52 protein-coding genes, 1 tRNA gene, 1 pseudogene and 1 other annotated feature (1 of these 55 running past the window's edge) are annotated in these 57671 nt (G+C 45.0%); of the genes and pseudogenes, 47 read left to right on the plus strand and 7 right to left on the minus strand.

Annotation, left to right across the window (positions count from 1 at the left end):
• Positions 1 to 187: 187 nt before the first annotated feature.
• Positions 188 to 412, plus strand: a binding site (T-box leader).
• Between the two features lie 77 nt (positions 413 to 489).
• The 15 genes from epsC to ABIN22_RS20275 all read left to right on the plus strand — a co-directional run bounded on the left by epsC (position 490) and on the right by ABIN22_RS20275 (position 12196).
• Positions 490 to 1206: a serine O-acetyltransferase EpsC gene (gene epsC, locus ABIN22_RS20205; protein ID WP_109733200.1), complete on the plus strand. Its 717-nt coding sequence runs from the start codon at positions 490 to 492 to the stop codon at positions 1204 to 1206.
• On the plus strand, positions 1193 to 2599 hold the full coding sequence (cysS, locus tag ABIN22_RS20210) for a cysteine--tRNA ligase (RefSeq protein WP_109733201.1): 1407 nt from the start codon (positions 1193 to 1195) through the stop codon (positions 2597 to 2599). The genes epsC and cysS overlap by 14 nt, the downstream gene beginning before the upstream one ends.
• Positions 2584 to 3042, plus strand: a complete 459-nt coding sequence (locus tag ABIN22_RS20215; RefSeq protein ID WP_346910791.1) for a Mini-ribonuclease 3 — start codon at positions 2584 to 2586, stop codon at positions 3040 to 3042. Before cysS ends, ABIN22_RS20215 begins: the two co-directional genes overlap by 16 nt.
• Positions 3043 to 3045: 3 nt before the next feature.
• Positions 3046 to 3828 carry a 23S rRNA (guanosine(2251)-2'-O)-methyltransferase RlmB gene (rlmB, locus tag ABIN22_RS20220; RefSeq protein ID WP_416388291.1) on the plus strand — a complete coding sequence of 261 codons (783 nt, stop codon included), beginning with the start codon at positions 3046 to 3048 and terminating at the stop codon, positions 3826 to 3828.
• A gap of 11 nt (positions 3829 to 3839) precedes the next feature.
• Entirely contained in the window at positions 3840 to 4451 is a 612-nt protein-coding gene (locus ABIN22_RS20225) for a sigma-70 family RNA polymerase sigma factor (protein ID WP_118620329.1), read from the plus strand.
• A gap of 179 nt (positions 4452 to 4630) precedes the next feature.
• A complete protein-coding gene (locus ABIN22_RS20230) occupies positions 4631 to 5002 on the plus strand; it encodes a GntR family transcriptional regulator (protein WP_109733205.1) in 372 nt (123 codons plus the stop codon).
• A 5-nt stretch (positions 5003 to 5007) separates the two neighbouring features.
• Positions 5008 to 5856: an ATP-binding cassette domain-containing protein gene (locus tag ABIN22_RS20235; protein ID WP_118620391.1), complete on the plus strand. Its 849-nt coding sequence runs from the start codon at positions 5008 to 5010 to the stop codon at positions 5854 to 5856.
• Positions 5853 to 6509, plus strand: a complete 657-nt coding sequence (locus ABIN22_RS20240; protein ID WP_109733206.1) for an ABC-2 transporter permease — start codon at positions 5853 to 5855, stop codon at positions 6507 to 6509. Before ABIN22_RS20235 ends, ABIN22_RS20240 begins: the two co-directional genes overlap by 4 nt.
• Before the next feature lie 76 nt (positions 6510 to 6585).
• Positions 6586 to 7602 (plus strand): cell wall hydrolase, encoded by a 1017-nt coding sequence (locus ABIN22_RS20245; protein ID WP_118620331.1) that lies wholly within the window; start codon positions 6586 to 6588, stop codon positions 7600 to 7602.
• A gap of 321 nt (positions 7603 to 7923) precedes the next feature.
• A tRNA-Thr gene (locus tag ABIN22_RS20250) sits at positions 7924 to 7996 on the plus strand.
• Positions 7997 to 8153: 157 nt separating this feature from the next.
• The gene (locus tag ABIN22_RS20255) at positions 8154 to 8219 is read left to right on the plus strand and encodes a putative holin-like toxin (protein ID WP_346910919.1); all 66 of its coding nucleotides are present in this window, start codon (positions 8154 to 8156) and stop codon (positions 8217 to 8219) included.
• Between the two features lie 74 nt (positions 8220 to 8293).
• Entirely contained in the window at positions 8294 to 9649 is a 1356-nt protein-coding gene (locus ABIN22_RS20260; RefSeq protein ID WP_346910794.1) for a sensor histidine kinase, read from the plus strand.
• Positions 9650 to 9676: 27 nt separating this feature from the next.
• On the plus strand, positions 9677 to 10432 hold the full coding sequence (locus tag ABIN22_RS20265) for a LytR/AlgR family response regulator transcription factor (protein WP_346910796.1): 756 nt from the start codon (positions 9677 to 9679) through the stop codon (positions 10430 to 10432).
• A 148-nt stretch (positions 10433 to 10580) separates the two neighbouring features.
• The gene (locus ABIN22_RS20270) at positions 10581 to 11453 is read left to right on the plus strand and encodes an ABC transporter ATP-binding protein (protein ID WP_346910798.1); all 873 of its coding nucleotides are present in this window, start codon (positions 10581 to 10583) and stop codon (positions 11451 to 11453) included.
• Positions 11453 to 12196: an ABC transporter permease gene (locus ABIN22_RS20275; protein WP_346910800.1), complete on the plus strand. Its 744-nt coding sequence runs from the start codon at positions 11453 to 11455 to the stop codon at positions 12194 to 12196. The genes ABIN22_RS20270 and ABIN22_RS20275 overlap by 1 nt, the downstream gene beginning before the upstream one ends.
• Before the next feature lie 12 nt (positions 12197 to 12208).
• Here ABIN22_RS20275 and dtd read toward each other — a convergent pair whose 3' ends face one another.
• A complete protein-coding gene (gene dtd / locus ABIN22_RS20280) occupies positions 12209 to 12655 on the minus strand; it encodes a D-aminoacyl-tRNA deacylase (protein WP_109730556.1) in 447 nt (148 codons plus the stop codon).
• Positions 12656 to 12801: 146 nt separating this feature from the next.
• Between dtd and ABIN22_RS20285 the strand changes: the two genes are divergently transcribed.
• The gene (locus tag ABIN22_RS20285; RefSeq protein WP_346910802.1) at positions 12802 to 14148 is read left to right on the plus strand and encodes an MATE family efflux transporter; all 1347 of its coding nucleotides are present in this window, start codon (positions 12802 to 12804) and stop codon (positions 14146 to 14148) included.
• Between the two features lie 13 nt (positions 14149 to 14161).
• Here the strand turns inward: ABIN22_RS20285 and ABIN22_RS20290 are convergent, their stop codons facing one another.
• From ABIN22_RS20290 to ABIN22_RS20300, 3 genes are all read right to left on the minus strand, one after another.
• Complete coding sequence (locus tag ABIN22_RS20290; RefSeq protein WP_346910804.1) at positions 14162 to 16117, minus strand: DUF6449 domain-containing protein; 1956 nt, start codon at positions 16115 to 16117, stop codon at positions 14162 to 14164.
• Between the two features lie 16 nt (positions 16118 to 16133).
• On the minus strand, positions 16134 to 17033 hold the full coding sequence (locus ABIN22_RS20295) for an ABC transporter ATP-binding protein (protein WP_118620337.1): 900 nt from the start codon (positions 17031 to 17033) through the stop codon (positions 16134 to 16136).
• 61 nt (positions 17034 to 17094) lie between these two features.
• Positions 17095 to 17619, minus strand: coding sequence for a DUF6512 family protein (locus ABIN22_RS20300; RefSeq protein WP_118620338.1), 525 nt, complete (start codon positions 17617 to 17619; stop codon positions 17095 to 17097).
• A 199-nt stretch (positions 17620 to 17818) separates the two neighbouring features.
• On the opposite strand from ABIN22_RS20300, the gene ABIN22_RS20305 reads away from it, so the two are divergent.
• The 4 genes from ABIN22_RS20305 (at position 17819) to ABIN22_RS20320 (ending at position 21253) form a co-directional block, all read left to right on the plus strand.
• Positions 17819 to 18151 carry a hypothetical protein gene (locus tag ABIN22_RS20305; RefSeq protein ID WP_109730551.1) on the plus strand — a complete coding sequence of 111 codons (333 nt, stop codon included), beginning with the start codon at positions 17819 to 17821 and terminating at the stop codon, positions 18149 to 18151.
• 191 nt (positions 18152 to 18342) lie between these two features.
• Positions 18343 to 18858, plus strand: a complete 516-nt coding sequence (locus tag ABIN22_RS20310) for an RNA polymerase sigma factor (protein ID WP_109730550.1) — start codon at positions 18343 to 18345, stop codon at positions 18856 to 18858.
• A gap of 5 nt (positions 18859 to 18863) precedes the next feature.
• Entirely contained in the window at positions 18864 to 20342 is a 1479-nt protein-coding gene (locus tag ABIN22_RS20315) for a DUF4367 domain-containing protein (protein ID WP_346910807.1), read from the plus strand.
• A gap of 206 nt (positions 20343 to 20548) precedes the next feature.
• Complete coding sequence (locus ABIN22_RS20320) at positions 20549 to 21253, plus strand: NUDIX domain-containing protein (RefSeq protein WP_118620340.1); 705 nt, start codon at positions 20549 to 20551, stop codon at positions 21251 to 21253.
• Positions 21254 to 21345: 92 nt separating this feature from the next.
• Here ABIN22_RS20320 and ABIN22_RS20325 read toward each other — a convergent pair whose 3' ends face one another.
• Positions 21346 to 22812 (minus strand): sodium-dependent transporter, encoded by a 1467-nt coding sequence (locus ABIN22_RS20325; protein ID WP_109730547.1) that lies wholly within the window; start codon positions 22810 to 22812, stop codon positions 21346 to 21348.
• A gap of 195 nt (positions 22813 to 23007) precedes the next feature.
• Here ABIN22_RS20325 and ABIN22_RS20330 point away from each other — a divergent pair, with 195 nt between their 5' ends.
• Both ABIN22_RS20330 and pdxR read left to right on the plus strand, forming a co-directional pair.
• Entirely contained in the window at positions 23008 to 24675 is a 1668-nt protein-coding gene (locus ABIN22_RS20330; protein ID WP_109730546.1) for a glutamine--tRNA ligase/YqeY domain fusion protein, read from the plus strand.
• A gap of 141 nt (positions 24676 to 24816) precedes the next feature.
• Positions 24817 to 26214, plus strand: a complete 1398-nt coding sequence (gene pdxR / locus ABIN22_RS20335; protein WP_346910810.1) for a MocR-like pyridoxine biosynthesis transcription factor PdxR — start codon at positions 24817 to 24819, stop codon at positions 26212 to 26214.
• A 69-nt stretch (positions 26215 to 26283) separates the two neighbouring features.
• Here the strand turns inward: pdxR and ABIN22_RS20340 are convergent, their stop codons facing one another.
• Positions 26284 to 26568 (minus strand): hypothetical protein, encoded by a 285-nt coding sequence (locus tag ABIN22_RS20340; protein ID WP_109730544.1) that lies wholly within the window; start codon positions 26566 to 26568, stop codon positions 26284 to 26286.
• A gap of 179 nt (positions 26569 to 26747) precedes the next feature.
• On the opposite strand from ABIN22_RS20340, the gene cls reads away from it, so the two are divergent.
• The 4 genes from cls to ABIN22_RS20360 all read left to right on the plus strand — a co-directional run bounded on the left by cls (position 26748) and on the right by ABIN22_RS20360 (position 31480).
• Complete coding sequence (gene cls / locus ABIN22_RS20345) at positions 26748 to 28322, plus strand: cardiolipin synthase (protein ID WP_346910812.1); 1575 nt, start codon at positions 26748 to 26750, stop codon at positions 28320 to 28322.
• 231 nt (positions 28323 to 28553) lie between these two features.
• On the plus strand, positions 28554 to 29831 hold the full coding sequence (locus tag ABIN22_RS20350; RefSeq protein ID WP_109730542.1) for an adenylosuccinate synthase: 1278 nt from the start codon (positions 28554 to 28556) through the stop codon (positions 29829 to 29831).
• Between the two features lie 166 nt (positions 29832 to 29997).
• Complete coding sequence (locus ABIN22_RS20355; protein ID WP_346910814.1) at positions 29998 to 31116, plus strand: helix-turn-helix domain-containing protein; 1119 nt, start codon at positions 29998 to 30000, stop codon at positions 31114 to 31116.
• A 199-nt stretch (positions 31117 to 31315) separates the two neighbouring features.
• On the plus strand, positions 31316 to 31480 hold the full coding sequence (locus tag ABIN22_RS20360; RefSeq protein ID WP_181368620.1) for a hypothetical protein: 165 nt from the start codon (positions 31316 to 31318) through the stop codon (positions 31478 to 31480).
• A 4-nt stretch (positions 31481 to 31484) separates the two neighbouring features.
• On the opposite strand, the gene ABIN22_RS20365 is transcribed toward ABIN22_RS20360, so the two are convergent.
• Entirely contained in the window at positions 31485 to 31709 is a 225-nt protein-coding gene (locus tag ABIN22_RS20365; protein WP_109730540.1) for a hypothetical protein, read from the minus strand.
• A 217-nt stretch (positions 31710 to 31926) separates the two neighbouring features.
• Here ABIN22_RS20365 and ABIN22_RS20370 point away from each other — a divergent pair, with 217 nt between their 5' ends.
• From ABIN22_RS20370 to ABIN22_RS20470, 21 genes and pseudogenes are all read left to right on the plus strand, one after another.
• On the plus strand, positions 31927 to 32442 hold the full coding sequence (locus ABIN22_RS20370; protein ID WP_109730539.1) for an SEC-C metal-binding domain-containing protein: 516 nt from the start codon (positions 31927 to 31929) through the stop codon (positions 32440 to 32442).
• Between the two features lie 66 nt (positions 32443 to 32508).
• Entirely contained in the window at positions 32509 to 33177 is a 669-nt protein-coding gene (locus ABIN22_RS20375; protein ID WP_242995984.1) for a YdcF family protein, read from the plus strand.
• 243 nt (positions 33178 to 33420) lie between these two features.
• Positions 33421 to 34017, plus strand: a complete 597-nt coding sequence (locus tag ABIN22_RS20380) for a DUF2798 domain-containing protein (protein ID WP_109730537.1) — start codon at positions 33421 to 33423, stop codon at positions 34015 to 34017.
• A gap of 320 nt (positions 34018 to 34337) precedes the next feature.
• Positions 34338 to 35186 (plus strand): aldo/keto reductase, encoded by an 849-nt coding sequence (locus ABIN22_RS20385; protein ID WP_346910817.1) that lies wholly within the window; start codon positions 34338 to 34340, stop codon positions 35184 to 35186.
• 30 nt (positions 35187 to 35216) lie between these two features.
• On the plus strand, positions 35217 to 37142 hold the full coding sequence (gene thrS / locus ABIN22_RS20390) for a threonine--tRNA ligase (RefSeq protein WP_109730535.1): 1926 nt from the start codon (positions 35217 to 35219) through the stop codon (positions 37140 to 37142).
• Positions 37143 to 37200: 58 nt separating this feature from the next.
• Entirely contained in the window at positions 37201 to 37542 is a 342-nt protein-coding gene (locus tag ABIN22_RS20395) for a DUF1540 domain-containing protein (RefSeq protein ID WP_109730534.1), read from the plus strand.
• Between the two features lie 204 nt (positions 37543 to 37746).
• Positions 37747 to 39228, plus strand: coding sequence for an AI-2E family transporter (locus ABIN22_RS20400; RefSeq protein WP_109730533.1), 1482 nt, complete (start codon positions 37747 to 37749; stop codon positions 39226 to 39228).
• The gene (metA, locus tag ABIN22_RS20405) at positions 39206 to 40126 is read left to right on the plus strand and encodes a homoserine O-acetyltransferase MetA (protein ID WP_346910820.1); all 921 of its coding nucleotides are present in this window, start codon (positions 39206 to 39208) and stop codon (positions 40124 to 40126) included. The genes ABIN22_RS20400 and metA overlap by 23 nt, the downstream gene beginning before the upstream one ends.
• Before the next feature lie 125 nt (positions 40127 to 40251).
• Complete coding sequence (locus ABIN22_RS20410) at positions 40252 to 40704, plus strand: hypothetical protein (RefSeq protein ID WP_346910822.1); 453 nt, start codon at positions 40252 to 40254, stop codon at positions 40702 to 40704.
• 318 nt (positions 40705 to 41022) lie between these two features.
• Positions 41023 to 42348, plus strand: a complete 1326-nt coding sequence (locus tag ABIN22_RS20415; protein WP_346910824.1) for an ABC transporter substrate-binding protein — start codon at positions 41023 to 41025, stop codon at positions 42346 to 42348.
• 95 nt (positions 42349 to 42443) lie between these two features.
• The gene (locus tag ABIN22_RS20420) at positions 42444 to 43316 is read left to right on the plus strand and encodes a carbohydrate ABC transporter permease (protein WP_109730582.1); all 873 of its coding nucleotides are present in this window, start codon (positions 42444 to 42446) and stop codon (positions 43314 to 43316) included.
• Positions 43316 to 44149 (plus strand): carbohydrate ABC transporter permease, encoded by an 834-nt coding sequence (locus ABIN22_RS20425; RefSeq protein WP_242995978.1) that lies wholly within the window; start codon positions 43316 to 43318, stop codon positions 44147 to 44149. The genes ABIN22_RS20420 and ABIN22_RS20425 overlap by 1 nt, the downstream gene beginning before the upstream one ends.
• Before the next feature lie 19 nt (positions 44150 to 44168).
• Positions 44169 to 45956 carry a cache domain-containing sensor histidine kinase gene (locus ABIN22_RS20430; protein WP_346910827.1) on the plus strand — a complete coding sequence of 596 codons (1788 nt, stop codon included), beginning with the start codon at positions 44169 to 44171 and terminating at the stop codon, positions 45954 to 45956.
• A 32-nt stretch (positions 45957 to 45988) separates the two neighbouring features.
• Positions 45989 to 47494 (plus strand): response regulator transcription factor, encoded by a 1506-nt coding sequence (locus ABIN22_RS20435; protein ID WP_346910829.1) that lies wholly within the window; start codon positions 45989 to 45991, stop codon positions 47492 to 47494.
• A gap of 109 nt (positions 47495 to 47603) precedes the next feature.
• Positions 47604 to 50063, plus strand: a complete 2460-nt coding sequence (locus ABIN22_RS20440; RefSeq protein ID WP_346910831.1) for a glycosyl hydrolase family 95 catalytic domain-containing protein — start codon at positions 47604 to 47606, stop codon at positions 50061 to 50063.
• A 69-nt stretch (positions 50064 to 50132) separates the two neighbouring features.
• Positions 50133 to 52085 carry a glycoside hydrolase family 127 protein gene (locus ABIN22_RS20445; protein WP_346910833.1) on the plus strand — a complete coding sequence of 651 codons (1953 nt, stop codon included), beginning with the start codon at positions 50133 to 50135 and terminating at the stop codon, positions 52083 to 52085.
• 11 nt (positions 52086 to 52096) lie between these two features.
• On the plus strand, positions 52097 to 53653 hold the full coding sequence (locus ABIN22_RS20450; RefSeq protein WP_346910835.1) for a glycoside hydrolase family 43 protein: 1557 nt from the start codon (positions 52097 to 52099) through the stop codon (positions 53651 to 53653).
• A gap of 227 nt (positions 53654 to 53880) precedes the next feature.
• Positions 53881 to 54231, plus strand: a pseudogene (locus tag ABIN22_RS20455) (PD-(D/E)XK nuclease domain-containing protein); the annotation flags it as partial.
• Positions 54232 to 54325: 94 nt separating this feature from the next.
• Entirely contained in the window at positions 54326 to 56707 is a 2382-nt protein-coding gene (locus tag ABIN22_RS20460; protein WP_346910837.1) for a GH39 family glycosyl hydrolase, read from the plus strand.
• A gap of 254 nt (positions 56708 to 56961) precedes the next feature.
• Positions 56962 to 57387, plus strand: a complete 426-nt coding sequence (locus tag ABIN22_RS20465; RefSeq protein WP_346910839.1) for a C-glycoside deglycosidase beta subunit domain-containing protein — start codon at positions 56962 to 56964, stop codon at positions 57385 to 57387.
• Between the two features lie 13 nt (positions 57388 to 57400).
• Positions 57401 to 57671, plus strand: partial view of a sugar phosphate isomerase/epimerase family protein gene (locus tag ABIN22_RS20470; protein WP_346910841.1) — the 5' end (the start) only. The gene runs 707 nt beyond the window's last position; the window shows 271 of its 978 coding nt (coding positions 1-271); its start codon is at positions 57401 to 57403; the stop codon falls past the right edge of the window.

A 57671-nucleotide genomic window follows, 5' to 3' on the forward strand; every position in this document is an offset into this window, starting at 1 on the left:
TTTAAATTTATTTAAAAACTAACCCCAAATTAACCAAAAAATTTTTTATTTATTTTTTCTTAAATTTATAAACCCGTTCTCCATTGTTTTGCTCCCCTTTTGCGGACCGTTTTCAGACTTTTCAGACTTCGAATTATGTTGACAAATTGGAAATTTTTGAATAATATATATCTATATCAATACTGAAGCAAAGGCAATGAACGGAAAGAGTAACTGATTCGAAACTTTCAGAGAGAGGCTGTCACCGGCTGTAAGCAGTCTCAGGGGAAGGATTTGTGAAGTGCATCCGGGAGCTGATTCTGCAAAAGGGATTTCCAAGTAGCAGGATACGTAAGGCATACGTTACATGCGCTGAGTGAAAGAAGAGATTCTTTTAATAGAGTGGAACCGCGGATATGACTTCGTCTCTAATGCAGAGACGGGGTCTTTTTGTTTCTGTGGGCAACTTGCCGTGAAAGTCAAACATTCCAGGGAATGGAGGAATATGATATGGGAATGATATCTTATATAAAGAATGAGATTCAGGTAATACGGGAACGTGATCCTGCCATTAAATCTAATATGGAGGTCTTGCTTTACCCCAGTTTTAAAGTTATACTTAGATACAGAGTGGCCCATAAGCTGTATCTGAAGGGGCACTATTTCCTTGCCCGCTGGATATCCCAGAGGGCGGCACGCAAGACAGGGATTGAGATTCATCCGGGGGCGGAGATAGGGAAAGGGCTCTTTATTGACCACGGAAGCGGTGTGATCATCGGGGAGACTACGATTATCGGGGATAATGTTACTCTCTATCAGGGGGTAACACTCGGCGGTACAGGCAAGGAACAGGGAAAGAGACACCCGACGCTGAAGGATAATGTCATGGTAAGTGCGGGGGCGAAGATACTTGGGTCCTTTACCATCGGGGAGAATTCGAAGATCGGAGCAGGCTCTGTTGTGCTTGAGGAGGTTCCGCCGAACTGTACGGTTGTCGGTGTGCCGGGACGTGTTGTGAAGATGGGAGACCAGAAGGTGCCGCGGATTGATATGGATCAGGTTCACCTGCCTGACCCGGTACTAAATGACATCAGAGAGCTTCAGAATGATAATATCCGCCTGTACAGCCAGCTCAAAGAGATGGAGAAGCATATGAGGTGTATGATACAGCAGGATTGTGAGATAAAAGAGGAAAAGAAAGAGGAGAAGAACGATGAAAATTTATAATACAATGTCAAAGAAAAAAGAAGAATTTGTGCCTTTGGAAGAAGGCAGGGTCAGGATGTACGTGTGCGGCCCCACTGTGTATAACTTCATCCACATCGGGAATGCAAGGCCGATGATCGTATTTGATACGGTCAGAAGATACTTTGAGTATAAAGGGTATGATGTGAACTTCGTTTCCAACTTCACGGATGTGGACGACAAGATCATCAAAAAAGCAATTGAAGAGGGCGTGACGGCAGACGAGATTTCCAAGCGCTATATTGCGGAGTGTAAAAAGGATATGGAAGGCATGAACGTGAAGCCCGCGACGAAGAATCCGCTTGCAACAGAGGAAATCTGTGGTATGGTTGATATGATACAGACACTCATTGACAAGGGTTATGCATATGAAAAAAATGGTACGGTATATTTCCGTACAAGGAAGTTTGAGGGCTACGGCAAGCTGTCACATAAGAATCTGGATGACCTCCAGTCAGGCGGACGTTCTCTCTTAGTGTCAGGACAGGATGAAAAGGAAGACTCACTGGATTTCGTACTCTGGAAACCGAAAAAAGAAGGTGAACCGGCATGGGAGTCACCGTGGAGCGAGGGACGTCCCGGATGGCACATCGAGTGTTCTGAGATGTCTAAAAAATATCTGGGCGAACAGATCGATATTCATGCAGGAGGAGAAGACCTTGTGTTCCCCCACCATGAGAATGAGATCGCCCAGAGTGAGGCAGCCAATGGAAAAGATTTTGCAAAATACTGGATGCACAACGCATTCCTGAACATAGACAATAAGAAGATGTCCAAATCTCTTGGCAACTTCTTCACAGTCAGGGAAATCAGTGAAAAATATGACCTGCAGGTACTTCGGTTCTTTATGCTGGGAGCACATTACAGGACACCGCTGAACTTCAGTGCAGACCTGATGGCCGCCGCAAAGACAGGGCTTGACCGCATCATAACAGCAGCAGATAATCTTAAATTCCTCATTGGAAATGCAAAGGCAGAGAAGATGACAGAGGCTGAGAAACAAGCATTTGCAAAGACTTCAGAGTATGTAGATTCCTTCGAACGTGCGATGGACGATGACTTCAATACAGCCGATGCGATAGCATCCATCTTTGATTTGGTGAAATATTCCAACACAACGGCAAATGAAGACAGTTCTAAAGCATATTTGCAGGGGATACTGGACCTGATCCTGAAACTGACAGATGTGCTCGGAATCATTGTGGAGAAAGAGGAAGAACTGCTGGCGGAAGACATTGAGGCATTGATCGAAGAGCGTCAGGCGGCAAGAAAGGCAAAGAATTTTGCAAGAGCAGATGAGATCAGGGATGAACTGCTTGCAAAAGGAATTATTCTGGAAGATACACGAGAAGGAGTAAAATGGAAGAAAGCGTAAAATTTGAGTTTCACAATTATATAGAAAAAACGCTGGATTTACAAGAGGTGGATATTACAAGCTATTCACCTCTTGTTCTGGCGTTTATCGGAGACTGTGTCTATGATCTGGTTATCAAGACCATGATCATCAACAGAGGAAACAAGCAGGTGCATAAACTGCATGAAGAGACAAGCAGGTTTGTACAGGCATCCACACAGTCGCTGATGATGCGTTCGATGCAGGATCTGCTCACGGAAGAAGAACACGCGGTTTACAGGCGGGGGAGAAATGCAAAGTCCGTGTCACCCGCGAAAAACCAGTCCATCACGGACTACAGAAGGGCAACCGGGTTCGAGGCGCTCCTTGGCTATCTCTACATGAAAAAGGAATACAAAAGGCTGCTGGAGCTTGTAAAAGCCGGGCTTGACAGTCTGGATGAAGCGTATTTTGAACAAAAATAGAAAATGGAGAATAAGATGCAGGAAAATATAAAAAATGAACAGGAAAATACAGAGCATACTCTGGTAATAGAAGGAAGAAATGCAGTACTGGAGGCATTCCGCTCCGGAAAACCGATTGATAAGGTTTTCATCCTGGACGGCTGTCAGGACGGTCCGGTCAGAACAATTGTCAGGGAAGCAAAAAAGCATGATACTATTTTAAACTTTGTTGGAAAAGACAGACTTTCACAGCTTAGTGAAACCGGCAAACACCAAGGTGTGATAGCCTATGCGGCAGCCTACGAATATGCGGAGATTGATGACCTGTTTAAAAAGGCAGAGGAAAAGGGTGAAGATCCTTTTTTTATCCTGCTGGACAATATTGAAGACCCTCATAATCTGGGGGCAATCATCCGGACAGCAAATCTGGCGGGGGCGCATGGGGTTATCATACCGAAGCGCAGGGCTTCCGGCCTCACGGCGACGGTTGCAAAGACTTCAGCAGGTGCCCTGAACTACACACCGGTTGCCAAAGTGACAAACCTTGCAAAGACGATGGAAGAGCTCAAGGAGAGAGGTCTCTGGTTTGTATGTGCGGATATGGGCGGCGAGTCTATGTACCGGCTGAACCTGACAGGGCCGATCGGCCTTGTGATCGGAAATGAAGGCGAGGGTGTCGGACGTCTTGTGAAAGAAAAGTGTGATTTTGTAGCAAGTATTCCTATGAAGGGAGAAATAGATTCTCTGAATGCATCTGTAGCCGCAGGTGTGATGGCATACGAGATTGTCCGCCAGAGGATGAAGTAGGGGAAACGCTGATGAGCAAGTACGATGCAATACCAGACGAGCAGCTGATTGCAGACTTTAATAATGGTGAATCAGAAATCATGGATTATATCATGATGAAATATAAGTCAATGGTGCGTAAAAAGGCAAGGGCAATGTACCTGATCGGAGGGGAGAACGAAGATCTCATCCAGGAAGGAATGATTGGCCTTATTAAAGCCGTGCGCGACTACGATATTTCCCAGAGGGCATCCTTCGCAAGCTTTGCAGAGCTGTGCGTATCCAGACAGATGTACACAGCCATAGAGGCGTCGAAAAGAAAAAAGCATATTCCTCTGAATTCTTATGTCTCCCTCTATGAGGAGGGGGAAAGTACGGATGAAGAAAAAAAACTGCCGCTGATCGATACGATAGAGCCTGAGATAGAGAACAATCCAGAGGCGCTGTATTTCGGAAAAGAATTTACGGAAGCTTTTGTTGATGAATTGAAGCAGAATCTGAGTGCACTGGAGAACCATGTCCTGTATCTGCATCTTTTAGGGACGGATTATAAGACAATCGCAGAACTGCTCGGAAAAAGCCCGAAAGCAATTGATAATGCGCTGCAGCGGATCAGGAATAAGGCAGGGAAACTGTTGGAATAACAGAAAATAAATGTTTCATAATCCATATTGAACCAGTTATAACCGCAGGAGAGAATGATATGATACCATTCTCTCCTGCGGTTTTTGATTTTTTATAAAAAATAATAAATAAACAGTATATAACAGTTGACAACAGTTCTATACTGTTATATACTGTTTATGAACAAAGGAGGATTGCTATGAAGTTAATTATCAATAATTCTTCCATGCAGCCCATTTATGAACAGATTGGTATCCAGATCAGGACGAAGATTATGGAGGGTGAACTGTCGGAAGACACGATGCTCCCGTCTGTCCGTACATTGGCTAAGGATCTGAGGGTCAGTGCACTGACCGTTAAGAAAGCATATGATGCACTGGAGCAGGAGGGATTCATCGTAACCGTGCACGGCAAAGGCAGTTTCGTAGCCTGTGCCAATCAGGAGTTTATGCTGGAAGAGAAGAAGAAGGAAGTGGAAGCCGACCTTGAGATGGCCATCAGGAAGGGCAGAAGCTGTGGTATGAGCAATCAGGAGATTACAGAATTATTTCAAATCATTTTGGAGGATTAGTAATGATACTAAAATTAGAAAACGTAGAAAAACATTATGAACAATTTGATTTAAAATGTTCCCTCGAACTGCAGGATGGCTGTGTGACCGGGCTGATCGGGCAGAACGGGGCAGGGAAGAGTACTACATTTAAGGCTGTCCTTGGCCTGATCAGTATTGACGGGGGCAGGATTGAAGTTTTCGGGAAAGATGTAACAGAACTATCAAAAGAAGACAGGGAAAACATAGGTGTTGTCCTGTCGGGTTCCGGATTCAGCGGATATCTTACGGTTCATGATATCATACCGATTTTATCCAGTATGTATACATCCTTTCAGAAAGCAGATTTCCAAAAGAGATGCAGGAAGTTCAGCCTGCCGATGGACAAGAAAATTAAGGATTTTTCAACAGGCATGAAGGCGAAGCTGAAGGTACTCGTTGCCATGTCGCACGATGCGAAGCTCCTTATTCTGGACGAACCGACAGCGGGACTCGATGTCATCGCAAGAGATGAGCTGCTGGATATGATGAGGGAATATATGGAAGACGGTAACCGCTCAATACTGATCAGTTCCCATATTTCAAGCGATCTGGAAGGGCTGTGTGATGACCTTTACATGATCCATGACGGCAGTATTATTATGCATGAGGATACGGACCGGCTTCTTGGTGATTATGGTTTACTGAAGGTTACAGAAGCACAGTACGGCAAATTAGACAAACGTTACATCCTAAAAAGAAAAAGGGAAAATTTCGGATACAGCTGCCTGACAAACCAGAAACAGTATTATATAGAAAACTATCCGGGAATTGCGGTAGAAAAAGGTAATATCGATGAGGTAATCACAATGATGATAAGGGGGGAAAGTAAATGAAAGGATTATTAATAAAAGATTTGAAGCTGTTAAAAAACCAGATGAATTTCTTTCTCATAATTTGTGTGGTGGGTATGATGTTAATGATTACACAAAAGAATCCCATGATCATGGTCAGCTATTCCACTTTTCTATTCTCAATGTTTACGCTTAGCACGATCAGTTATGACGAATTCGATAATAGCAATGCCTTTTTATTTACATTACCGATAACCAGAAAACTGTATGTCATAGAAAAATATGTATTTGGCATACTGACAGCTCTGGGTGCATGGTTTGCATCGACCGTGATAGCAGCTGTATATACGGCGCTCAGGCAGCCTGGGACAAATCAGACAGAATGGATTATAACGGCGGCTATTATGTTGTGTCTGCCGGCTGTCTTTCTGGCCCTTACCATTCCGGTCCAGTTGAAGTTCGGCGCAGATAAGGGAAGGGCAGCCATGATTGGAGTCGTTGGGGGTATCTTTATACTATGTTTTGCTGCCTCATACGTGATGAAGTCAATGGGAATCAATATAGATGATATCTCAAACATCATCACAAATATGGGTGCCCGGGGGCTCGCATTCACAGTAGCTGCCATCTGCATTGCAGCCTGCGTGGTATCATATTTTATATCACTCAGGATTATGGAGAAAAAACAGTTTTAAAAACAGATTTGCTTTAGAGGGCATCTTGTAGTATAATACAAAAACAGACGACTTTTCAGAAAGGAATCTCTATAGTATGAAATTATACCCAAGACAAAAATTAAATGCAGGAATTGCCCTTATTTGTACGATTGCAATGTTGTGTCCGCCTGCTTTAGGACAGGCGAAAGAGTTTTCATCTGTTCAGGAGAAGGCCTCCAGCCTCCAGACAGAACTGGATGGAATCAACAAAGAACTGGCTTCTATCAGCGAAGAGATTGCTGACACGCAGATGCAGACAGAGATGATGTCAGCGGAAATTCTTCGTACAGAAGATTCTCTGCGTGCCGCACAGGAAGATGAGAACAAACAGTATGAAGATATGAAGGCACGGATAAAGTATATGTATGAGACCGGCGATGCCACACTCTTGGAATTACTTTTCTCTGCGGATAATATGGCAGACTTCCTGAATAAGGCAGAATTTGTGCAGAATGTCAGTGACTATGACAGAGAGATGCTGGACAAACTGACGGCGATCAGTGACGATATTGCTGCGAAAGAAAAGACACTGAAGGCACAGAAAAACGCACTGGGGGATTTAAAGACCCGGCTGGATAAGCGTCAGAAGGAGCTTGAAGCAAAGGCGAAAGAGACATCCACAGATCTGGAGGCTTTAAAGGTACAGATCCAGAATACGTCATCTAATGTGGTGATGAGTACGGACGGAAGAATCGTGCGGGGAACGGCCATGAAAGTATCGGCAGAAGAAGAGAAGCTGCTTGCCGCGATTATAGAATGTGAGGCGTATCAGGATTACAATTCACTCCTTGCCGTCGCAACCGTGATTATGAACCGTGTAAATGATTCCCGCTTCCCGAATACAATTGCAGAAGTCGTATATGCATCTAACCAGTTCGAACCGGTTACTTTAGGCAGCCTCGATGCAGTCCTGTCAAGAGGGCCGAGCAATTTATCCTGCCAGGTGGCAGAAGATGCCCTCGCAGGGGCGAAACTGGCTTCCGTAGCGGACTGCTACTTTTTCCTCTATGCAGGAGCCACTAGCAAAGGCGGCGTGAATGTTGGGAACAATGTTTTCTTCCAGAGTTGGTAGAATTTAAATCAAAGACCTCTAAAGCAGATTTGGCAGATGCCACAGCTGCATTGGAGGTCTTTTAAGAGGATGAATTGTCGTTACTGTTCACACCGTGCCGTGCACCCTGCTGCACGGCATCGGGCCAATAAAGTGATGGTCTCAGGGCATCTGCTTCTCGCCGAAGGCGACTTGAAATAAGCAGATGCCGTTACTGTGCACGCCCGCAGGGTGTGAACAGTAACGAATTGTCAATGGATTTATAATTTATTTGAAAAATCATATTGACAACTATACTCTTTTTAGTGTATATTAATACCGTTGCGTATGCATTACGTACAGGCTGTCGTGGCTCAGTCGGTAGAGCGTCGCCTTGGTAAGGCGGAGGTCGGCGGTTCGATTCCGCTCGACAGCTTAAAAAAGACTTTCAAGAGATATCAACTCTTGAAAGTCTTTTTTTAAAGTTATTGACGATTGTGTGATTAAAATACATATGCTATTATTAATTCATGGAGCAGCTGTGTACAAGGTGGAAGCCTCCCATACTTTATAGAAGAGGGGAGGTGGTGCGAATGAATACATATGAAGTCCTCAGCCTATTGTTTTTAGGTGGTTCATTTCTCATAGCACTGCTTTAGCATACTTCCATTGATTGTAAAGGGAGATTTTATTGAATCTAAACACTGTTTAAAGAACAAGAGGTTTTCTGACTATGCCGGTTTCATTAATTATACGCACAATATTTATATTTGTTATTGACTCAATTAGTTCACATCTCGTGTTATATCTGTTTCTGTTTGCGATTGCGGACTCCAGAATCCGTTGGAAGGCTGTGGGGCGGATGATGCTTATATCTGTCTCGCTGACGACGCTGGCGGCCTGGTTTTTGTATTATATGGTTTCCATTCATATTCTGTTGAGCTATGCATTATCGTCCCTGGTTACAATCGGCCTGAATGTAATTCTCATTACTGTCTATCTAAAGTGGCATCCTTTAAAATCATTGACTGCACTTGCTCTTGCGGCGGTCATGCAGGTCGGGACAGGGGCCATATTTGCGTCCATAATTTCGGGTGTATCTATCGCGGAGTCCGCGGGATTAGTAAAATACATATTCTGGATGGTTATAGTGTATCCGGCTGTTGTTTTTGCCATCTGCCTGCTTTTGACCCGGCTTCAGCTTGGACGGTATATGAGGTTTCTTTTGTCGGATGAGAAGAGTCTGGTTTTTACGGCGTCAGCCGCCTTGGTGCTGGAGATTTTTGTTGAACTGCTTTTTACGATGAAAGATGTGTTTCAGGCTAACTTTAATTTTACATATATATTGAGTATCCTGACATTCCTGCTTCTTATCCTATGCTTTTTTACCTATATATCTGCAAAGGGGGAGCGTGATTCAAAGATCAGGATGCAGGAAGCGATGCTGCTGGAGCAGAGACATTACATGGAGAATCTGGAAGCCATCCAAAAGGAGATGAGGGCATTCCGGCATGATTACAAGAATATACTTTCCGGTATGTCTGTCTATGCGGAGGAAGGAAATACGCAGGAAATCAAGAATGCACTCAGGAAGATGGAAGCAGATTTTGACTATAAAGTGGGAGAGAACATAAGGGAGGCGGGCCAGCTGGGCAATATTCAGATTCCGGAACTCAAGAGTCTTGTCCTCTCGAAACTCAGCCGTATGAAAGAGAAACAGATTGTCTGCAATCTGGAGGTGTTCCGTCCGGTTACCGAAGTTTCAATGGATGTTCTCGACCTGAACCGGTGTCTTGGAATCCTGCTGGATAATGCGATAGAAGCGGCGGATATCATGGAAGGCTCTTCGGTTGACCTGATTATCAGCAGGCAGGAAGATACGGTTACGATCATAGTCAGTAATCCGTGGAATAAGGAACTGGCCCTGCACAGTATCTGGAAGGAAGGGTACTCGACGAAAGGGGAAGGGCGGGGACTCGGGCTGCCGGGATACCAGAGGATTCTTGGGAAGTATGAAAATGTATTTCCTGTGACAAGCTGGAAGAATCATATATTCACGCAGGAGATAAAAATCATGAATAAGGGATAAAAGTAAACCACAACAGGAGATAAAATAATGCTGACAGTTTACATATGTGATGACGAAGAGAAAATGAGAAAGATACTAAGTGATGAGATCGCACGCCAGATTCTGATCGGGGGCCATGATATGCAGACTGTGCTATGCACAGGTGATCCGGAAGAGCTTCTGGATATGGCCAGACAAAAGCAGAAGAGAGGGATCTACTTTCTCGACGTGGACCTGAAGCAGAAACGAAGTGAACGGGATGGTTTCTGGCTGGGCAGGGAGATCCGCAAGTTTGATCCGAGAGGCTTTATTATTTATATTACTTCTTTCAGGGACCTTGCTTTCAAGACTTTCCAATACCATGTGGAAGCCCTGGATTATATCGTGAAAGATGACATCCTGAAAATGCTTCCGGCCATACGGGACTGTCTCCAGGTGATTGCGAAACGGATGCTGGAGGAGATGGATGCAGAGACTTCAGCGGCGCCGTATTTTACTGTAAAAATGGCAGATTCACTCAGACATATCCCGCTCGCTGAAATCATTTGCTTTGAGACTTCGCCAAGGACCCACAGGATCCTGCTTTATACGGAGAGTGAACGGTTAGATTTTATCGGGAAATTATCTGAGATAGAGGAACAGACCGGCAGTAATTTCATCAGATGCCACAGGGCATTCCTTGTGAACAGGGAGAAGATACGGTCTGTTGACCTGAAGAACAACGAGATTACGATGCAAAACGGACAGATATGCCTTGTATCGAGGTCCATGAAGCCGAAGCTGGCAGAAATCTGCAGGCTTTAGGGGGGAAAATACCTTTTGACCCCAACATCATACATAATAATGACAAAGAAACCCGAAATGCATTTCAGGCACTCTGTGATACATTCCGGGCATTTTTTATTCTAAGAGGGGCATTTTTGATATAGTTGGCTCATCAAGGAGAGAAAGGATGAGTGATATGGTACAGACAAACAGTCAGGAAATGATCACATTAAGCCACATATCAAAAAAATACCAGACGGAGTCGGCATTGAGGGATATCAGTTTCCGGGTCGGGGAAGGAGAAATACTTGGATTCTTAGGACCTTCCGGGGCAGGCAAGACGACAACAATTAAAATCCTGACAGGGCAGCTGAGGCAGACGTCCGGGGACGCTTATATTCTGGGCAGGAATACGAAGGAGATCGACAGCTCTATTTACGAGCAGATCGGTATCGTTACTGACAACAGCGGAATCTATGAGAATATGACGGTATATGATAATCTGAAATATTTTGCAAGAATCCTGAATGTGGATCAGGGGAGAATCGAAGAACTGCTAAAAAGGGCAGGGTTATGGGAGCATAGAAAAAAACAGGCAGGCAAACTATCCAAAGGGCAGACTCAGCGTCTGGTCCTGATGAGATCCGTGCTGCACCAGCCAAAGATTTTATTCCTCGATGAACCAACAAGCGGGCTGGACCCGTCTACGGCACAGGAGATCCACGGACTGCTCAAGGAGCAAAGAGACAGGGGGATGGCGATTTTCCTTACTACCCATAATATGGAAGAGGCGGCAAAGCTGTGTGACAGGGTTGCCCTGCTCAATGACGGAAATATCGTGGAGATAGGGACCCCCAGAGAAATATGCCTCAAATACAATACAAAGAAGCATTACCGTATTCTGCTGAAAAATCAGGAAGAATTTGTACTGGAGCATAGTGGAGAAAACATAAAAAAGATTGCGGCATATATGTCTGGCGGGGAGTTGGAAATCATTCATTCCTGCGAGCCCACTCTGGAGGATGTATTTCTGTCAGTAACAGGAAGGGAGCTGAGATAATGAAGATTTGTACAAGAAAATTAATGGCTGTGACAGAAATGAAGACGAAGGCGCTGTTTGATAAAAATGTCATTCTGATACCGGTTATGGTTCTGGGAATCACGGTCATCATGAAACTGGTTTACGCAGCGATGCTGGATGGAAAAGAAATTCCGTCCATGCTTCTTGGCGTGATTCTGAATCTGGGACTGACGATGAATATTACGATGACCGGCACGGTTGTGACGAGCACACTTCTGGCACAGGAGAAGGAAAAACATACATTGAGGACGCTGATGACATCCTCGGTCAGCGGGGTTGAGTTCTTTCTGGGAAGCATGATCCCGTCGCTGGCCGAAATCATGCTTGTGAATATTATACTGATTCCGCTCAGCGGAATATCCTTTGCTGACATCAATCTGGGAATGTATATATTTGCAACGCTGCTGGCCAGCCTGACAAGCTGCATCCTCGGCATGCTGGTCGGAATCTTTGCCCGCAGCCAGATGAGCGCGGGAACCCTGACAACGCCGTTGATCCTTGTCTTCATGCTGGTTCCAACGTTTGCATCCATCGTCCCGTCCATACAGAAGGTATCCAGATTCCTGTACACAGGGGTAATCGCTGAAATGGCATCGGCGTATGCGTCAGGAAAGGCATTCCACATGAGTCCACTGCATATGATTGTTCTGGCCGGTGAAATCCTGCTTGCCTTCCTCCTGTTCCTGCTCTGCTATAAAAAGAACGGCTATGAGAAAGAATAAAGCAGACCAGTCCTATAATTGATCGGAATCAAGCACGATTGTAAAGGGTCCGTCATTTACAAGGCTGACCTTCATGTCTGCTCCGAATCTTCCGGTCTGTACAACAGGTACGGATGTACGGCATTTCTCAATGATATATTCATAAAGTGCGTTTGCTTTGTCCGGTTTACCGGCTTCGATGAAGCTTGGCCGGTTTCCTTTCCGGCAGTTTGCGTAAAGCGTGAACTGGGATATGAGCAGGAGACTGCCGTCTACATCCGCAAGGGAAAGGTTTGTCTTACCGTCTGCATCCTCAAAGATGCGCAGACCGGTCATCTTGCGGAACATTTTATCCGCCGTCTCCTCGGTATCGCTGTCCGATACGCCTATCAGGACAACCAGTCCCTTTTCTATACTTCCGATTACTTCATGGTCTACCGTCACGGAAGCCTCCGTGACTCTTTGTATGACAAATTTCATATGAACCTCCTGAATGAAAAATCCTTTGTATCTTCAATTTTAGATACAGACTTTATTTTAAACTTATGGTAGAATAAAGTCTAGAAGGAAATGGAAAAAAATGAAATTTCCGGGGAATTTAAGAGAGGTTTGGGGTGATTGTACGAATGAAAAAGACAACGATTATGACAGAAGGCAGCATCTGGAAGAAGCTGTTATTTTTTGCTGTCCCGCTTATTCTGGGGAATTTGTTCCAACAGCTGTACAATACAGTGGATTCAATTATTGTGGGGAATTATATCGGGAGTGAGGCGCTGGCTGCCGTGGGGGCGAGCAGTTCTGTTGTAAATCTCCTGATCGGGTTCTGTATTGGCGCTTCGGCCGGGGCGGGAGTTGTGATCTCACAGTTTTTTGGTGCCAGAGATAAAGAGGGCGTCAGAAAGGCCGTCCATACGACGGTTGCACTGTCGATTGCGGCAGGAATCGTTATGACGATAGCCGGTGTGCTTCTGACACCGCTGATTCTGCGTGCGATGGGGACTCCGGCAGAGGTGTTTTCACAGGCAGTGACCTATTTGCAGGTATTTTTCGGAGGAATTGTGTTCTCGGTTATCTATAACATGGCGGCGGGAATCCTGAATGCAGTTGGAAATTCTAAACGATCTTTAGTTTACCTGCTGATTGCGGCGTGTTCGAATATTGTTCTGGATTTGTTGTTTGTAGTAGTGCTCAAAATGGGAATTATCGGGGCTGCACTGGCAACAGATATCAGCCAGCTTCTTTCCTGTATCTTCATCCTCCGTTTCCTGATGCGGACAGATGAAATATATAAACTGCGGTTCCGGGAGATTCGTTTTTATGACCACCTGCTCGGGAAAATCTTGAGAATCGGCCTGCCGACGGGTGTCCAGAATATTGTAATCTCACTTTCTAATGTCATTGTACAGTCCACGGTTAACAGCTTTGGGGCTGTAGTGATGGCCGGGTTTGCCGCGTATATTAAGATTGACGGCTTTAACCTGCTGCCGGTACTGAGCATCAGCATGGCGGCGACAACATTCACGGGACAGAACATCGGAGCCGGGAAGCTGGACCGTGTGAAGAAATGTATGATTACATCCGTGGCAATGGGCATAGTCTATACAGTCGCGACCGGAATCCTGCTGCTGGCCTTTGCACCGCAGGTAATCGGAGTATTTACGAAGAATAGGGAGGTCGTGGAGTGCGGCGTCTATATTATGAGGTTCTTCTGCCCGTTCTACTGGATGCTTGCAGTTCTGCAGATCCTGTCCGGCACCATCCGGGGAGCCGGCAAGACGATGGAGACGATGTTCGTTTTCCTGATTTCACTGTGCCTGTACCGCATCGCATGGATCTGGGGCGCGATGTCAGTAAAGCACAGTCTGGATCTGCTTATGATGGTATATCCGACTTCATGGCTCGTGGGTGCCATTCTAATCCTGCTATATGGATGGAAAGGAAAATGGATGCCGAAAATACCCAAAAGAGATTGAGCATAAAGCCCCCCTATTGCTCAAAATCTCCTTTTAATATCATATTACTGTAATTCACGGTTCTGCCTGAACTGTCCTTCCAGCTAATAACAGCCGGATAACTGGTATTTACAGGATTCAAAAGCTGATTTGCCGCATATTCTGCCGGGAGCAGCTGACCGGACAGCTTTTGGATTTCTCCGGCGTCTCCGGTATCAAGTATCAGACTGCGTGAAGCGGTTTTTTTACCGAGAGCACTTGTTTTTTCGCTCTTTTCAAATAACTGGACCCGGGTGAGCGGGTAGTCCCTGACCGTTTTACGGGCCGGGATTCCGGCTGATTCCAGATAGTCAAGTGTGGCCGTAAAACAAGGATAAAGCGGGGCCTCTTCGCCGTAATCGGAGGTTCCATAAACGAGTGAGAGGGTTCCGAGCGGCAAGTCTTTTTTTATATCACTGATTCTTAAACCGGTCAGATCTGAGGTGAGCAGCTTCAGCAGATGTTCATTTTCCTCCCCGTTCAAATCAAGATGATAGCTTTCTATTCCATTGGACCATACATACTGCCTGATTCCGGGTGATTTATGGCTGATGGCAGAGAAAGCTCCTTTTTTGTAAGCACTGCTTTCGTAAATGGAATGGAAAGCCTCGAGTTCTTCTTCGCCAGAAACCGGATATTTTCGGTAAATCGTCCTGCTGTCCGACATGTGATATGCGACCGCGGCGTAAGTAAGCGGTTCCGGTACATGTGCTGCGGCAGTACGGACATCCTCAAGCCACGACAGAAAGACTTCTTTATCGCTGCCCTTAAGCTGCATGGCCGAAAGCTGTGCGTCTGCCCGGGAGCCTTCAAAATCAGCGCCGTTTTTCCCTGTAAAGGACGGATCATCCAGACCGCGGATAAATACCGCCGCAGACTGCACCTCACTGGCGGAAGGGGTATAATCATCATATCCCCAGAGATCGGAGACGAAACTTCCGGCTATGATCAGGCAGAAGATACTAATCATGGCGAAGTGGAGTTTCCCTGAGAGGATTCCCCGAATATCAAATTGAAAGAGGATTTCCAGAATGCCATTTATCGTAAAGGCACCGAACAGGATCCCGGTCACCAACAGTACGAAAGAGCGGCTGCCCACAGAGCACAGCATGATGTAATAACCGATGATGAGTGCGGCAGGGACGGCGAGTATGAATTTCAGGACAATCTTTGTCTTCTTAAATGCCAGTGCATGGCCGGCGGCTTCTGCCGGCCGTTTCTGAAAGAGCAGGAAGATAAGTACAAAGGTGACGGCAATGATGATCAGAACGGCGGCCATTTCTGGCAGACGGGATGCAAGCAGCCACCCTTCTATATCCTCCTCGCGGCCGGTCCCGGCGAGTGTGCTGTACAACTGGTATGGTGAGGCACAGACGGTCAGGAAGTTCATGAGGTCAGCCCGGTAATAGGTATCAAAAAATGCACTGCTGTATTTTCCGATGACGAGGCCGAAGGCAATTGTCCCGTAGAAGAACAAAAGGATCGTCCCGCCCGCTGCAATGAGCAAATGTCCGGTCAGCAGAATCACTGCAAGTACCAGGTGGAAGATCATCAGAAAGCCGAGGGTATTCAGAAGAATTCCCATCCATGTCACATACAGTGCATCTCCGGAGCGGCTTCCTTCCAGTATGTAACAGACCAGACGCGCAAAGACCATCGGCACGACGGCAATCATTATGGAACTGAAATATCCGGCAAAAAAGAGTCTGCTGCGTTTCACTGGCAGGCTGAAATAAAAGTCGGTTTTTTCTTCCGAAAACAGATAACCGAATCCCTGAAAGGCGCTAAGGACGGCCAATATGATTGTGACAAGAAAGACAGTTCTGCTGCCGGGCCCTAATTTATCATCCCCGATGAACAGGGCTTTTCCCGACTGGGCCAGTGTAAAATCTATAATATAGGTCAGATAAAGATATATGGACAACAGGGCGAGCCAGACACGCCGTTTCATAGTCTCCTTGAAGAGTTTAGGAAAAGAGCAGTTTGATATCATACCCGATCGCCTCCGTTTCATTGATGAATATTTCTTCCAGTGTCAGCGGGAGAAATGCATACCGTTCCGGCTGAAATTGTTCTATGAATGAAGTGATTTCCCCGCGGCTGCCCCTAAGGAGGAGTGTGGTGAGGAAACCTTCCTGTTTGACAGAGACAAGGTCTGCCTGATCCAGAAGCCGGGAAAGCTGTTCTTCTTTCAGGATACATTGTAGTTTCTGCGTTTTATACTGCATGGAATGAATATCTCTGGACAGCAGTACACCACCTTTGTGCAGGATGCCGATTTGGTCACAGAAATCTTCCAGTTCCTTCAGATTATGTGAGGCAATGACCGGAGTCAGAGGGCGCCGCTTCATTTCTGATTTGATCAGGGCCGTCACAGACTGCCGGATGACAGGGTCGAGACCGTCAAATACTTCGTCACAGAAGATGTAAGGTGTTTCTGCACATATAGAGGCAAAGACGGCAATCTGTTTTTTCATGCCTTTTGAAAACGTGCGTATCTTGCGAAACCTGTCAAAATCAAAATCATCCAGAAGGTCCAGATAGCGCCCTAAGCAAAATGATGGGTAAAGGCCCCTGTAAAAACGCCCCATAGCTTCAGGGGACGCATTGGGGAAAAAATACTGCTTGTCAGATAAATAGAAACAGTTTTCTTTCACACGGGGATTGTCCCAGATATGTATACCGTCAATCAGGATCGTGCCTCCGTCTGGTTTTAAGATACCTGACAGCATGCGGAGCAGAGTGCTCTTCCCGGCACCGTTTGTCCCGAGAAGGCCGAACACCTGACCCTCTGGTATTTCGAGGGAAACGTGGTTCACTGCCGTGATGTCCTGAAAAGTTTTCGTTAAGTCGTTGATTTCTATCATATTCATTCTCCTCTCCGGGTCATTGTAACATAAATTCCCGGAGAGGAAAAGGAGGGCACTGTCAGACCGGGGATACAAACAGGGCGAGATCGGGAGGGTAGTACGTGAAGATCAGAAAACTTACTCCGAGCACGAGTACACAGATAAAATAATAGAATGTGTGTGTTCTGCGTTTATCTGCCAGAACGCACCGGCAGCGTACATACAGCCCGGCCGCTGCACTGATGATAAAGGTGAGGATATCAAGTGGGAGATTATGAGTGCCCAGAATCCCGGTATACGTATAGAAAATGACAGGAATAAGCAGTGTCCCGGCCAGAATACCAGCCAGATCGGCCTTAAGCAGGCGGGGATAGGATTTATAGAGAAAGATATATTCCACAAGAAAAAAGAGAAGCATTGGGAAATACGCAAGCTTCATATGTTCCCATGTGGATTCGCTGACAGGGGCAAACAGGCCGAGGACGAAGTTCTGTCCGGACCATTCATATACAAAGTGCATAAGGCAGCCGGCGGAACTGACAAAAAGTATTCCCGCCAGTGAACAGAGACACAGTTTTTTATGTTTCCGGTAAAAATGTTTCATAACAGCCTCCAGATGGATTGTTTTTCCAGATAGTATATACATAATACACATAATCTATACATAGCATCTTTTGGGCAATCAACGTATAGTCGAATAATGTTGTAATTTGTCGAATTAGAACATGATTCATATGAGATTGTGATACAATTAACTATATCAAAATATGTGGTGCGATACAGGCAGAGCAGAGGAGGGTATTATGAATAGCCTGAAACGGGAGGACCTTGAACCATTAAGAAAGCACCTGAAAGATTTATCAGAATTCATCTGCAGTTCTTATATCGGGGAAGTCCCATATTTTTTCAGATTTATTGAGAATATGTATAATAATCTGGAAATATGTGTCCTGGTTCAATATGAAGGCTGGGAAAGGATAGAATCTCTTTTAATCAGAGACTGGTCTGCTGCAAATCAGACATTGATCGGGATTCCAGATTTTGACATCGCACAGGATGATCCGGAAGTAAAGGAAGTTTTGGTATGCCGCTTCATTGAACTTATTTCTGGTGTGGAGAATTACCTTAAGCGGTGAGAATGGAAAAGAAAAACTGCTCATAAAGGGACAATCTGTCATACGGTCTGCCAAAAGCAAGGCAGAGCGCCGGGCAGGTTGTTTTTTCATTACTTTGCATAAATTATCATATAAAATGAAACTATTCAGAAGGGTGCACCGTCTAATGATTGTAAGCAGCCGGCATTACAGGAGGGAAGGAGGGATTTATTTTGAAATACCTCGTTAAAAAAGCACAAAAACGTGACGACCAGGCTTTTGTTGAACTGATGGAGCTTCATAAACAAGATATGTATAAGGTGGCCAGAAGTTATCTGCGTTCCCCGGAGGACATTGCAGATGCCATTCAGGATACGATTATCACATGCTATGAAAAAATTGACGGCCTGAAAGAGCCGAAATATTTTAAGACATGGCTGATACGCATACTGATCAATAAGTGTAAGGATATCATAAGGGCCGGGAAACATGAGTCTCTGCTCGAAGCATTTCCGGAGCAGGAGGAGGTATGTATGGCATTTCAAAATTGTGAATTCGAGGAGCTTATGAACCAGCTGGAAGAGAAATACCGGATCATACTGCTTCTATATTATGCGGAGGGATTTAAGATCAGGGAGATTGCCCAGATTCTTGAGTTGGAAGAGAACACAGTAAAAACAAGGCTCGTCAGGGGACGGAAGCAATTTGAGAAAGTCTACAGACTGGAACCAGCGGTTTCAAGGAGGTAATGAGCATGAAAAAAGAATATTCCAAGAAAGAAATAAAAAGAATCTTAACGAGTGAAGCAGAGATCCCCGGGAATGTGAATAGAGGGATCGCAAATGCTTACAGTGAAATCGGGATGGATACAAAAGTTACGATGAGATATGCAAAGAAGCACCGCGTACTGACTGCCGTGGCTGCCGTAGCGGCACTCGTTGCGGGGCTGTCGATTGTGACCGTGGCTGCGAATAAGTTCTTATCGGCAAACCTCGTGGATAAGGAAGAGGATAAGGTCGGATACAACCTTCAGGTGGACAGGGAAAAGGAGGCGCATGAGATAAAAGTCGAAGCTACCTATATGCCGGAAGGGTATGAATTTGCCAAAGACGGACCTTATGCCGGGAAATGGCGTAATGAGGCTACAGACAAGAGTATGCTGGTCGAGGGCTTCAATGCGGCAGATCTGGACCGGATGGAGCGAATAAACGGTAACGCTTTTATGGACTATCCCCGGGATGAGCACATGAAGAATCTGGAAATCAGTGGAATGAAGGCGGATGTATTTGTCAGTGACGGTTTTTATACAGACAGTGATGATACAGCGAAAAATATTTATCTGTTTAACGAGGAGTTTGGTTATGGTATCTGGATATCATGCAACGATAACCTGCCCGCCGAAGAGCTGATAAAAGTGGCTGAAGGATTGAAAGTAACGGTGCTGGATTCTGTAGTTCCATATGCAACAGATGAAGAAATTGAGAAAGATAAGGGCGGTTCGCCGGACTGGGAGGCCTACTATCAGGCCGGTGTTTCCAAGGATGCCATTTATGGGATCGGTGATGAGGTAAAGAACCCGCTATATGACCCGGATGATGCAGAGTCGGCAAAGTTTGAAGAAGACATGCGTTTTACTGTTGAAGATGTCCAGATTAAGGATGCCGTTTCACTGGATGAATATCCGGCTGAAAATTATCCTGATTATGACGCGGCTGCCCAGTGGATAAACCCGGACGGAACCCTGAAGCCTCATGACAGATACAGACTCAGCAGTGAGGGAAAGATTGATGAGGAGTCTCTGGAACAGAATATAGCGTCAAAGTTTGTTGTGGTAAAGATGAAGGCAAAGAACTGCAGCAGGGAAAAGGGAAGGATGAATGAGGAAATGGGGATTCCGATGGCACCGGACCTGACAAATCTGGTTCCGAGAGACGATGGAAATTATTCTTATGCTCCGGATTTTTATTATTCGGCCAATGAGGATTATCATTTACAGTGGGGTTCAGCTAATGGCAGCAGTTTCCCTGTATATTTTGACGGGATGACACATACAGAAGGGATAGAACGGCAGAAATCGGCATATTTCAGGACAGTGGAGCCGGGCGAAGAACTGGAATACACATTGATTTATGTTGTGGATGAGGATCATCTCGACAATTTGTACCTCTGGTTCTACTCTGGATCCGGCTCAACAAATGACTCCATTCTACAGCCTTATGTTAAGATTAATTAAAAGGAGGTAAGATCATCTTCTGCATGCTGAAATAAAAAGGTTGGATTTGCTGCTTCAGATGTTGTTTACACAGACTGAAAAATCTCATATAATAGTAAGGGGCGGGGAATCATCCCGTCCCTTTACTATGACAGAACCAGGAGTCAAAGCGATTGCGCAGGCAGGAGCAAAGACTGACATATGGCAGAGATGCAGGAGGTAGGAACATGCCGTCATTTTTGAAAGATATCACACCATTTTACGGAACAGGGGAACGGAATCAGGATGGTCAGAGTCTGGAGGAGTTTCTGGATGATTATAATCCTTATAGATACAAGACGCCGAGTTGTACGACCGATGCTGCCGTCTTTAGCTGCAGCGGGGAATTGAAGCCTTCTTTAGAGGGATTAAAGGTCCTGCTCGTTAAGCGGAGCAATCACCCGACGATCGGATTCTGGGCTCTGCCGGGAGGATTCATCGATCTGGATGAGAATCTGGACGATACGGCGAGACGGGAACTTCAGGAAGAGACCGGTGTTGAGAATCTGGTTATGGAACAGATCGGTGCATACGGGGATTATGACAGAGATCCGAGGGCGCGTGTCATTACAACAGCTTATATGGCGCTTGTAGATGAGAAGAATGTGCGCGTGAAAGCGGGGGATGATGCGGCTGATGCAGTCTGGTGCAGTGTCTCTATGGATTGTGTGGAAGAATCTGTGGATGAAGATACTATAAGAAGAATCTATAAGCTGCATTTTCTGAATGAGGAAAAGAATCTGGACACCAGCGCGGAGATCCTGCATGTCTGTCACAAGGGACTGATCAGGGAAGAAAAGTTTACGGCCCGAGAGCGGGGGATGATTGCAGGGGACCATGCGGCGATTATTGCGCAGGCCATGACCATATTAAAAGGAAGGCTGAATGACTGATTTTAAAAGAGCAAGGGATTTGATTTCATGATAAAAGGGTATGTACAGTAACGATTTCCGTACATACCCCTTTTTATTTCATAAGCGAAGCTCTATTTTATTTTTTTTCGTCTGGTTTTCGTGACCATCAGAATCATGCCGAGGAACAGGAAGGCTATGACCATCCAGGTGATGAAGATGGCCGGGCCCTGTTTGCTGAACATATCATAGTATCCCTTCAGGTAGATGATTACGACGATCCACGGCAGGACATAGGTCATATAACCACGTACTTTTTCCGGAAATTTCATACCTTTTCCGCTGTTTGCCTCCCTGATAAAATTTTTCCAGCCCCATCCGTTTTTATGGGTACAGAAGAGCAGGTATACGACGGAACCGAGCGGCAGGATATTATTCGATACCAGGAAATCTTCGAGGTCCATAATATTTGTCCCTGTCCCGAGCGGCTGGAATCCAGACCAGACGCTGAACCCGAGTATACATGGAATGCTTAAGACCGTAATCAGGAGTATGTTGATCCCTACTGATTTTTTCCTGCTGAAATGGAACAGATCCATGCCAAAGGAAACAATGTTTTCAAATACGCCTACAATAGTAGAGAGCGCGGCAAAGAACAGAAACAGGAAGAACAGGGATCCCCATACCCGGCCGCCCGCCATTTGTGTGAAAATGTTCGGCAGGGTAATGAATACGAGGCCCGGGCCGGCAGCGGGTTCTACATGGAATGCAAAGCATGCGGGGATGACGATCAGCCCGGCCATTAATGCAACAAAGGTGTCCAGAATCACAATGCTTAAGGACTCCCCGGTCAGAGAACGGGATTTGTCCAGATAGCTTCCGAAGATTGCCATGCCGCCCATACCGATACTCAAGGTGAAAAACGCCTGGCTCATGGCACCGAATACAACGTTGCCGATCCCGTTTTCCATCATCTTATGAAAATCCGGCACGAGGTAAAAACGCAGTCCTTCACTGGAACCTGCCAGTGTGACAGAACGGACTGCAAGCACAACCATAATCGCAAGCAGGCAGAGCATGGTTACCTTCATGATCTTCTCCACACCCTTCTGCAGCCCGATGCTGCAGATACCAAACGCAATCAGAACAACGATAACGGTCCACAGCATCAGCGTCCCGGGCGATGCCAGCATATTTTCAAAGCTGGACGATACCTGGTCCGAGGTAACACCGGCAAAGTCACCCTTTGCCATACGGAAGCAGTAGTAAAGCATCCACCCACCCACCATCGAGTAAAACATCACGAGTATGTAATTACCGGCAATCGCAAACCAGCGTGTAAAGTGCCAGCGCGTACCCTCCGGTTCAAGGGCATTATAAGAAGTAGCAATGCTTTTCTGGCTGGCGCGGCCGACACTGAACTCACAGACAATGATCGGCATTCCAAGAATTGCAAGGAAAATCAGATATATCAGAATAAAAGCCGCACCGCCGAATTTCCCCGCCATATACGGGAATTTCCAGACGTTCCCCAGTCCGATGGCACATCCGGCAGAAACCAGAATAAACCCAAGGCGGGAACCAAATTTTTCTCTTTTCATACAAAACCTCCCAAGTTATCAGAAAACGGATCGCAAAGGGGTCAGACCCCTTTGAAATTCTTTTTCGCTTTAAACCACAACAGTATATCACAATGTCGTGGAAAAGGAAATGAAAATATTGTTTTCCGGTCCTTGTCGTTGCATACATTTTATGGTAAGATAGTTGGCAGAATGTTAGTACTTGAGGAGGAAACTATGGCAAACGAGACAGTTTCAAAGAATTTTATTGAGCAGGAAATAGACAAAGATCTGGCAGAAGGTGTGTATGACCATGTCTGTACAAGGTTCCCGCCGGAGCCGAACGGGTACCTGCATATAGGACATGCCAAGTCCATTCTCTTGAATTATGGACTGGCACAGGAATATAATGGAACATTCCATATGCGTTTTGACGATACGAACCCGACGAAAGAGAAAGTGGAGTTTGTGGAATCAATTAAGGAAGATATTCAGTGGCTTGGGGCAGACTGGAAGGACCATCTGTATTTTGCATCCGATTATTTTGATCAGATGTATGAATATGCGGTGAAGCTTATTAAGAAGGGCAAGGCGTATGTATGTGACCTCTCACCGGAGGAAATCCGTGAATACAGGGGGACGCTGACGGAGCCGGGCAAGGACAGTCCCTACAGGAATCGTTCTGTAGAGGAAAATCTGGAATTATTCCAGAATATGAAGGATGGAAAGTACAAGGACGGGGAAAAGGTCCTGCGCGCGAAGATTGATATGGCGTCTCCGAATATCAACATGAGAGACCCGATCATTTACCGTGTCGCACGTATGTCCCACCATAATACGGGGGATAAATGGTGTGTGTACCCGATGTACGACTTCGCCCACCCTCTGGAGGATGCGATTGAAGGAATTACACATTCCATCTGTACTCTGGAGTTTGAGGATCACAGGCCGCTGTATGACTGGGTAGTCAAAGAGTGTGAATTCGTCCAGCCGCCGAGACAGATTGAATTTTCAAAGCTGTACCTGACAAATGTTGTGACAGGGAAGCGTTATATTAAAAAACTTGTGGAAGACGGCATTGTGGACGGCTGGGATGATCCGCGCCTCGTATCGATTGCGGCCCTGAGGAGAAGGGGGTTCACGCCGGAATCGATCAAGATGTTCATTGACATGTGCGGCGTGTCCAAGAGCCAGAGTTCTGTCGATTATGCAATGCTGGAATACTGCATCCGTGAGGACCTGAAGATGAAGAAGCCGCGTATGATGGCTGTATTGGATCCGATCAAGCTTGTGATTGACAACTATCCGGAAGGAGAAGTTGAGTATCTCGATGTGGCTAATAATCTGGAGAATGAAGAACTTGGCAGCAGGAAGGTTCCATTCTGCAGGGAACTTTATATTGAAAGAGAAGACTTCATGGAAGAACCGCCGAAGAAGTATTTCCGTCTGTTCCCGGGCAATGAAGTCCGTCTGATGCATGCATACTTTGTAAAATGTGAAAGCTTTGTAAAGGATGAGGATGGGAATGTTACTGAGATTCACTGTACCTACGATCCGGAGACAAAGTGCGGAAGCGGATTTACAGGAAGAAAAGTAAAGGGGACGATCCACTGGGTACCGGCTCCTTATGCGGTAAAAGCGGAAGTCAGACTTTACGAGAACCTCGTGGATGAAGAGAAGGGGGTTTATAATAAGGAAGACGGTTCCCTGAACCTGAACCCGGATTCTCTTAAGATTTTGAAAGACTGTTATGTGGAGCCGAGTTTCGGTGATGCGAAGGCCTATGACAGTTTCCAGTTTGTCAGAAACGGTTATTTCTGTATTGACGCAAAAGATTCCGCACCGGACGCGCTTGTGTTCAACCGGATTGTTTCGCTTAAGAGTTCGTTCAGATTACCGAAATAAGGAAGCAAAAGTAAACAAGTATCGGGGCATTTCTCTCTGTTGGCAGCCTGCCGGACAGAGATGCTGCCCGGACAAAGAAAAGGGCAGGTCTTGAACAGAAAGAAGACCTGTCTTTTATCGTGAAACGGAGTGCCTGTCAGGATGAATGAGTTGACGATAAATCTCCAGCCCAGGTCGGAGATCCCTTTGTATGAACAGATTTATAACTATATTAAGAAAGACATCCAGTGCGGCCGGATCTTAAGTGGTGAGAAACTGCCTTCTACGCGGTCACTCAGCAAATATCTGGAGGTGAGCCGCAGTACAGTGGAGCTTGCTTACGAGCAGCTTCTGTCGGAAGGCTATGTAGAGGCGGAGCCCTGCAGGGGATACTTTGCATCCCAGATTGAGGAATTGTACCAGCTTAAGCCGGCATCCGGGGAAATCGCTGCCGAGCCTCAAAAGGAGAAACGGTTGTATCCCTATGATTTTACGCCAAATGGGGTGGATCTGAAGAGTTTCCCATACAATGCATGGAGAAAATTATCGAGGGAGTGTCTGTTAGACGACAGGGCAGAGATGTTCCGACTCGGTGAACCACAGGGGGAATATGGTCTGAGAAGTGCGATATGCGGATATCTCCATCAGGCAAGAGGTGTAAACTGCCGTCCGGAACAGATTATAGTGGGAGCCGGGAATGATTATCTGCTGATGCTCTTAACGACCGTGATCGGGCAGGAACACAAGGTGGCCCTTGAGAACCCAACCTATAAGCAGGCATACAGGCTGTTTAAAAATCTGTCTTATGAAGTCTGCACTGTGGACATGGATGAGAAAGGGATGGAGATCGCGAAGCTCACGGCGTCGCAGGCAGACATCGCATTTGTCATGCCGTCCCACCAGTATCCGCTGGGGATCGTCATGCCGATCAAACGGAGGATGTCGCTGCTGAAATGGGCAAATGAGCAGGAAGGGCGCTATATTATCGAGGATGATTACGACAGCGAATTCCGGTATAAAGGCAAACCGATTCCTGCACTCCAGGGCTATGACAATCATGATAAAGTGATTTATATGGGAACCTTTTCGAAATCGATTGCCCCTGCGATCCGTATGAGCTACATGGTTCTTCCCGGGCCCCTGCTGGAGCTGTACCGGGAGCGGAGCAGTTTCTTAAGCTCCACGGTGTCGAAGGTGGACCAGATGATTCTGGAGAAGTTTATCGAAGACGGCTATTATGAGAGGCATCTGAATAAAACAAGGGCACTGTATAAGAACCGCCACGACACCCTGCTCGGGAGCCTTAAGAATCTGCAGGACCGCTGTGAAATTTCAGGGGAAAACGCGGGCGTGCACCTTCTGCTCCATTTCAGGAACACAATGAAGGAGACAGAACTGATGGAGCGGGCGGCTGCGAGGGGAGTGAAGGTCTATGGACTCTCTGAATATTTTATCGGGCCGCATAAAAATGATCAGGCTACGATTCTTTTGGGATATGCCAATATGAATGAGGAAAAGATTCAGGAGGCGGTCAGGATACTGGACGAGGTCTGGCGTTAATACCGCGGTGGCAGAGAAAAAGAAAAACAGGATTGAGGAAAAACCTCAACCCTGTGATGATTACATAAACTATTCTTTTTCTTCAGCCGGAGCTTCAGCGGCTTCTTCCTTACCGGCAGGTTCCTCTGCTTTCGTATCGGAAGCGGCATCTGCCGTCCGTTTGAGCGGGACATATTCCCTATCTGCAACAGGCTGTAGATCACTGTCTAAGTCAAAATCTTCTTCTTCTGTAGAGTCCTGGGTGTCTTCACAACAACTGTCATTGCATCTGCCTTTACAGAAATATGCTATAATGAGGCCGATTGCAGAACCGATAGCTGCAAGACTTATGAACCATTTAAAAAACTTTTTCAATGAATAAGTCTCCTTTCTATGGGATAAATAACTGTAATTCTTTTCTATTGTAATACTTTTTGTTCATAATTACAATATTGGAAATTAAAATAAAGGTAACTGGTTGAAATGTAATAAGAGATAACATATCTGGACCAACGGAAATTTAACATCTGATAAAGGAGCGTGCACAAAGATATATGAATAATAAAACGGCAAATAAAGCAAAAAAACAGGCGAAGAAAGGCATTTTAAGTGTTGTATTCAGCCGGACTGCATTGATTTTTCTTCTGATACTGGTGCAGCTTTTGATGATGGTAGGAATCGCGACATTTCTGAGAGATTATATCATATACGTTTATAGTGCAATCAATATACTGGGGGCCGTAATCGTTATTTATATTATCAACCAGAGGGGAAATCCGGCGTTTAATATGACCTGGGTGCTGCTGATCCTGATATTTCCGGTATTTGGATGCCTGTTCTACATTTATGTCAAGTCACAGCTTGGTACAAGGTATATCGGCAAACGGCTGGCGAAGTTAAAGCTTGATACATATCCATATATGGAACAAAAGCAGGAGATCATCGACGACCTGAGGCTGAGTAAGCCGGCAAATGCCAATCTGGCACACTACATGAAGCACCAGCTCTGTTTCCCTACCTACAGAAATACAAAAGCAACTTTTTTTGCCTGCGGAGAAGAAAAGTTCCCGGTGTTGCTTGATCAGCTTGAGAAGGCGGAAAAATTCATCTTTATGGAATATTTTATTGTAGGGGAAGGGTACATGTGGGATACGATTCTGGATGTACTGAAAAGAAAGGTGAAGGAGGGGGTGGAAGTTCGTTTCATGTATGACGGAATGTGCAGTATTTCCCTGCTTCCCTACAATTATCCGAAGACTATCCGCAAATATGGCATACAGTGTAAAATGTTCAGCCCGATCCGTCCAGTTTTATCCACAACACAGAACAACAGGGACCACAGGAAAATATGCGTTATAGACGGAAAGGTTGGTTTTACGGGCGGAATCAATCTGGCAGATGAATATATCAATAAAAAGGTCCGTTTCGGCTACTGGAAGGATACTGCAATCATGCTGGAGGGTGATGCGGTGCAGAGTTTGACGATGCTGTTTCTTCAGATGTGGAATGCGACGGAGCTGAAATACGGGGAGGAATATAAAAAATACCTGACCCCGATGTCACAGGAGCTTCACAGGGAACTTGGCTTTATGATTCCTTATGGCGACAGCCCGTATGATAACGAGGACGTCGGGGAAGAGGTCTACTTCCATATACTCAATCACGCGAAGAAGTATGTACATATCATGACACCGTACCTGATTCTGGACAATGAGATGATGGATACACTGACGAGAGCCGCCAAAAGCGGGATCGAGGTGGCAGTCATTATGCCGCATATCCCTGATAAATGGTATGCATTTGCCGTGGCAAAAACATTTTACCGGGAGCTGATAGAGGCAGGAGTACAGATATATGAGTTCACACCTGGCTTCGTCCATGCCAAAATATTTGTGTCGGATGATGACACAGCAACGGTAGGAACCATCAATCTGGATTACCGCAGTCTGTACCTGCATTTTGAATGTGGTGTATTTATCTATAACAACCCGGTCGTCAGAGACATTGAGGCCGATTTCCAGAAAACACTGAAGCAGTGCCAGCGGATCACGATCACAGATTTGAATAAGATAAGCCCGTTTATGATGATCTGCGGACGGGTATTACGGCTGATTGCCCCACTAATGTAACTGGAAGTGCACTTTTTCAGAGGGGTCTGACCCCTTTGAAGTTGCTTGTTAAAGAAATAACAATCCCGTTTGGCAAAAAATCGGAAATAACGTTTTACATAATGAAAAAAGTATAGTATAATTCATAGGGCGGTTTGTTCAGCAGGAACAAGACCGCCGGAGTATTTCTGGTTCTCTTACGGATCAGGATGCGGATTGAAATAAGCGATAATGTACGCAGGAGGGTTTGAAATGGTAAAAGCAGTAGTAGGTGCTAACTGGGGCGATGAAGGAAAAGGCAAGATTACAGATATGCTTGGAAAAGAAGCCGACATCATTGTCCGTTTTCAGGGGGGAGCGAATGCAGGCCATACGATCATCAATGATTATGGAAAGTTTGCGCTGCATACACTGCCGTCTGGTGTATTTTATGACCATACAACCAGCATTATAGGTAATGGAGTGGCACTCGATATCCCTGTTCTGTTTAAGGAAATCCAGTCTATCGTTGACCAGGGGGTTCCGGCTCCTAAGATTCTGGTTTCTGACAGGGCGCAGATCGTGATGTCATACCATAAAAATTTTGACGCATATGAGGAAGAACGTCTGGCAGGCAAGTCTTTTGGCTCCACAAAGTCAGGTATTGCACCGTTCTATTCTGATAAATATGCGAAAATCGGTTTTCAGGTAAGCGAACTGTTTGATGATGATCTGCTGAAAGAAAAAGTTGTTCGTGTGGCAGAACAGAAAAATGTTCTGTTGGAGCATTTATACCACAAACCACTGATTAATCCTGACGATTTATATAAAGAATTACTGGAATATAAAGAGATGATCGCGCCATATGTATGTGATGTTTCTCTGTATCTTTACAATGCTTTAAAGGAAGGGAAGAATATCCTTCTGGAGGGACAGCTTGGTTCTCTGAAAGATCCTGACCACGGTATCTACCCGATGGTTACCTCTTCCTCTACCCTTGCAGCTTACGGCGCTATCGGAGCAGGAATCCCGCCGTATGAGATTAAGCAGATTATCACTGTATGTAAGGCTTATTCCAGCGCGGTAGGTGCTGGTGCCTTTGTCAGCGAAATCTTTGGCGACGAGGCTGACGAATTGAGACGGCGCGGTGGAGACGGTGGAGAATTCGGGGCGACAACGGGACGTCCGAGACGTATGGGATGGTTTGACTGCGTGGCTTCCAAATATGGCTGCAGAATGCAGGGGACGACTGACGTAGCATTCACAGTACTGGACGTACTGGGGTATCTGGAAGAGATTCCGGTATGCGTCGGATACGAAATTAACGGTGAAGTTACAACAGACTTCCCTGTGACACATCTTCTCGAAAAAGCAAAACCGGTACTCAAGACACTTCCGGGATGGAACTGCGATATCCGCGGGATTAAGAAGTATGAAGACCTTCCGGAGAACTGCAGGAAGTACATCGAGTTTGTTGAGCAGGAGATCGGATATCCGATCACATTGATCAGCAATGGACCGGGACGTGACGATATTATCTATCGTAAATAACCACAATTGTTAATAGTTTGAATTTATAATGAAAAACAGAACGCTGGGTGTGAAATGCACCGGAGTTCTGTTTTTTTTGCCTTTTTTGTGGTAATTACATGAAAACTATTGACCTTGAAGCAGGTTCAGGGATTACAATAAAGCCAGAAAGAGAGGAGGATGGCTTATGAAGATCAAAGATGTTGAGAGGGCTGTCGGGATCACAAGTGCCAATATCAGATTTTATGAAAAAGAAGGCCTGATCGCCCCGCGGAGAAATAATGATAATAACTACAGAGAATACACAAAAGAAGATGTGGAGCGGCTGCAGCAGATAAAGTTTCTACGTGTATTGGGCGTTTCCGTTCAGGATTTGAGGCTGCTCTTCCAAGGAGAGTATGAGCTGGATGAAATCATTCAAAAACGGCAGGAGGAAATGGAAAAAGAAGCAGAACATCTCCATGAACTTCAGGAGGTCTGCAATACAATATTGAGAACAGGTGTAGATCTGGATCATCTGAATTTCTCCATTCTGGATGAAAAGAGTGCTGGTATAAGAGACCGGCTAGAGCAGGTATTGTACGAAGATGCGGCGGAAGTGGAAATCACAAAGGAGGAGTATTATCGCTATATATGGAAATGGCTGGCAGCGGCCCTGCTGCTGGATACAGTACTTTGTTATCTTTTCTCGGGAGTGATGGAAAAGATCCTATTAATGGGAAGCGCTGAAGTCCATCTGGGTCCGTCCATGATATATCTGGCGAGAGACTTTTGGATTGTTCCGGTTTTGTTGCTGCTCGCCGTGTTCACGGCACTGTCTACAATCTGGACGGCTAAAATGTGGGCACTGTATATGAATTTTATATTAGCGGCGCTGGAACTGCCTTTGTTTGTATTTACGCTGAAATGGATTGTCGATAAAGATTTGAGCGGTATTCGCTTCAAAAGTGCAGGATTATTTGCAGCAGCGGCCCTTTTTGTGGTCATCTTCGGACTATGTCTGGACAGGTTTGAAAAAATGGACAGAAACTGCGGGTACGGTGCATTGGGAGCACTGGTCTATTCAGGGGGAATCGGCCTGTTGTACTACTTCAACGTGAAAGACTGGGTGTACTGGAGCGTACTCCTGCTGGCCTTTCTGATGTATATTTCCGTAACGACCGTGATGGGGAGCAGGGATAGGATTTCGTATACGAAGTTCGCGGGAATCGTTACGGCAATTAATACTGTTAACTTTGTCGCAGTGATGATTGCGGCCTATGGAAACACAAAAAGCTGGCGCAGGGACGGAAAAGTATTCCGATAGGAAAAATAAGAAATTAATAATATTTGATAATAGAAACTTTAGATTTCTTCCATAACTCTGACACAATTGAAAGGTACAATGAATTCATGCTGACGGGGATGAAAAAATGATTGCCAAATATCGTTTTTTTCAGCATATTTCAGGGTGAGTATTCATATAATAGTAAAGCTGAGGCTTATTAAGAAAAGGAGGTATTTTCATGCGTCAGAACAACAATGGAAGAACTCAAGAGATCATTTCGATGGAAGAATACCTGGTAAGAAGACAGGAAAAGAGAAGGGCTGAGATTGCCAGCGAACCAGCAGGCAAAAGCAGAGCAGCAGATATGAACGCCGCTCTGGAACTTGCACAGATGTACGTATAAGAGGTTACTGATCCTCATCTGGGTCATCCGGTCTTTTCTTTTGAGACAGACGATAAACTAAATTATAAGCATACAACAGAACGGGCAGTAAAATGGTAGCTGCGATGGAAGCCTTAAGCAGATCCATAGATGCAGAATGGTCAACAAAAGCGAAAATCAACGTACTGCCGTATAAACATATAAGAAGAACTGCGCCAATCAGGGCAAAAATGCGTTTAGATTTTTTCATAATAAATCCTTTCTATCCAATACATAATGTAAAGATAGATTTATTATAACTAAAAAGAGCGTGTATTTCAAACAGGAATTGAGGGAATGTACGCGAATGTGGTGAACTTTAATGTATTCCCGCTTCGCAGACTTCCCTCAAATTCATGTTTACTATCAGGAAATTTTGTTATATAATGGGAGCACGAGCGAAATTAAGATAAAAGGAGTTATATACAATGAGTGAGAAATGTTTATTAGATCAGTGGCGTGATATGGCCTACAACAAGGAACTTTCAAAGGACCAGCTGGAGCAGTTCTGGGGAACATATTTCAATATTGAAAAGGGAATTTACGAGCAGCTTCTGGATGCTCCTGATGTAGAAGTAAAAGGAACTGTAGAAGAACTGGCTAAGAAATACGGACAGGAAGTCCTGACTATGGCAGGATTTCTGGATGGAATCAATGACAGCCTGAAGGTTCCGAACCCGATTGAGACGATGGATGCGTCTACGGAAGTAAGTCTTGCATTTGACAAGGAAAAGCTGTACAAGAACATGGTTGATGCAAAAGCGGACTGGCTGTATGAACTGCCACAGTGGGACAATCTGTTTGACGAAGAAACGAAGAAACGCCTTTACCGTGAGCAGAAGCAGTCCGGTACGATCCGTAAGGAGAAGAAGATTGGAAGAAATGATCCATGCCCGTGCGGAAGCGGCAAGAAGTATAAAAAGTGCTGCGGGAAAAACGCATAACAGCTGATGAAGTTATATTTTTTCCTGACAGGATGTTTTTGTCTGATATATTACTTGATCCTATGTTTGTACTCGAGAAAATGGAATTCAACATTCACTGTTTTCTGGCCGCTTCTCGGAGCGGTGCACCTGATTCTTGGTTTTCTGCCTCTGGCGGGAGAAATCAGGAGGGGACTGGCCGTTTTACTAATACTGATATGGGCCGTGTTTCTGTTCGTTGAGGCGCAGATTATAAGGGTTATGTTTAAAAATCTCCAGGACTCTGTCCCGTATATCATTGTACTCGGGGCACAGGTGCGGGGAAGGCGGATTACGGATTCGCTGAAACGCAGACTAGATGCGGCCCTGATTTATCTGGAACAAAATCCGGAGACTAAGGTGATTGTGTCCGGCGGACAGGGGAAGGGCGAAGACATATCCGAGGCGGAAGCGATGGCTGGGTATCTGCAGTTACACGGGATTCGTGAGGAACGGATTATACACGAGGATACATCTACATCGACGTGGGAAAACATGAAGAACAGCAGCCGCATCATCGGGGACTTAGACTTAGGGACTGCAGTTGTGACGAATAATTTCCACCTATACAGGGCACTTCAGCTCGGGAAAAAGGTGGGATTTCAGAATCTATACGGGATCGCGGCAAGCTCCAGCCCGGTCTTCCAGATCAACTATCTTGTGAGGGAATTCTTTGGAGTCGTTAAAATATGGCTTTTAAAAGCAGCCGGGCGGTAGCATTCCTTCATCGCGGAAAGTGGTTGACAAATTTTGAGAAACTGTTAAAATATTAATGCAAACAGGAAATCGGTGTAATCTTCCGGCCAGACCGGAAACTGGTAACTATAGAAATAAGTCTGTAAGGCGTAGTCTATGAGCAACCCTCAAAGATTACCGCCTTTTTCTTTTTATTAAAAAAAATACTCCGCAGGCATGTCCGTCTGGCTCATTGCCCGCGGGAATAAAAGGAGGACTTATTTTATGCCAAAAACAAGATTACAGGGAATTTTATTTGGAGTGTTGATGTCCATTACAATGGCATATGGTATGGAAGTATACAATATAGCTGTAAAGATGGGCTACCATACCATGCCTGGCGGGTTCAGCAATATGACGAACAGGGTATTTCTGGATGCACTGGTCGAGGCCGCATATATGTGGATTTTTGTATTCATTTTTTCAAACCTGTGGGGGAACCGGCTCGGACACAAACTTGCCGAACGGGTCATCCGCCACGGGCAGGACAATCCGTTCTATATCACGCTCATGATTTCGGGCTGTACCGTGCTGGTGATGTGCCCGACGATGAGTCTGGTTGCCGCAATTCTGTTTAATGTCATACTGGCACACGCACCAGTCAGCCAGCTTCCGGCCATATGGGCCGGGACCGTGATTAAAAACTTTCCGATGGCGCTGCTCTGGAACCTGTTCGCAGCAGGCCCTCTTACACGGCTGATCTTTAGGAATCTCATAAAGGCGGGCCGTATAGTGAGGGAAAGAAGAACACCGGGACTCGATTACGAAAATCTGGTTGACAAAAATAACCGTGATGTTATAATGGACCTAGATTCGAAATAGTAATAAATGAATGCGATGACGAGACGAGTAGAATGTGAAAGGATACAGAGAGGGAAAGCCCCGGCTGGAAGCTTCCTATCGTGGAAACATTTGAAAACTACCTCCGAGCGGCTGAAAACAGTCCGGTGATTCCGTTACCATCAACTATGAAGTGGTTCTGGCACATATCTGCCAGCTCAATTAGGGTGGAACCGCGAGGCTTTTGATGACTCGTCCCTTTCTGTATTTTTTACAGGGAGGGACTCTTTTTTATTTCATAGGCGAAACTTTATTTTTATTTCTTATTATAAAAATGAGCTTATCTTGAAAGGAGTGGGAATTTGAAAAGTATTTATGATAGTTTTGAATTGAATAATGGTGTAAAAATCCCCTGTGTCGCATTCGGCACCTATAAAGCGGCAGAAGGGAAGACTGCCGGGGTGATCGGTACCGCGATAGAGGCAGGATACCGATATTTTGATACGGCGTCTTTCTATGGAACGGAAGCATATCTGAAAGAGGCGATGGAAAACAGCGGAATTCCAAGGGACGAATTCTTTATTGCATCTAAGGTATGGAAGGATGAGATGGGGTATGAGAACACGAAGAAGGCGTTTCATGCCACACTGGACAGGCTGGGAACGGATTATCTGGATCTTTACCTGATCCACTGGCCGCTGCCCGAGCCGGGATACGCAGATTGGAAGGCACTGGATCTGGATACATGGAAGGCGATGGAGGAACTGTATAAGGAAGGGCTGATCCGTGCAATCGGGCTGAGTAATTTCCTGCCGCACCATATTGAGAATATCTGGCAGAACTGTGAGATATACCCGGCAGTGGACCAGATCGAATTCCATCCCGGATATTCACAGGAGGCTGTCCTTTCTTATTGTCAGGATAAGGGGATTCAGGTTCAGGCATGGAGCCCTCTGGGCAGGGCGCGCTTATCGGAAGAGTCCCTTATCCTTGAGCTGGCAGAAAAATACGGGGTTTCTGCTGCCCAGCTCTGTCTCAGGTATGCACTCCAGAGGAATGTCATACCGCTTCCGAAGTCTTCCTCGATAGAGCGGATGAAACAGAATCAGGATATATTTGATTTCGAAATTACTGTGGAAGACATGTACAGGCTGGCAACAATGCCACAGACAGGATGGTCAGGAGAACATCCGGACAGGGAAAGAGTATAAAAAATAAAATAGGAAAAGAGAGGAAAAAGAATGAAGATTACATTAAAAGATGGATCCAGCAGAGAATATGCAGAGAGCAAATCCGTAATCGAGATTGCGGCTGATATCAGTGAAGGCCTTGCAAGGGTCGCAACGGCCGGCGAAATCAACGGAGAAGTCGTTGACTTAAGAACGATGGTTGACCAGGACTGTGAACTGAGTATCCTGACATTTCAGGATGAGAAAGGAAAGGGCGCGTTCCGCCATACTGCGTCTCATATCTTGGCACAGGCAGTCAAGAGATTATATCCGGATACAAAGCTTGCGATCGGACCTTCAGTGGCAGACGGATTTTATTATGATATTGACAGAGAAACTCCACTGACTGCGGAAGACCTGACAAAGATTGAAGCCGAAATGAAAAAAATTGTAAAGGAAAATCTTCCAATTGAGCAGTATACGAAGCCAAGGGAAGAGGCTATCGCATATTTTAAAGAAAAAGACGAACCATATAAAGTAGAACTGATTGAAGATCTGCCGGAAGATGCAGTCATCAGCTTCTATTCCCAGGGAGAGTTTACAGACCTGTGTGCAGGTCCGCACCTGATGACTACGAAACCAGTAAAGGCATTCAAGCTTACAAGCCTTGCCGGCGCTTACTGGCGGGGGAGCGAAAAGAACAAGATGCTCCAGAGGATTTATGGCACGGCGTATCCAAAAAAGGCAGAACTGGATGAGTATCTGACCATGCTGGAAGAAGCAAAGAAGCGTGACCACAGAAAACTTGGGAAAGAGCTTGGACTTTTCATGATGAGGGATGAAGGACCGGGATTCCCATTCTTCCTTCCAAAAGGAATGGTTTTGAAAAATACCCTGCTTGATTACTGGAGAGAGATTCACTTAAGAAACGGCTATGTGGAGATTGCAACCCCGATCATGCTGAGCCGCCACCTCTGGGAGACATCAGGACATTGGGACCACTATAAAGACAATATGTATACAACGGTAATTGACGAGGAAGATTTTGCCATCAAACCGATGAACTGTCCGGGAGGAATTCTGGCTTACCAGTCAGAACCGCGTTCTTATCGCGACCTTCCTCTTCGTATGGGAGAACTTGGCCTTGTACACCGCCATGAAAAGTCCGGACAGCTCCACGGACTGATGAGAGTCCGGTGTTTCACGCAGGATGATGCCCATATCTTCATGATGCCGGAACAGATCCGCGATGAGATCAAGGGCGTTGCCAGACTGATTGACGAGGTTTACAGTCTGTTTGGCTTTAAGTACCATGTGGAACTCTCTACCCGCCCGGAAGACAGCATGGGAAGTGATGAAGACTGGGAAATGGCAACAGATGCCCTGCGTGGTGCGCTGGATGATCTGGGACTTCCGTATGTGGTAAATGAAGGAGACGGTGCATTCTACGGACCGAAGATTGATTTCCATCTGGAGGATTCCATTGGAAGAACTTGGCAGTGTGGTACGATCCAGCTTGACTTCCAGCTGCCGCTTCGTTTTGAACTGGAATATACAGGGGCCGACGGGGAAAAACACAGGCCGATCATGATTCACCGTGTTGCATTCGGTTCAATCGAACGTTTTATCGGTATTCTGATCGAACATTTTGCAGGAGCATTCCCGACCTGGCTTGCACCGGTACAGGTGAAGGTACTGCCGATTTCTGACAAATATATGGACTATGGCAAAAAAGTCATGGATACATTAGCTGCGGCGGGAATCCGGGCAGAGCTTGATACGCGTGCCGAAAAAATCGGATATAAGATCCGGGAGGCACAGATGCAGAAGGTTCCGTATATGCTCGTCGTGGGGGCAAAAGAAGAAGAGGACGGGCTTGTATCAGTCAGAAGCCGGTTTGAAGGTGACGAAGGCCAGAGCACACTGGATTCTTTCCTTACAGATATCAGGGAAGAAATCGCGAAAAAGACTGTGCGCGAAGTGAAAACACAGGAATAATTTCAGGACCGGCGGGGCATAATGATACTGATTTCATTAATAAGAAGGAGGTATGATCATGCCAGAATTAAAATGTACTGTACAGACATGTGTACACAATAAGCAGTTTTTATGTGACCTTGATAAAATTCAGGTAGGCGGAAACCAGGCTAAAACAGCAAGAGAAACATGCTGTGACAGCTTCCAGGAGAGAAAAGGGGACAGCGTTTCCAATAGTTATACAAACAGCTACAGCGATGTAACAGGAAAGGCTTCAGATTGCAGCTGCATCGACTGTAAAGCGACAGAATGTATGTATAACGACAACTGTGAATGCCATGCCGGTAAGATCAGCGTAGAGGGAAGCAATGCCTGTCATTGTGAAGGAACAGAATGTGCAACATTTAAGTGCAAAGGATGAGAAGAGTAAAACGCTTGGTAAAAGTGGAGATTGAAAAAGCAGGTGCCGGTTTGAACCGGTATCTGCTTTTTTACGCAGTCCACCTATATTTTGTTCTTTCAGGAATAAGATTCTTTCTCCGGAGTGATGCTTCATGGTTGACTATAATAAGCGGAACGCGCTATAATCATAATATCTGTAAAAAGGAAGGAATTGTATTAAAAAATGAGCGAATTAAAAGAAAGTCCGGAGAAAGAGCAAAAAAAAGAAAACAGCGGTTATTATGCGGCAAGACCTTCTTTTGGTAATAGCGGCCCGTCCAAGTTAAGGCAGAAGTTCAGCAGGGGGATGACAATTTTCGTTGTTATTGCTGCCTGTATTGTTTTTTATTTTGCCCTGCTTAGGCTTCCGGCCATATCCGGGGTATTTAAGGAAATATTCCACGTTCTGAAACCTGTCGTCTATGGTCTGGGGATTGCGTATCTTCTAAACCCTATTGTGAAATTTGTGGAAGCACACTTAAAGCCTGTTCTGGAAAAGAAATTAACAAAGCCAAACCAAATCCATGCGATTGCGCGGGGGACAGGAATATTTGCGGCCGTCGCGGTCCTGCTTCTAGTGATCATTGCCCTGTTTAACATGATGATACCAGAATTATACCGTAGCATCAGGGATATGGTGGTGACGGTTCCAAGTCAGCTGAACCAGCTTGTTGATACGATCATGGAGATGAATACGAAGAATACAACGCTGAATCAGCTGCTGACGAATATCCTGAAGGAAGCCACGGATTATGTCCAGAACTGGATGCGTACAGACCTGCTGACACAGATCAACATCGTGATGTCGAATCTGACCGTCGGTGTGATCAATATTGTCAGTGAAATACTGAATGCACTCATTGGGATTATTATATCGATTTATGTCCTGTTTAGTAAAGAACAGTTTGCAAGCCAGTGCAAAAAAGGGGTATATGCAATTTTTAAGCCCTCACATGCAAACATGATTCTTCATCTGACAATCAAGAGTAATGAAATATTTGGCGGGTTTATCATAGGAAAGATTATCGACTCTATTATTATCGGGGTTTTGTGTTTTATCAGCCTTTCTGTCTTAAACATGCCTTATACACTGCTCGTCAGCGTAATTGTAGGTGTTACAAATGTCATCCCGTTTTTCGGCCCATATATCGGAGCGATTCCGAGTGCAATTCTAATTATGCTGTCAGATCCGAAGATGGGAATTTATTTCATTATCTTTATCCTGATTTTACAGCAGCTGGACGGAAATATCATCGGACCAAAGATCCTCGGGGACTCCACGGGTCTTTCCGCTTTCTGGGTAGTGTTTGCAATCCTGTTAGGCGGGGGACTGTTTGGATTCGTGGGCATGATTCTGGGTGTTCCGACTTTTGCAGTAATCTACTATATTGTGAACATGCTGGTAAATCACAGACTGGAAAAAAAGAAGCTTCCTACGGATACGGGCTCTTACGGTGAGAGGAGTTTTGTAGATTCGGACGGAACATATGTACATTCTGATGACAATCCCGAAGTAGCGGAGCCCCGGGAACATTCAAAGGATAAGAAAGAGCCGGAAGATCAGGGGAATTCGGATGAACTAAATAATAGGAAAGAACAGAAGATAAAAGAACAGAAGACGAAAGAAGAAAAGGAGAATAAAGATGCCGATAAGAGTACAAAATGATTTGCCGGTAAAAGAAATACTGGAACAGGAAAATATATTTGTCATGGATGAGTACCGCGCTGCACATCAGGATATCCGTCCGATCAGTATAGGGCTCTTGAACCTGATGCCTTTAAAAGAAGATACGGAACTTCAAATTCTACGGTCCCTGTCTAATACGCCGCTGCAGGTGGATGTGACTTTTGTGCGTGTAGGCAGCCATGTGTCCAAGAATACATCAACGAGCCATATTTACAAATTTTATGAGGCGTTCAGTGATATCAGGAATAAAAAGTTTGACGGATTCATCATCACAGGGGCCCCGGTAGAACAGATGCCTTTCGAGGATGTGGACTACTGGGAAGAACTCAAGGAAATCATGGAGTGGACAAAAACCAACGTTACTTCAACACTCCATCTGTGCTGGGGTGCACAGGCAGGGCTGTACTATCATTTCGGGATTGATAAAGTAAAACTCCCGCATAAAATGTTCGGAGTATTCCGCCACCATGTCAGAAACCGTAAGATTCCACTCGTAAGGGGATTTGACGACATTTTTTATGCGCCTCATTCCAGACACACGACCGTACCGCAGGAACTTCTGGAGGCGGATGAGAGGATAACTATTCTGGCCGATTCAAAAGAGGCGGGCGTTTTCCTCTGCATGGCGCAGGAGGGGCGTCAGATTTTCGTCATGGGACATCCGGAATATGACCGCATAACACTGGATACGGAATATAAGAGGGATAAAGGCAAGGGACTGGATATCCAGGTGCCTGTCAATTATTATCCGGACGATAATCCGGAGAACAAGCCGGAATTGATATGGAGGGCACATGCGAATAATCTATATACGAACTGGCTCAATTATTATGTTTACCAGCTGACGCCTTATGATTTGTATGGGACGCCGTTTTAATATATTGTCCCTGCCATACCTCTAAGTTCAGTTGATAATTTAATAGACTTTACACTAGCCAGTATGGTATAATACATAACACACTAACTAAATCAATACATACCATACAAAGTGAGGTGAGATATATGGCATTATCAAGTGAGGACTTACAGGCGATCAGCCAATTATTTAACAAACGTTTTGACGAGATAGATACAAAGCTATCCCAAATGGCAACCAAGGACGATATCCAGAGATTAGACAATCGGGTCAGTACATTAGACGATAAAGTCAGTACATTAGATGATAAAGTCAGTACATTAGACGATAAAGTCAGTACATTAGATGATAAAGTCGATGCCACAAAGCAAGAGCTTATTGACCGCATAAATAAGCTGGAGACAGATGTACTCAATACTTGTTTAGGTTATACAGATGAACAAAACGAGATAATCACAAAAAAGCTTGACGATATTCAGAGTACGGTCAATACGGCTGCCAAAATCAAGACGATAGATAATTCTGTATATGAAATAATTAATAAACGCTTTGAGAAGGTGCAAAAAGAGATAGACGAAATCAAGTTAATGATATCATAAGCACCATAACTACATATACCACGCAATCAAAGAGTGTAATGCCCATTAAGTTATTATGGCGTTACACTCTTTTTATATTGTCATACTACAAAGAAAGCTGCTAATTTAAAAAGCTCTATACAGATAGTTCAAGATAATTAATCCCAACGTTCATTTAATTCCATTTACTTATCATCAAGCGAAAGTTAAAATAAGACTATCGAAAACAACAAAAGTTCCGCGGACGGTGAACCAACAAGAGACAGGTAAACTTTTGTAATCGTTCAGACAGGCCTGCCTGAACGGTTACAAATTTTCTGATAAGAGGAGGAAAGAGGAATGAAAAAAACGGCGATGAAAGCGACAGGTATCATTCTGGCGGTGTCCCTGTTAGCCGCTGGCTGCGGCTCATCAGGCGGTTCTTCGGAGGACGCGAAAAAGAACGATGGGGGAAAGAAAGAGAATGTGACACTGACGGTTGAGGCGAGTCAGGAAATAGTAAACAATATACCATATGCATTCAGCGAAGAGAATATAAAAGCCTTTGAAGAAAAATATCCGGAGATTAAGGTGGAGCTGGTACTGAACCCGGATGCACAGAATACGTCTATACTCCAGACGAAACTGGCTTCCGGACAGCCTTCGGATTTAATTTGTTACAATAAGGTTTCGGCAGAGAATGAACTCGAAATCGCAAAAAACTGTGTTGATTTGTCGGGAGAGCCATTTGTGGGGAACCTTGCGGATAAAGAGATATTAACGGCACCTGACGGAAACATTTATGGATTTGCTTTCGCAGTAAAAACAGGTGGAATGGGAGTTGTGTATAATAAGGACCTCTTTGAGGAGAAGGGGATAGAAATTCCAAAGACCTACGATGAATTTACCGCAGTGTGTGAGAAACTCAGTTCACAGGGGATCACCCCGTTTTATGGACCTTTTAAAGATGTGTGGACGTTTCAGATGTGGACGACTTCGACATGGGGGTATTACGCGGCAAAATCAGAGCCGGACCTTTGGGACAGGCTGAATGCAAATGAGATAGGCTGGGATGAGGTTCCTGCTTTACAGGAAAGTCTGGAAAAGGCCTACAATCTCTATAAAGACGGTTATATGCAGAGCACCGTCCTCTCAGATGACTATAATAGTATTCCGGCGGCCATGAGCAGCGGGGAGTATGCGATGACGGTAGGTTCCAATACGACAGTCAGAGATTTGCTGAATGCATATCCGGATATTCAGTTTGACATGTTTCCATATCCGGTGTATGAGGGCGAAGAGGAATACCTCACGATCAGCCAGCTGGATGCAGAATTTTTCATACCGAAAGATGCAAAACATATTGAGGAAGCAAAGAAATTCCTTGATTTTATGGCACAACCAGAACAGTGCGACACGGCCCAGAAGGCAGCCTCTTTTGTCCCGAATGTGAAAGGGGCAAAGGAACCTGAATTTGATGATTTTGAAGGCCGGCTGTACGAGGAATATAATAAAACAGGAAAGACAGTGCTGGAAATGAATGCCTATATGAAAGTGGATCTGAATGACCTCTGGGTATATTTCCAGGATATGTTCGCAGGAGCTAAGACACCCGAAGAAGTACTCTCAGCGTGGGATGCTACTTTCGAGGAATTGATGAAAGCAAAAGGGATAGAGAATTTCTAAATGTCTTAATAAATATCAGGCACCGGACAGTACGGTCAAAGTATTTATGATAAGTACTTTAAGGTGCCTTTTTCAGGAAAGGAATGGTACATGCAATGCGCCGGAACCGACATATATATACATATCTCCTGACCTTGCCTGCATTGCTGTTATTCGGGATTTTCTTTGTGGCTCCCAGCATTTATGGTATTTATTATTCCCTGACCGACTGGACCATAGGGAAAGATGCCATCAGTTTTGTAGGAATTGATAATTATAAAACTATTTTTCAAAGCAGTGAATTAAAACATGCAATATACAATACTTTCTTATATGCTGTTATTGTCGTAATCGGAAAGAACGTGAACGGGCTTCTTCTGGCTCTGGCAGTGAATACAAAGATGAAACTCAGAGGATATTTCAGGGTCATTTTTTTCCTGCCCTGTGTCATTTCTACGATCATTATCGGGCTCGTATTCGTCCCTATCCTTCATCCGAATGGTATACTGAATGATTTTCTGGGGAATATCGGTCTGGGATTTCTGAAGCAGGGATGGCTGGTAGATACAAAGATCGTAATGATTTCCATTGCCGGGGTATCTATCTGGCAATGGAGCGGATACCATATGGTCGTCTATCTGGCAGGCCTGCAGGGCATACCTGAATCCTATTACGAGGCGGCCAAGATAGACGGGGCTACAGCCATGCAGCGTTTTAAGAGTATTACATTCCCAATGCTGGCGCCGGCATTTAACATTAACATGCTTCTGAGCCTGATTGGCGGGCTGAAAGTATTCAGTGAACCATATGCACTTACGAACGGGGGACCGGGGAATGCATCCCAGGTAATCGCGCTGGAGGTATTCTCAAAATTCGGAAGAGGGCAGTGGGGACTAGGGACGGCCCTGAATGTGACACTGGCAATATTTGTATCAATTATTTGCATCCCGGTACTGTATAATATGAGGAAAAGGGAGGTGGAAGAATAGTGAGTACAAGACATAAGGAACGTCTTATGAGGGTTGTGTTACAGGTGGTGATGATTCTTGTATCGCTGCTGATTCTTATCCCCCTTTTGATTATGCTGCTGGGAGCATTCAAGAATTCGGCCGAAGTGACGGCATTTGACCTGGCATTGCCTCAAAAATGGCTGTTTGAAAATTTCAAGGCGGTATTTGAACAGGGAAAATTATTGCTGGCTTTTAAAAACAGTATTTTTATTACCGTTATTTCTACCGGAATTACCATATTGGTCAGTTCACTGGCGTCGTTTATACTTGCGAGGAGAAGCAGCAGATTTTCCAGATTCCTGTATTATTTTTTCTTTATAGGAACCATCATACCGATGCAGATCATGCCTACAATACGACTGTTTACCGTACTGGATATTTACGGCGGCTATCTGAATGTCATTATTTTATATACGGCAATTAATATACCGTTCAGCTGCTTTCTGTATACCGGCTTTATAAAAGGGATTCCGCGGATTTTAGACGAGTCTGCATTTATAGAGGGGGCTTCTACATTACAGACTTATTTCCATATTATTCTCCCGCTTTTGAAATCCTGCAACATTACCGTACTGATTCTTTTATTTACAGGAATATGGAATGAAATTAATATACCTCTCTACTTCCTGAATGACCCGTCAAAGAGGACACTGCCGCTTTCTGTTTACCAGTTTTTTGGAATGTACGGCGGCAGCAACTGGAATCTTGTGTTTGCAGACCTGACGCTGGCAGCACTTCCCGTCATCCTGATGTTTTTGTTTATGCAGAAACAATTCATAAGCGGACTGACAGAAGGGGCCGTGAAGGGATAAGGAACAGGAGGAAAGCAGTATGAACTTTAAATTCAGGACCAAACTTTATGCCGTATTTTCAATTATCATTATATTTGCAGCTGCATCATTCAGTCTGTTTATCCGTATGCATATATTCAGGCAGATTGAAGAAGAGACAACCTATAATGATATGCAGCTCTGCCTGAAGGTGTCTGAAAATGCAGACACCTATATTGAAAAACTGGATGACATTACAAAAAAATTAATCTCAGACCCGGGACTGCTGAAAATAATGAGGGATGTAAAAAGCAATCCGCAAGTGCTGACAGATTATGAGGAACTGAAGAGGGGCAGGGAAATCGCTTCGATTGTATCTAATGCGATTACCCTGACCTCATTTCCGCATGTAAATGTATATCTGTATAGTCAGGATGGCTCTTTTTCTTATGTATATAACCAGAATCAAAGTAATTTTGAGGCAGCGATTCAGACAGACGGTAATGCAAAGAAGCTGGAAAACAAAGAACTGGTTATCTATGCGGACAATGGAAGAACTGTGGAGGAAAACAGAGAGCCGTCGATATCCTTTATGAGGGCTATCTTTGATGTGGGTGCGAACCAGTATGGGTACATAGAAGTTCAGTCGGATTACAAAAAGCTGGACGAAATCTGTAACATCAATCGTATCGGGAATGTCATGCTTATGAACGACAGGGGGGATATTGTATATCCGTCAAGCTCGGTTACTGAAAATGTACAGCAGGTATTAAGCAGCAGTCCGGCGGATGAGAAAAATAGTATGTTCAGTGTGGGGGACCATATGTATTTCTATGCCGCCTCGGACTATTCCGGCATTAAGACATACATACAATATCCGAAAGATACCATTTATTCCTCTATGCGGCTTCTGCAGCATACAACCGTGATCTTCTTTGTTTGTGTAACACTGGCGGCAATATTAATGGTTGTGATTTCCTCAAGGATGCTGGTAAAACCTCTTTCGGATCTCCGTAATAGTGTTTTGGCTGTTACTTATGATAACATGGGGCTTTCGATTGAGAATGTATATAATAATGAAATTGTTGAGCTTAAAGATGCTTTCCAGAAGATACTGGATGATCTGAAAATGAGCGCACAGAGGGAAATTGAGTCAAATAAGGCAGAAACGAGGGCAAAACTTTCCGCACTCCAGGCGCAGATTTCACCGCATTTCATCCATAATGTACTATATTCTATCAGCATCGCTGCGGGGGAGGAACGTACTGACGATGCCCGGATCATGTGTAAACAGCTCTCAGATATGCTGAGGTATACGGTAAATTCCAATGCGCACAAAGTGGAGCTGAGAGAAGAAATAAAATGTATTACAAATTATCTTTCACTGCAGAAGCAGTATTATGAAGATTTCCTAAATTACCATATAAATATACAGAAGGAAGCAGAAATAATAAAAATCCCGCGTCTGAGCATCCTGCCCTTTGTAGAGAATGCGATACAGCATGCATTTGAAGGCCGGAAGCCTCCTTATCAGATTTCGGTTACAGCCAGGATATCGGAGGGAAGCTGGTCTGTCGAAATCGAAGATAACGGAAAAGGATTTTCAGAAGAAAAGATAAAAGAAATAGAGGACCGGTTTCAGGATGAAAGTCTGGCACTGGATGTGGAAACAAAAAGTGATGACGAACCGGGACTGGGAGGGATGGGAATATTAAATACGGTATTGCGCCTGAAACTGTTTTTTGAGGGGAATTTCGAATTTCATATATTCAATCATGTGCCGGAAGAGGGCTCCACCATCCGCCTGAGCGGCAGGTGTGATACGGGCGATGTGGAAAAACCTGAATAGTAATGGGAAGATAGCGGATGGGAGGAATGGGAATGTATAAATTTCTGGTGGCAGAGGACAGCAAAGTGATCTTAAGGGACATTGCCCGCCTGATAAAGGAAGCCGGCTATGACTCTTTTATCAAGACTGCATATGACGGGGAAAGCGCATTAGAAATATTGAAAGATTATGAACCGGATATCATTATAACAGACATTAAAATGCCGGTCATAGACGGACTGACACTCATACAAAAGGCGAAGGCGATGTATGCAGGGGTGAAGTGCGTCATTATCAGCGGATATGCAGATTTTACATTTACCCATGAAGCCCTTATGCTGCAGGTTGATGATTACGTTATGAAACCAGTGGATGCAGTGGAGTTCATGGATATTCTGAAAAAACTGACGAAGGAGGCAGACCGTAATAAAGTGCAGAAGGAAGAGGAGGTTTTGCAGAAAATTATTCAGGAAGGGATTTTAGTCAATGACGGACGGCTCCCGGAACAGTATGTGGCTGCACTGATACGGGTAGGCCTTTTCCAACAGTATTCGGCACCGTTATCAAAGGAACTTGTCAGCGGAATTATGGAACAGAACTGTGCAGTTTCAGCTTTCAGGATTGTGAACACAAAATTAAACAGTGAGAAAATAGTGATATTTGATCTGGAACAAATCTCGGCAGAGCAAATCACACAGCAGGCGGGTCTGTTACTGGCAGAACTGAGAAAGAAATATACACGCGTCAACATTATCTGTTCCGCAAAGCTGAAGGACATCGGCAGCCTCAATACCCAGTACACCCGGCTTTCCAACCATCTTGGAAGGCTGGTTATGCTGGATGCAGGCATGGTATATAAAGACGACGGTAATCCAGAAGAAAGAGGGGCGTATATCAGGCAGAAAGAGGAAATTGAGGTATTCCGGAAAAAAATGGAGCGGATTCTCAAAAACAGGGCAGTTCATGATTACCGGAAAGAAATCCATAAAAGTATCCTTTATTGGGAGGAAAAGCAGTATACGGTCGTGGTACTGCGAAAATTCCTCCAGACGCTTCTGGATGAAATATTCATTGCAGCGGGCGGAAGTCTGGGGCTGGCGGAAGAACCGGGAACACTTGCAGATAAAATGCTGAACGACTGTAGAAAGTATGAGGAATTAGAGGAGTGTCTGCAGGGATACGCAGATTTCTTGTCGGCGGGTAAAGAGGAGAGGAACGGGGTTTCCATTGAGATTGCCTGTAAACTGACAGAATACATGCAGACGAATCTCTACAAGAACCTGTCGCTTCAGGAAATCGCAGATTACTTTGAAATTTCCCCTTCCTATATCTGCAGAATTTTCAAAGTATATTACAACGATACCCCAATCAGTTATTATAACAGGATCAAAATCGAAGAAGCCAGAAAAATGCTGGATGAATACCAGAATATGAGGGTAAAAGATATAGCAGAGATGCTGGGGTTCAGTGACCAGTATTATTTCAGCAAGGTATTTAAACAACAGTTTGGCGTCAGTCCGCTCGTTTATAAAACACAGGTAAAGAAGGACGAAAATTAGCCCCATACGTTCAAAATATTCCCTCCTTCGAGTCTAGTATATTCCATTTACCATAAAACATTTCAGACGTATAATTTGTTCAAGAAACAGGAACGAAAAGGAGGCTTCTATGAGTAATTATGGTATGAAAGCAGTGGAATTCGGATTAGAATATCCACCTATGGGAATTGGGAAAAGACGCACACTTCTTCCTTATAAAAGTGTGAGTAGCCTGTATCCCGCAAAAGCGGATGAAGATGTCCTTGTGACTGCAAACGGCAGGCAGCGGATTGACATTGTGGGGAATCCTTATCATGAACGCGTGATTTACCGGCGCGAACGGATTATGGATATGCGTTGGAAGGACACTCCTGATCCTCCGGATGTGGCCTATGCGATTCCGGAGGCAAGGAAGCTTTTAAAGCAGGGACGGTTTGAAGATGCAGCAAAAGTAATGGATAAGGCGACAAAAGACGCGGGGTATGATAAATGGATTGACAGCCGTCCGTTCGGTGTTGAATTTCCACGGCTTCATCCACGGCTGCATTCTGTGATTGAATTGCTGACGGATATAAAAGAGGGCAGGAACTGCCATGACTATCTGCGGTATCTGGATATGATGTCGGGGGAGGCAGTTGTACGCTGCGAGGATGATAACGGGGGGATTCTCAGGAGGTCCTTTGTTTCATTCGAAAAAGAAGTGACAGTACAGGAAATGAAACGCTTAAACGGAGAAGCGCTTGACGTGGACATGCGTTTTGTCGCTCCGGGCGGTTATGACAATCCGGACCACTTTGATCAGTTCGTGCTTGTTACTTATAACGACATGTATGAAATTGAAGGAAGTGATGTGGAGATTACAACGTCACCTGACAGCTGCACGGTATCTCTGGCATATGACCCACAGTTCGGGGAACGCGGGTACTGCTGCTGTTCTGTCATCCGTACTGATGGTGAGACATCTTACCGGGAGGGCGGTTACATACAGGTTAAAAATGCACATCAGGTTACGATTCTGTCCCGCACTGTCAAGTATGAAGAAGCATACCGCCATTCGCTGGCAGCAGGGGTTCTTGAAGAGGTAAGGCAGATTCAGGATTCATATGAGGATATGCTCTCTGCCAACCGGATATACCTTGCCCCGCTGATGGAACGCTCCGAAGTCAGGCTTAGCGGGGACTGGGCACTGTCCGCGGAGGAATTGCTGAATGAACAGCATGGAGGCGGGGAACTGAGTGCCATGATGTTGGAAAAGCTGTATGATATGGGGCGGTTTTTCCTGATTACGGATACCGGGGATGACCCGCCGTCTTTGTTCCAGCATAATATTAACACGAACCTGCAGGTATGCTCCGGCAATATGACCGGGCTGCCGGAAATGATGGATATTTATTTCAGGTTCTACGAAGAAAAATTTGATGATTTCCGTCTGAATGCCAAACGATTTTATGGGGCGAGGGGAGTACTTGGAAATATTCACTGTGATTATAATTCCGGTAAATTCTACCAGTTCTCCATCGTATATCCCCACTACTGCTGGACTGCGTGTCTGGGATGGATATACAATGAGTTCTGGGGGCATTATCTGGTCAGCGGGGATGAGAAGTTCTTACGGGAACGTGTCGTGCCGGGCCTGAAGGAAATTGCATTGTTTTACGAGGATTATCTTTCCGATGTAGATGAGAATGGAAAGGTACTGTTTTATCCAAGTTATTCACCGGAAGATCCGTCCATGAATGACTATCATGTTCCGTTCCCGAAAAATGTTTATGCGATGAATGTGAATTCTCTGATGGATGTGATGGTCTGCAGAGAGGTTTTGGACAACCTGCTGGAGGCGTGTGAGATTCTGGGGCTGGATGAACCGGGTCTTCCGAAGTGGAAGGAACTTCGAGGCAAACTGCCGGATTATCTGATGGATGAAGACGGGGCGGTTAAGGAGTGGTCCTTTAAATATTCCGGGGAGAATTATGACCACAGACATGTATCCCATCATTATGATATCTGGCCGGGACGGGCAATTTCACCGGAAAAAACACCGGAGCTTGTCAAACCGTTTATACTTTCAAACAGGAAGCGAGGCCATCAGGATGATTCTGCACATGGCGTTATCCACAGATATTTTACAGCCGTAAGACTGGGGGATCTCCCGGATGCAATTCATAATTTCAGGACTTTGATGGAGCATGGGTATGTAACCCGGACACTGAATACGGTGCATTACCCGTACCGGGTATTCTGCCCGGACCTGCTGGGTGCAATGCCGGCCATGATTCTTGAGATGCTGGTATATTCAGACGAGGGATTTATTAAGCTGCTGCCGGCAGTGCCGAAAGATTTGAGTAAGGGAAGCCTGCACGGAGTCTGGCTGTATACATTTGCCAAGATTGAGGAAATGGAGTGGGATTTGGAGAGCGGACAGGCGTCTGCCACGATCTCATCCATGAAAAACCAGACGATAGAGTTTTCCTTCCCTCTGGGATATAAAGAATTAAGGATAGACGGTAAAGTATACGGGGAATGCGGCAGTAAATTTGAATTAGAACTTAAGAAAGATGCGGCAGTAAAACTGGATTTCAGGATGATTTAGCCGTATTGGAATATAATATCCCGGAACCTGACGGCTCCGGGATAAAATTCTATAAAGAGGAGAAGAAATATGGGAATAACGGAAGTCTACAGGGCACCGGAAAACCGTGATGTGGAGATCAGGGATGATTTCTGGTCACAGTATATAGAGCTGGTGAAGGATACAATGCTCCCATATCAATGGGAAATATTAAATGACAGGATGCCGGGGGTCGAGTTAAGCCATGCCATACAGAATTTTAGAATCGCGGCAGGGCTGGAGGAAGGCGAGTTTTATGGTGAAGTCTTTCAGGACAGTGATCTGGCAAAGTGGCTGGAAGCCGCGGCATACAGTCTGGAAGGTGAAGCAGAACCGGAGCTGGAGAATGTGATAGATGAAATCATAGACGTCATAGCACAGGCACAGCAGGAAGACGGTTATCTAGATACGTATTTTTCGATCGGCCGGAAGGAACAGGAATGGACGAACCTTTATGAGTGCCATGAAATGTATTGTGCCGGACATATGATAGAGGCAGCAGCCGCCTACTATAAAGCAACGGGAAAAAGAAAACTGCTTGATGTGATGTGCCGGTGTGCGGACAATATCGCAGAAAAGTTCGGACCAGCACCCGGTATGCCAAAAGGTTATCCGGGACATCAGGAAATAGAACTGGCACTGGTTAAGCTGTATGAAGTGACAGGAAATGAGAAATATATCAGCCTTAGCCGCTGGTTTCTGGAAGAGCGGGGAAAGGAACCCAATTATTTTGTACAGGAATGGGAGGGGACGAGAAATAAAAGAACCTTTAAAACGGGGCTGCCCTCAGATCCTCCGGACCTTTCCTACAACCAGTCCCATATGTCTGTGTTCAGCCAGAAACATGCCGTGGGCCATGCTGTGAGGGCAATGTATATGTATGCTGCAATGGCAGATGTTGCGAGAATAACGGAAGATGAAGAGATGTTCCTTTCCTGCAGGCATCTCTGGGAAAATGTCGTGAACCGTCAGATGTATATTACAGGTGCGGCAGGTTCTACCCATACAGGGGAAGCCTTCACTTTTGACTATGACCTCCCGAATGAGACTGCATACGCGGAGACTTGTGCATCTGTCGGATTGATTTTTTTTGCACACCGGATGCAGAAGGCAGATATGGACGGAAACTATGGGGATGTCATCGAAAGAATCCTGTATAACGTAATCTTAAGTTCCATGTCACGTGACGGGAAACATTTTTTTTATGTAAACCCTTTGGAAGTCTGGCCGGAAGCGAATGAAAAGAATCCGGACCGCAGGCATGTAAAGCCTGTCCGCCAGACATGGTTCGGATGTGCGTGCTGTCCGCCCAATATTGCCAGACTCCTGACATCACTCGGACAATATATCTATTCTTATGGCAGAGATACCCTGTTTATAAATCTCTATATAGCAGGGGAAGCCGGTGTAAAAACAGATTCCGGGGAATATAAGATACGTCAGGAGGGCAATTACCCGTGGGAAGGGGAAATCAAAATAACGGTTCAATCGGTACCGGACTGTGCCTGCCAGATTGCCCTGCGTATACCGGGCTGGTGTGAGAACTTCGAGATACAGTCGGATGGGAAACCAATCGCATACCGGGTGGAAAAAGGATATGCGTATCTTGAAAAAGCAGTTGCAAAAGGAGAGGAAATCCGTCTGTTTCTTTCCATGCCGGCAAAATTGATACAGGCAAATCCGAAAGTAAGGGCAGATGCGGGGAAAGCTGCGATTCAAAAAGGACCGGTTGTATATTGTCTGGAACAGGAAGACAACGGGGAAAACCTTTCTGCCATAAGACTGGATGCGAAAAGCAGGTTTAAGACGGTCAGGGGTGCCGGACTTCCCGGCAGTATACCCGCGGTCATGACAAAAGGCTACAGGACGCTGGAGGAGAACTGGGAAGGGGAGCTATACCGCCCGTATGTATTGCGGGAGAGAGAAATTGACGTCATTGCCGTGCCGTATTTTATGTGGGGAAACAGAAACACCGGTGAAATGCAGGTCTGGATTCGTGTGTGAGGAGGATAGATATGGTTCATTATCAAAACCCGGTGATTCCGGGATTTTACCCCGATCCGAGCGTATGCAGGAGCGGTGAAGATTATTATCTCGTGAACAGTTCCTTTGAGTTTTTCCCGGGAATCCCCCTGTTCCACAGCCGTGACCTTGTACACTGGGAGCAGACCGGGCACGTGCTGACAAGAAAATCACAAGCAATGCTGGAAAATTGTCCGGCGTCGGGCGGGATATGGGCACCCACAATCCGGCTTCATAATGGAAGGTTTTATGTTTCGGCAACGAACTTCAGCTATGGCGGGAACTTTTTTGTATGGACGGATGACATAGAAGGAGAATGGTCCGACCCTGTCTGGGTCAGTCAGGGAGGAATCGATCCATCGCTGTTTTTTGATTCCGATGGATGTGTATATTTGTCCAGTACCTATGACCTCTCTGACGGTCAGGCGATCGGACAATGTCAGATAGATATCCAGACAGGCAGAATGCTTACTGTGACAAAAATCATATGGGAGGGCAGCGGCGGTAAATATCCGGAGGGGCCGCATATGTTCCGGAAAGATGGTTGGTATTACCTGCTGGCCGCCGAAGGGGGAACAGAATATGGGCATATGGTGACCATCGCAAGGGCGGCTTCACCGTGGGGCCCGTTCGAAAGCTGTCCAGACAATCCGATCCTGACCCATCGCGATACAATGCTCCATCATTTTCAGGCGGTCGGGCATGGCGACATAACAGATACTGCAGACGGAGAGTACTGGATGGTCTTTCACGGAATCAGAACAAGCCAGTATATGCTCCACCATTTGGGAAGAGAAACCATGCTGGCCCCGGTGACATGGAACGAAGAAGGCTGGCCAGTGGTCAATCAGGGACGCAGGATTTCGAAAGAGATGGAAGTGATGTCACTTCCGGCAAATGATTATAAAGTAAAAGAGGACACTGATACTTTTCAGCCGTCAGGCCTTCCGAAAGCATGGAACTACCTGAGAAACCCGGATATGAGTATGTATAGTTTTACGGAAAGGCCCGGGTGTCTCAAACTTACCGGAGGGGAGGCAGTCCTCAGTGACACTGCGTCCCCCACATTTATTGGAAGGCGGCAGCAGCACTTCTGTATGAGGGCTGAAGTATGGGTTGACTGTAACCCACAGAGTGAATATGAGAATGCAGGTCTCACTATTTTTCATACAAACGAGCACCATTATGACCTTGTAGTTACAAACAGAGACGGAAACAGGTGTGTCATACTCAGGAAAAGAGTGGGAGATATGCAGACAGAAAGTGAACCGTTGTATTTAAGCGGGCATGGGAATATTTTTCTCAGGGTGGAGTCCGATAAGCTGGAATACCGCTTTTTTGCCGGGACTGATGACAGAAGCCTTTCACTCGCTGGAACAGGACGAACACAGCTGATGTCCACCGAGTGTATGCCGATGACCTTTACAGGGTGCTATGTGGGACTGTTCGCGGAGAAGGGGTGCTGCGGGTGGTTTGAGGAATTTAAGTATAGTGCGCGTTACTGTTCACACCGTGCCGTGCACCTAGCTGCACGGCATCGGGGCCAATAAAGTGATGATTTCGGGGCATCTGGTCTACGCTCCGCTGCGGTCCGTGCTGAACATGCGCCACTGGCGCATAGCACCCCTCGCCGCAGGCGACTTTTAATGGGCAGATGCCGTTACTGTGCGCGCCCGCAGGGCGTGAACAGTAACTAGTGCGCATCAAGAGGAGAATCCTGTAGAACTATAACTATTGATTATGGTGATAAATTACTGGACCAGTTCCGGGCCGTACTCTTCTTAGCTATAACAGTGAAGCGGAACTGACAGCAGTTGTAAACCTTGTTTATCTTGCTGCCCGGGACAACTATCGGATAGAACGAGAGGATAAGGCTGGCATAGGATATGCCGACTTCATTTTTTATCCAGAAACTGACAAAAACGCTGACTGTATTATATTGGAGCTGAAAGTTGGAGCCACGCCGGAAGCTGCTATACAGCAGATTAAAGACAGGAAATATGCCTTGCGCTTTAGGGGGAAAATAGGGGAGCCCCAAAGGTATACGGGAAGGATTCTGGCTGTAGGAATCAGCTATGACAAAGAAGGGAAAAAGCATTCTTGTAAAATAGAAGTAATAGAAGACTGAAATGAATGACCTATTTTTGAAATACTTGAAAGACCAGAGCTAAAAATGTTATGATACAATCATCAAGTGAAAGACATGATGAGGGATTAATACATTGAACGAAAGAGGTTTTCAAATCAGCATTTTCGAGCATATAGAGGAAGAATTTCAGTTTCAGTACGATGCAAGGCTGTTTTATGTTATTGACGGGAAACTTTGTGTGGAGATTGATGAAACGAATTATCTCTTAGAAAAGGAAGACGTGATCCTTGTCCATTGCGGCACTGGTAAATGCAGACTGTCTGCCAGACGTGCGATTATCTGCGAAGTTAGTTATGAGAACCAGATGCTGCTGGGGGTAATGGGGGATCTGAAAGGCCGATTTTTTTGCAATAGTGCCGTCGATACGAGAAGGTCTTACAATGAATTGAAAAACGCACTGAAGAATCTGATTTACCAGCGGACAATACAGTCACATAAGACAACAAGTTATGAGAGCAGTATGGTATATCAGATACTGGATATTCTGGTCGAGAACTTCTGGACTGCCAGCAGGAGTCTTGCTGACAATGAAAATTCTGTGGATTACAAACTTCAGAAGATCATTCAATTCGTGAATCAGAACTACAGTGTACATATAAGCCTTGCGAAGGTAGCAGAGGAATTGTTTGTGTCCACTTCGACCCTGTCCCGCATATTCCATAAGCAGACAGGGGTCTATTTTGCAGAATATGTTACAGAAGTCCGCCTCAAACATGTCGTGTCAAAATTAATGTATACAGACGAAAATGTGACACGGATCGCTGTAGACTGCGGCTTTTCAGGGGCACCGGCGTTAAATAAGGCGTTCCGTGAGAAATATCAGGTATCCCCGACCGATTACAGGAAACAGTTGCGCGAGGAAGAAGTGTTAAAAGAGGAATCGGTGAGAAGGCTGCAGGATAAAATTCTGAAGGAGACTCAGGCGTCGGGAAATGATGCGGCAAAAAGGGTATGTGAAGAAATCCGTGTTAGTGAGAGTGTTCCCTATAAGAAAAACTGGAACAAAACAATAAATATCGGTTCCGTCTTCCGATTATCCGAGGTGAATATCCAGTTCCAGACATTGGAATTAGTAAACGGGCTGGGATTTTCCCACATAAGGCTATGGAATGTCTTTTCGAAAAAACTGATGATTACAGACGGAAAGACAACAGGACACTATAATTATAATCAGATAGATGTGATATTTGATTTCCTTGTATCGAATCATATTCACGTTTTTCTGGATTTTGGAAACAGGCCGGATACCGTAATCAAGGGTGAGGGAGTCGCACTATTTTATGAGCAGGAATGTATAGAATTTGAATCAAAACGAATCTGGGGTGCCAGTGTAAAGGATCTTATTCTCCATCTTCTGAAACGCTACGGAAAAGAAGAACTGGAACAGTGGATATTCGAGCTGACATATAATGTTGTGAAGACGGAAGTACAATGCTATAAAGATGAAAACTTCCAATACATTGAAGCATTTAAACTGTTTTACCAGATTATCAAACAGGAACTTCCGAATGCATGTGTCGGGGGCTATTCGGCATTATTAGGAGATGGCAGGGAGTTTTTCCGGTCATTTCTGAAGAACTGTAAAAAAGAAAGATGCATCCCGGATTATGTATCCATTATATTGTTCCCTTATGAACAAGTACGGCAGGATAAAAAATATATCTATAAGAGGAATCAGGAAAAGAATCTGGAACTGCATGAAATCGCTGCCTATAAAAAGATACTGGAAGAAGAGAGCGCAGAAGACTGTAAACTAATCATAACAGAATGGAATAGTTCATTATCCAGCAGGAATTATATGAATGACAGTTGTTTCCGTAGTACATATCTGGTAAAAAAAATAAGTGAAATCTGGGATTCGGTTGATATGGTCTGCTTTTGGGTCGGTTCCGACTGGATCAGCAGTTATTATGACACGAGGGGAATTGTCAACGGCGGGGCCGGCATCATAACAATGGATAATATAAAGAAGCCGGTATGGTACGCTTTTTCCTTTTTAAACTCTCTCGGGGAGGAATTGATCAGTAAGGGGGAAAACTATATCCTCACTAAAAAAGAGGATAACAGTTTTATTCTTTTGTGTTTTAATTACAAAGAGTTTGGCTACAATTATTTTCTTCAGAATGAAGACAACATTGATCTGATGAGAATTGCCGAATTATTCGAAGACACGGGGCAGATGGAACTTGAATTAAAACTGACCCGGCTGGAATGGGACTGCAATTATATAGTAAAGAAGCGTCAGGTAAACAGTGAATATGGGTGTGTCCTTACAGAGTGGATGAAATTTGACTGTGCCGTTAACCTTGACAGGTCGGATATCAAATATATCCAGGCTATGAGTATTCCACATATGGAACGGTATACCATAAGTTCAAATGACCATACACTGACATTATCAACAGAAATGAGAGATCAGGAGATTGCATTGTTCCACATATATAAAGAACGTTAAATCTGAAGTCAAAAAGTTTATGCTTATAATACAGCATAAGCTTTTTTTTGCTGCTTTTTTAATTTATTTTATGATATGTAAATGGGAAAATGGTATGCAACAAAACGAGAAAAATGTTGCAAGCTCAAAAGCAGCAGCGAGAAATATTGCAACAGAATCCGGATATTGTAAAATCTGGGAAAAGCAAAGCAGAGAAAAAGAAGATAAGATAATAGCAGATAGAAAAAAACAAACCGTAAGGAAAGGAGAAAACAATGGCAATTGCAATGAGAGTCAATTACACAGATGTACTAAGGGACGGTACACTGAAAAATTTTTATGTCAATGGGGAAAAGATGGGGTATCAGTTTGATATCCGGCTCAGCTATTACAGAGGGCATTTCCTTTCAGTTATTGACGAATTGACATTGAAGGTTGATGGAAGAGAAGTAAAAGAGGAGGATATTATTTTCTGCCTCCACGGTAAGGAATTTGGTGTTAACCAGTTAAAAGGAGCCACATCTGAATTCTGGGGAATCAAAGAACCGGCAACGATCCGGGTATTTCAGAAAGACGGTCTTGAAACAGGTAACCATGAAGTCGATTTCCACATGATTTTCCGCTCACCATATATGCCGATTAGTGAGACGGAATTCATGCCGATAGACAGTTCAGAGTGTAAAATCATGGACATAAAGTAGGGAGGAAAGAAAAGTGGGAAATGTAAAATTAGGAGTTACGTTATATTCCTTTACGAAAGAATACTGTGAAGGAAGTATGTCAATGGAAGACTGCATCCGCACAGCAAAAGAGATGGGTGCGGAAGGATTTGAAATTGTTGCAACACAGATGATTCCGTCTTATCCTTATATCAGCGATCAGTTTTTAGGAGAGATAAAGGCAATCTGCCAGAATTACGATATTGAAGCAGTGTGCTACGGTGCCAACATGGACTGCGGTATGAGAGCGGACAGAAGGCTTACCG

It is taken from the genome of Faecalicatena orotica (assembly GCF_905197545.1).
Taxonomy (GTDB): domain Bacteria; phylum Bacillota; class Clostridia; order Lachnospirales; family Lachnospiraceae; genus Faecalicatena_A; species Faecalicatena_A orotica.

What these genes read in the sequence shown, in the direction of transcription:
- thrS (WP_109730535.1), top strand. Translation starts at nt 35,217, where the DNA reads ATGAAGATTACATTAAAAGATGGATCCAGCAGAGAATATGCAGAGAGC.
- ABIN22_RS20295 (WP_118620337.1), bottom strand. Translation starts at nt 17,033, where the DNA reads ATGATAGAAATCAACGACTTAACGAAAACTTTTCAGGACATCACGGCA.
- ABIN22_RS20260 (WP_346910794.1), top strand. Translation starts at nt 8,294, where the DNA reads ATGCCGGTTTCATTAATTATACGCACAATATTTATATTTGTTATTGAC.
- ABIN22_RS20215 (WP_346910791.1), top strand. Translation starts at nt 2,584, where the DNA reads ATGGAAGAAAGCGTAAAATTTGAGTTTCACAATTATATAGAAAAAACG.
- ABIN22_RS20225 (WP_118620329.1), top strand. Translation starts at nt 3,840, where the DNA reads ATGAGCAAGTACGATGCAATACCAGACGAGCAGCTGATTGCAGACTTT.
- ABIN22_RS20465 (WP_346910839.1), top strand. Translation starts at nt 56,962, where the DNA reads ATGGCAATTGCAATGAGAGTCAATTACACAGATGTACTAAGGGACGGT.
- ABIN22_RS20230 (WP_109733205.1), top strand. Translation starts at nt 4,631, where the DNA reads ATGAAGTTAATTATCAATAATTCTTCCATGCAGCCCATTTATGAACAG.
- ABIN22_RS20330 (WP_109730546.1), top strand. Translation starts at nt 23,008, where the DNA reads ATGGCAAACGAGACAGTTTCAAAGAATTTTATTGAGCAGGAAATAGAC.
- pdxR (WP_346910810.1), top strand. Translation starts at nt 24,817, where the DNA reads ATGAATGAGTTGACGATAAATCTCCAGCCCAGGTCGGAGATCCCTTTG.
- ABIN22_RS20265 (WP_346910796.1), top strand. Translation starts at nt 9,677, where the DNA reads ATGCTGACAGTTTACATATGTGATGACGAAGAGAAAATGAGAAAGATA.
- cysS (WP_109733201.1), top strand. Translation starts at nt 1,193, where the DNA reads ATGAAAATTTATAATACAATGTCAAAGAAAAAAGAAGAATTTGTGCCT.
- ABIN22_RS20275 (WP_346910800.1), top strand. Translation starts at nt 11,453, where the DNA reads ATGAAGATTTGTACAAGAAAATTAATGGCTGTGACAGAAATGAAGACG.
- ABIN22_RS20355 (WP_346910814.1), top strand. Translation starts at nt 29,998, where the DNA reads ATGAAGATCAAAGATGTTGAGAGGGCTGTCGGGATCACAAGTGCCAAT.
- ABIN22_RS20320 (WP_118620340.1), top strand. Translation starts at nt 20,549, where the DNA reads ATGCCGTCATTTTTGAAAGATATCACACCATTTTACGGAACAGGGGAA.
- dtd (WP_109730556.1), bottom strand. Translation starts at nt 12,655, where the DNA reads ATGAAATTTGTCATACAAAGAGTCACGGAGGCTTCCGTGACGGTAGAC.
- ABIN22_RS20430 (WP_346910827.1), top strand. Translation starts at nt 44,169, where the DNA reads ATGAACTTTAAATTCAGGACCAAACTTTATGCCGTATTTTCAATTATC.
- ABIN22_RS20240 (WP_109733206.1), top strand. Translation starts at nt 5,853, where the DNA reads ATGAAAGGATTATTAATAAAAGATTTGAAGCTGTTAAAAAACCAGATG.
- ABIN22_RS20415 (WP_346910824.1), top strand. Translation starts at nt 41,023, where the DNA reads ATGAAAAAAACGGCGATGAAAGCGACAGGTATCATTCTGGCGGTGTCC.
- rlmB (WP_416388291.1), top strand. Translation starts at nt 3,046, where the DNA reads ATGGAGAATAAGATGCAGGAAAATATAAAAAATGAACAGGAAAATACA.
- ABIN22_RS20325 (WP_109730547.1), bottom strand. Translation starts at nt 22,812, where the DNA reads ATGAAAAGAGAAAAATTTGGTTCCCGCCTTGGGTTTATTCTGGTTTCT.
- ABIN22_RS20245 (WP_118620331.1), top strand. Translation starts at nt 6,586, where the DNA reads ATGAAATTATACCCAAGACAAAAATTAAATGCAGGAATTGCCCTTATT.
- ABIN22_RS20435 (WP_346910829.1), top strand. Translation starts at nt 45,989, where the DNA reads ATGTATAAATTTCTGGTGGCAGAGGACAGCAAAGTGATCTTAAGGGAC.
- epsC (WP_109733200.1), top strand. Translation starts at nt 490, where the DNA reads ATGGGAATGATATCTTATATAAAGAATGAGATTCAGGTAATACGGGAA.
- ABIN22_RS20400 (WP_109730533.1), top strand. Translation starts at nt 37,747, where the DNA reads ATGAGCGAATTAAAAGAAAGTCCGGAGAAAGAGCAAAAAAAAGAAAAC.
- ABIN22_RS20410 (WP_346910822.1), top strand. Translation starts at nt 40,252, where the DNA reads ATGGCATTATCAAGTGAGGACTTACAGGCGATCAGCCAATTATTTAAC.
- ABIN22_RS20395 (WP_109730534.1), top strand. Translation starts at nt 37,201, where the DNA reads ATGCCAGAATTAAAATGTACTGTACAGACATGTGTACACAATAAGCAG.
- ABIN22_RS20350 (WP_109730542.1), top strand. Translation starts at nt 28,554, where the DNA reads ATGGTAAAAGCAGTAGTAGGTGCTAACTGGGGCGATGAAGGAAAAGGC.
- ABIN22_RS20305 (WP_109730551.1), top strand. Translation starts at nt 17,819, where the DNA reads ATGAATAGCCTGAAACGGGAGGACCTTGAACCATTAAGAAAGCACCTG.
- ABIN22_RS20290 (WP_346910804.1), bottom strand. Translation starts at nt 16,117, where the DNA reads ATGAAACGGCGTGTCTGGCTCGCCCTGTTGTCCATATATCTTTATCTG.
- metA (WP_346910820.1), top strand. Translation starts at nt 39,206, where the DNA reads ATGCCGATAAGAGTACAAAATGATTTGCCGGTAAAAGAAATACTGGAA.
- ABIN22_RS20285 (WP_346910802.1), top strand. Translation starts at nt 12,802, where the DNA reads ATGAAAAAGACAACGATTATGACAGAAGGCAGCATCTGGAAGAAGCTG.
- ABIN22_RS20370 (WP_109730539.1), top strand. Translation starts at nt 31,927, where the DNA reads ATGAGTGAGAAATGTTTATTAGATCAGTGGCGTGATATGGCCTACAAC.
- ABIN22_RS20360 (WP_181368620.1), top strand. Translation starts at nt 31,316, where the DNA reads ATGCGTCAGAACAACAATGGAAGAACTCAAGAGATCATTTCGATGGAA.
- ABIN22_RS20420 (WP_109730582.1), top strand. Translation starts at nt 42,444, where the DNA reads ATGCGCCGGAACCGACATATATATACATATCTCCTGACCTTGCCTGCA.
- ABIN22_RS20445 (WP_346910833.1), top strand. Translation starts at nt 50,133, where the DNA reads ATGGGAATAACGGAAGTCTACAGGGCACCGGAAAACCGTGATGTGGAG.
- ABIN22_RS20380 (WP_109730537.1), top strand. Translation starts at nt 33,421, where the DNA reads ATGCCAAAAACAAGATTACAGGGAATTTTATTTGGAGTGTTGATGTCC.
- ABIN22_RS20300 (WP_118620338.1), bottom strand. Translation starts at nt 17,619, where the DNA reads ATGAAACATTTTTACCGGAAACATAAAAAACTGTGTCTCTGTTCACTG.
- ABIN22_RS20440 (WP_346910831.1), top strand. Translation starts at nt 47,604, where the DNA reads ATGAGTAATTATGGTATGAAAGCAGTGGAATTCGGATTAGAATATCCA.
- ABIN22_RS20315 (WP_346910807.1), top strand. Translation starts at nt 18,864, where the DNA reads ATGAAAAAAGAATATTCCAAGAAAGAAATAAAAAGAATCTTAACGAGT.
- ABIN22_RS20365 (WP_109730540.1), bottom strand. Translation starts at nt 31,709, where the DNA reads ATGAAAAAATCTAAACGCATTTTTGCCCTGATTGGCGCAGTTCTTCTT.
- ABIN22_RS20270 (WP_346910798.1), top strand. Translation starts at nt 10,581, where the DNA reads ATGAGTGATATGGTACAGACAAACAGTCAGGAAATGATCACATTAAGC.
- ABIN22_RS20450 (WP_346910835.1), top strand. Translation starts at nt 52,097, where the DNA reads ATGGTTCATTATCAAAACCCGGTGATTCCGGGATTTTACCCCGATCCG.
- cls (WP_346910812.1), top strand. Translation starts at nt 26,748, where the DNA reads ATGAATAATAAAACGGCAAATAAAGCAAAAAAACAGGCGAAGAAAGGC.